The sequence below is a fragment of the Acinetobacter boissieri genome (genome assembly GCF_900096955.1).
Lineage (GTDB): Bacteria > Pseudomonadota > Gammaproteobacteria > Pseudomonadales > Moraxellaceae > Acinetobacter > Acinetobacter boissieri.
The window spans coordinates 1-57,671 of sequence record NZ_FMYL01000003.1 but is presented as its reverse complement, the minus strand read 5'-3'; the positions used below and the strand labels follow the sequence as shown (position 1 = coordinate 57,671).

Annotated in this window: 54 protein-coding genes (1 of these 54 running past the window's edge); 9 read left to right on the top strand and 45 right to left on the bottom strand. The window is 37.5% G+C overall.

Going from position 1 to position 57,671, the window contains the following annotated elements; all coding sequences use genetic code 11:
* A protein-coding gene (gene cysD / locus BLS38_RS03850) for a sulfate adenylyltransferase subunit CysD (RefSeq protein ID WP_092747025.1) crosses the window boundary here: on the bottom strand, positions 1–674 show its 5' portion. It extends 235 nt beyond the left edge of the window; only the first 674 of its 909 coding nucleotides appear in the window; its start codon is at positions 672–674; the stop codon falls past the left edge of the window.
* Between the two features lie 215 nt (positions 675–889).
* Between cysD and nfsB the strand changes: the two genes are divergently transcribed.
* The gene (gene nfsB / locus BLS38_RS03845) at positions 890–1,543 is read left to right on the top strand and encodes an oxygen-insensitive NAD(P)H nitroreductase (protein WP_092747024.1); all 654 of its coding nucleotides are present in this window, start codon (positions 890–892) and stop codon (positions 1,541–1,543) included.
* A 4-nt stretch (positions 1,544–1,547) separates the two neighbouring features.
* Here the strand turns inward: nfsB and BLS38_RS03840 are convergent, their stop codons facing one another.
* The 3 genes from BLS38_RS03840 to BLS38_RS03830 all read right to left on the bottom strand — a co-directional run bounded on the left by BLS38_RS03840 (position 1,548) and on the right by BLS38_RS03830 (position 3,940).
* Positions 1,548–2,414 (bottom strand): DMT family transporter, encoded by an 867-nt coding sequence (locus BLS38_RS03840; RefSeq protein ID WP_092747023.1) that lies wholly within the window; start codon positions 2,412–2,414, stop codon positions 1,548–1,550.
* 103 nt (positions 2,415–2,517) lie between these two features.
* Positions 2,518–2,739, bottom strand: a complete 222-nt coding sequence (locus BLS38_RS03835; RefSeq protein WP_092747022.1) for a hypothetical protein — start codon at positions 2,737–2,739, stop codon at positions 2,518–2,520.
* A 16-nt stretch (positions 2,740–2,755) separates the two neighbouring features.
* Positions 2,756–3,940, bottom strand: a complete 1,185-nt coding sequence (locus tag BLS38_RS03830; protein ID WP_092747021.1) for a phosphoglycerate kinase — start codon at positions 3,938–3,940, stop codon at positions 2,756–2,758.
* Between the two features lie 143 nt (positions 3,941–4,083).
* Here BLS38_RS03830 and BLS38_RS03825 point away from each other — a divergent pair, with 143 nt between their 5' ends.
* The gene (locus BLS38_RS03825; RefSeq protein WP_092747020.1) at positions 4,084–4,467 is read left to right on the top strand and encodes a DUF2237 family protein; all 384 of its coding nucleotides are present in this window, start codon (positions 4,084–4,086) and stop codon (positions 4,465–4,467) included.
* Between the two features lie 81 nt (positions 4,468–4,548).
* Complete coding sequence (locus tag BLS38_RS03820) at positions 4,549–5,727, top strand: cupin domain-containing protein (RefSeq protein ID WP_092747019.1); 1,179 nt, start codon at positions 4,549–4,551, stop codon at positions 5,725–5,727.
* Here BLS38_RS03820 and BLS38_RS03815 read toward each other — a convergent pair.
* The 7 genes from BLS38_RS03815 to dusB all read right to left on the bottom strand — a co-directional run bounded on the left by BLS38_RS03815 (position 5,724) and on the right by dusB (position 13,654).
* On the bottom strand, positions 5,724–6,752 hold the full coding sequence (locus tag BLS38_RS03815; protein WP_092747018.1) for an alpha/beta hydrolase: 1,029 nt from the start codon (positions 6,750–6,752) through the stop codon (positions 5,724–5,726). The genes BLS38_RS03820 and BLS38_RS03815 overlap by 4 nt on opposite strands.
* The gene (locus tag BLS38_RS03810; protein ID WP_092747230.1) at positions 6,753–7,898 is read right to left on the bottom strand and encodes a YdcF family protein; all 1,146 of its coding nucleotides are present in this window, start codon (positions 7,896–7,898) and stop codon (positions 6,753–6,755) included.
* A 16-nt stretch (positions 7,899–7,914) separates the two neighbouring features.
* Positions 7,915–8,943 carry a UDP-N-acetylmuramate dehydrogenase gene (gene murB, locus BLS38_RS03805; protein WP_092747017.1) on the bottom strand — a complete coding sequence of 343 codons (1,029 nt, stop codon included), beginning with the start codon at positions 8,941–8,943 and terminating at the stop codon, positions 7,915–7,917.
* An 8-nt stretch (positions 8,944–8,951) separates the two neighbouring features.
* Positions 8,952–9,452, bottom strand: coding sequence for a low molecular weight protein-tyrosine-phosphatase (locus tag BLS38_RS03800; protein WP_092747016.1), 501 nt, complete (start codon positions 9,450–9,452; stop codon positions 8,952–8,954).
* 17 nt (positions 9,453–9,469) lie between these two features.
* The gene (gene dnaX / locus BLS38_RS03795) at positions 9,470–11,374 is read right to left on the bottom strand and encodes a DNA polymerase III subunit gamma/tau (RefSeq protein ID WP_092747015.1); all 1,905 of its coding nucleotides are present in this window, start codon (positions 11,372–11,374) and stop codon (positions 9,470–9,472) included.
* Positions 11,375–11,766: 392 nt separating this feature from the next.
* On the bottom strand, positions 11,767–12,594 hold the full coding sequence (locus BLS38_RS03790) for a MaoC family dehydratase (protein ID WP_092747014.1): 828 nt from the start codon (positions 12,592–12,594) through the stop codon (positions 11,767–11,769).
* Between the two features lie 16 nt (positions 12,595–12,610).
* Complete coding sequence (gene dusB, locus BLS38_RS03785; RefSeq protein WP_425283459.1) at positions 12,611–13,654, bottom strand: tRNA dihydrouridine synthase DusB; 1,044 nt, start codon at positions 13,652–13,654, stop codon at positions 12,611–12,613.
* A gap of 120 nt (positions 13,655–13,774) precedes the next feature.
* Here dusB and BLS38_RS03780 point away from each other — a divergent pair, with 120 nt between their 5' ends.
* From BLS38_RS03780 to BLS38_RS03770, 3 genes are all read left to right on the top strand, one after another.
* Entirely contained in the window at positions 13,775–15,376 is a 1,602-nt protein-coding gene (locus BLS38_RS03780) for a tyrosine-type recombinase/integrase (protein ID WP_092747012.1), read from the top strand.
* Positions 15,377–15,399: 23 nt separating this feature from the next.
* The gene (locus tag BLS38_RS03775; protein ID WP_092747011.1) at positions 15,400–16,242 is read left to right on the top strand and encodes a hypothetical protein; all 843 of its coding nucleotides are present in this window, start codon (positions 15,400–15,402) and stop codon (positions 16,240–16,242) included.
* 63 nt (positions 16,243–16,305) lie between these two features.
* A complete protein-coding gene (locus tag BLS38_RS03770) occupies positions 16,306–16,770 on the top strand; it encodes a hypothetical protein (protein WP_092747010.1) in 465 nt (154 codons plus the stop codon).
* Here BLS38_RS03770 and BLS38_RS03765 read toward each other — a convergent pair whose 3' ends face one another.
* The 29 genes from BLS38_RS03765 to BLS38_RS03620 form a co-directional block, all read right to left on the bottom strand.
* On the bottom strand, positions 16,771–17,256 hold the full coding sequence (locus BLS38_RS03765) for a hypothetical protein (RefSeq protein WP_092747009.1): 486 nt from the start codon (positions 17,254–17,256) through the stop codon (positions 16,771–16,773).
* Positions 17,253–17,765 (bottom strand): glycoside hydrolase family protein, encoded by a 513-nt coding sequence (locus BLS38_RS03760; RefSeq protein WP_092747008.1) that lies wholly within the window; start codon positions 17,763–17,765, stop codon positions 17,253–17,255. The genes BLS38_RS03765 and BLS38_RS03760 overlap by 4 nt, the downstream gene beginning before the upstream one ends.
* On the bottom strand, positions 17,749–18,036 hold the full coding sequence (locus BLS38_RS03755; RefSeq protein ID WP_092747007.1) for a phage holin family protein: 288 nt from the start codon (positions 18,034–18,036) through the stop codon (positions 17,749–17,751). The genes BLS38_RS03760 and BLS38_RS03755 overlap by 17 nt, the downstream gene beginning before the upstream one ends.
* Before the next feature lie 203 nt (positions 18,037–18,239).
* Complete coding sequence (locus tag BLS38_RS03745; RefSeq protein WP_092747005.1) at positions 18,240–18,929, bottom strand: hypothetical protein; 690 nt, start codon at positions 18,927–18,929, stop codon at positions 18,240–18,242.
* The gene (locus BLS38_RS03740; RefSeq protein WP_092747004.1) at positions 18,926–19,744 is read right to left on the bottom strand and encodes a hypothetical protein; all 819 of its coding nucleotides are present in this window, start codon (positions 19,742–19,744) and stop codon (positions 18,926–18,928) included. Before BLS38_RS03740 ends, BLS38_RS03745 begins: the two co-directional genes overlap by 4 nt.
* Before the next feature lie 131 nt (positions 19,745–19,875).
* Positions 19,876–20,328, bottom strand: a complete 453-nt coding sequence (locus tag BLS38_RS03735; protein ID WP_092747003.1) for a hypothetical protein — start codon at positions 20,326–20,328, stop codon at positions 19,876–19,878.
* Positions 20,325–26,660: an Eco57I restriction-modification methylase domain-containing protein gene (locus BLS38_RS03730; RefSeq protein WP_092747002.1), complete on the bottom strand. Its 6,336-nt coding sequence runs from the start codon at positions 26,658–26,660 to the stop codon at positions 20,325–20,327. Before BLS38_RS03730 ends, BLS38_RS03735 begins: the two co-directional genes overlap by 4 nt.
* Before the next feature lie 72 nt (positions 26,661–26,732).
* The gene (locus BLS38_RS03725) at positions 26,733–28,052 is read right to left on the bottom strand and encodes a hypothetical protein (RefSeq protein ID WP_092747001.1); all 1,320 of its coding nucleotides are present in this window, start codon (positions 28,050–28,052) and stop codon (positions 26,733–26,735) included.
* 59 nt (positions 28,053–28,111) lie between these two features.
* The gene (locus BLS38_RS03720; protein ID WP_092747000.1) at positions 28,112–28,462 is read right to left on the bottom strand and encodes a hypothetical protein; all 351 of its coding nucleotides are present in this window, start codon (positions 28,460–28,462) and stop codon (positions 28,112–28,114) included.
* Positions 28,455–31,367: a defense against restriction DarA-related protein gene (locus BLS38_RS03715; RefSeq protein ID WP_092746999.1), complete on the bottom strand. Its 2,913-nt coding sequence runs from the start codon at positions 31,365–31,367 to the stop codon at positions 28,455–28,457. The genes BLS38_RS03720 and BLS38_RS03715 overlap by 8 nt, the downstream gene beginning before the upstream one ends.
* A 69-nt stretch (positions 31,368–31,436) precedes the next feature.
* Entirely contained in the window at positions 31,437–32,150 is a 714-nt protein-coding gene (locus BLS38_RS03710; RefSeq protein WP_244518162.1) for a hypothetical protein, read from the bottom strand.
* Between the two features lie 2 nt (positions 32,151–32,152).
* On the bottom strand, positions 32,153–33,745 hold the full coding sequence (locus BLS38_RS03705) for a hypothetical protein (protein ID WP_244518160.1): 1,593 nt from the start codon (positions 33,743–33,745) through the stop codon (positions 32,153–32,155).
* Between the two features lie 82 nt (positions 33,746–33,827).
* The gene (locus BLS38_RS03700; protein WP_092746998.1) at positions 33,828–34,316 is read right to left on the bottom strand and encodes a hypothetical protein; all 489 of its coding nucleotides are present in this window, start codon (positions 34,314–34,316) and stop codon (positions 33,828–33,830) included.
* Between the two features lie 18 nt (positions 34,317–34,334).
* Positions 34,335–34,922 (bottom strand): hypothetical protein, encoded by a 588-nt coding sequence (locus BLS38_RS13120; protein WP_244518159.1) that lies wholly within the window; start codon positions 34,920–34,922, stop codon positions 34,335–34,337.
* Between the two features lie 95 nt (positions 34,923–35,017).
* Positions 35,018–35,698 carry a glycosyltransferase family 2 protein gene (locus BLS38_RS03690; protein WP_092746997.1) on the bottom strand — a complete coding sequence of 227 codons (681 nt, stop codon included), beginning with the start codon at positions 35,696–35,698 and terminating at the stop codon, positions 35,018–35,020.
* Positions 35,695–36,306, bottom strand: coding sequence for a hypothetical protein (locus BLS38_RS13115; protein WP_244518157.1), 612 nt, complete (start codon positions 36,304–36,306; stop codon positions 35,695–35,697). The genes BLS38_RS03690 and BLS38_RS13115 overlap by 4 nt, the downstream gene beginning before the upstream one ends.
* Positions 36,307–36,377: 71 nt before the next feature.
* Positions 36,378–37,481, bottom strand: coding sequence for a hypothetical protein (locus tag BLS38_RS13110; RefSeq protein WP_244518155.1), 1,104 nt, complete (start codon positions 37,479–37,481; stop codon positions 36,378–36,380).
* A gap of 144 nt (positions 37,482–37,625) precedes the next feature.
* A complete protein-coding gene (locus BLS38_RS03675) occupies positions 37,626–39,437 on the bottom strand; it encodes a zinc ribbon domain-containing protein (RefSeq protein WP_092746996.1) in 1,812 nt (603 codons plus the stop codon).
* 118 nt (positions 39,438–39,555) lie between these two features.
* The gene (locus tag BLS38_RS03670; protein WP_092746995.1) at positions 39,556–40,449 is read right to left on the bottom strand and encodes a hypothetical protein; all 894 of its coding nucleotides are present in this window, start codon (positions 40,447–40,449) and stop codon (positions 39,556–39,558) included.
* Positions 40,446–40,865, bottom strand: a complete 420-nt coding sequence (locus tag BLS38_RS03665) for a thioredoxin domain-containing protein (RefSeq protein WP_092746994.1) — start codon at positions 40,863–40,865, stop codon at positions 40,446–40,448. Before BLS38_RS03665 ends, BLS38_RS03670 begins: the two co-directional genes overlap by 4 nt.
* Before the next feature lie 5 nt (positions 40,866–40,870).
* Positions 40,871–41,518, bottom strand: coding sequence for a hypothetical protein (locus BLS38_RS03660; protein ID WP_092746993.1), 648 nt, complete (start codon positions 41,516–41,518; stop codon positions 40,871–40,873).
* 72 nt (positions 41,519–41,590) lie between these two features.
* A complete protein-coding gene (locus tag BLS38_RS03655; RefSeq protein ID WP_092746992.1) occupies positions 41,591–42,211 on the bottom strand; it encodes a hypothetical protein in 621 nt (206 codons plus the stop codon).
* On the bottom strand, positions 42,199–43,650 hold the full coding sequence (locus tag BLS38_RS03650; RefSeq protein WP_092746991.1) for a hypothetical protein: 1,452 nt from the start codon (positions 43,648–43,650) through the stop codon (positions 42,199–42,201). Before BLS38_RS03650 ends, BLS38_RS03655 begins: the two co-directional genes overlap by 13 nt.
* Positions 43,647–43,946, bottom strand: a complete 300-nt coding sequence (locus BLS38_RS03645; RefSeq protein ID WP_092746990.1) for a hypothetical protein — start codon at positions 43,944–43,946, stop codon at positions 43,647–43,649. The genes BLS38_RS03650 and BLS38_RS03645 overlap by 4 nt, the downstream gene beginning before the upstream one ends.
* On the bottom strand, positions 43,943–44,296 hold the full coding sequence (locus tag BLS38_RS03640; protein WP_092746989.1) for a hypothetical protein: 354 nt from the start codon (positions 44,294–44,296) through the stop codon (positions 43,943–43,945). The genes BLS38_RS03645 and BLS38_RS03640 overlap by 4 nt, the downstream gene beginning before the upstream one ends.
* Before the next feature lie 16 nt (positions 44,297–44,312).
* Positions 44,313–44,843, bottom strand: a complete 531-nt coding sequence (locus BLS38_RS03635; protein WP_092746988.1) for a hypothetical protein — start codon at positions 44,841–44,843, stop codon at positions 44,313–44,315.
* 154 nt (positions 44,844–44,997) lie between these two features.
* Positions 44,998–45,765, bottom strand: coding sequence for a hypothetical protein (locus BLS38_RS03630; RefSeq protein WP_092746987.1), 768 nt, complete (start codon positions 45,763–45,765; stop codon positions 44,998–45,000).
* A gap of 12 nt (positions 45,766–45,777) precedes the next feature.
* Positions 45,778–47,076, bottom strand: a complete 1,299-nt coding sequence (locus BLS38_RS03625; protein WP_092746986.1) for a hypothetical protein — start codon at positions 47,074–47,076, stop codon at positions 45,778–45,780.
* Between the two features lie 138 nt (positions 47,077–47,214).
* On the bottom strand, positions 47,215–48,612 hold the full coding sequence (locus BLS38_RS03620; protein ID WP_092746985.1) for a hypothetical protein: 1,398 nt from the start codon (positions 48,610–48,612) through the stop codon (positions 47,215–47,217).
* Positions 48,613–48,696: 84 nt separating this feature from the next.
* Between BLS38_RS03620 and BLS38_RS03615 the strand changes: the two genes are divergently transcribed.
* Genes BLS38_RS03615 through BLS38_RS03605 form a run of 3 tightly spaced genes read left to right on the top strand, consistent with a single transcriptional unit; the run spans position 48,697 to position 51,047 of the window.
* The gene (locus BLS38_RS03615) at positions 48,697–49,722 is read left to right on the top strand and encodes a DNA adenine methylase (protein WP_092746984.1); all 1,026 of its coding nucleotides are present in this window, start codon (positions 48,697–48,699) and stop codon (positions 49,720–49,722) included.
* Positions 49,715–50,590: a Dam family site-specific DNA-(adenine-N6)-methyltransferase gene (locus BLS38_RS03610; RefSeq protein ID WP_092746983.1), complete on the top strand. Its 876-nt coding sequence runs from the start codon at positions 49,715–49,717 to the stop codon at positions 50,588–50,590. Before BLS38_RS03615 ends, BLS38_RS03610 begins: the two co-directional genes overlap by 8 nt.
* A 55-nt stretch (positions 50,591–50,645) precedes the next feature.
* Entirely contained in the window at positions 50,646–51,047 is a 402-nt protein-coding gene (locus BLS38_RS03605) for a helix-turn-helix domain-containing protein (RefSeq protein ID WP_092746982.1), read from the top strand.
* A gap of 49 nt (positions 51,048–51,096) precedes the next feature.
* Here the strand turns inward: BLS38_RS03605 and BLS38_RS03600 are convergent, their stop codons facing one another.
* The 5 genes from BLS38_RS03600 to BLS38_RS03580 all read right to left on the bottom strand — a co-directional run.
* Entirely contained in the window at positions 51,097–51,477 is a 381-nt protein-coding gene (locus BLS38_RS03600; protein ID WP_092746981.1) for a hypothetical protein, read from the bottom strand.
* Between the two features lie 63 nt (positions 51,478–51,540).
* Positions 51,541–53,298 (bottom strand): hypothetical protein, encoded by a 1,758-nt coding sequence (locus BLS38_RS03595; RefSeq protein WP_092746980.1) that lies wholly within the window; start codon positions 53,296–53,298, stop codon positions 51,541–51,543.
* Positions 53,299–53,405: 107 nt separating this feature from the next.
* Positions 53,406–54,551, bottom strand: coding sequence for a hypothetical protein (locus tag BLS38_RS03590; RefSeq protein ID WP_092746979.1), 1,146 nt, complete (start codon positions 54,549–54,551; stop codon positions 53,406–53,408).
* Position 54,552: 1 nt separating this feature from the next.
* Entirely contained in the window at positions 54,553–56,064 is a 1,512-nt protein-coding gene (locus tag BLS38_RS03585) for a hypothetical protein (RefSeq protein WP_092746978.1), read from the bottom strand.
* Between the two features lie 38 nt (positions 56,065–56,102).
* Positions 56,103–57,671, bottom strand: a 1,569-nt coding sequence (locus BLS38_RS03580) for a DUF2345 domain-containing protein (RefSeq protein WP_143230102.1), incomplete at its 5' end; no start/stop codon positions are given.

The following is a 57,671-nucleotide window of genomic DNA, read 5'->3' as shown; positions in this document are numbered from 1 at the left end:
ATAATGAGTGTACCATCACGCTCAACCACTGGACGTTTTGCTGAATAGTATAGCGGTACAATTGGAATTTGCTCTAGGTAGATATATTGCCAAATATCAAGCTCTGTCCAATTCGACAGTGGAAAAACTCGAATACTTTCATCCTTATTGACTTTACCATTGTAGATATTCCACAGCTCTGGACGCTGATTTTTAGGGTCCCAACGGTGTTTGCTGTCACGAAAAGAATATACACGCTCTTTGGCACGAGATTTTTCTTCATCACGGCGTGCGCCACCAAAGGCTGCATCAAATTTATACTTATCGAGTGCTTGCTTTAAGGCTTGCGTTTTCATGATGTCAGTATATTTTGAGCTACCATGATCAAACGGGTTAATGTTGGCAGCCATTCCCTCTAGATTTTTATGTTCAATCAGTTCCAAGCCGTGTTTTTTGACCATATCATCACGAAAAGTGATCATGTCTTTAAACTTCCAGCCTGTATTGACATGCATTAGGGGAAAAGGCAATTTTGCTGGATAAAAGGCTTTCATCGCCAAATGCAACATCACAGCCGAATCTTTACCAATCGAATATAACATCACAGGGTTTTCAAACTCTGCAGCCACTTCACGAATGATATGAATACTTTCAGCTTCAAGCTGTTTCAGGTGAGTTAATCTTTCCTCAGTCATCAATATTACTCAGCTTAATGCAAAATGTTAATAAACTATGTTATCACGCTTCTAAGGCCTGCGTACCTAAGCGAGTTATAACGATTTTCACATAACTAAATCAATTTTTATGCTTTAGTCTGTTGCAAAAATTAACGCTTTTTTCTAAAGCATTTAAAGGCAATGGCTTCCTTTTTTTGTTATAACAGAACATTCGTTTTATTGGAAAATAACACATGGATATTTTAGAAGTTGCTCAAACACGCTATACCACCAAAGCTTATGATTCAGACAAAGTGATTGCCGAAGCAGATTTTTTAAAATTACTTGAAGTGTTACGCCTAACGCCATCTTCTGTCAACATTCAACCATGGCATGTTTATATTGCACAAACGCCTGTAGCAAAGCATCGTGTCGCACTGTCTATGGGTGGCATGTACGAAAGCAATGCAGCCAAAGTTCTAAATGCATCTCACACACTCATTCTATGCACTCGCACAGATGTGACAGAAGATCATTTAGCACAATTATTAGAGCAAGAAGACAGATCTGGGCGCTTTAAAAGCACCGAAGCCAAACAAGCTCAGGCCAAAGGCCGTTCAGGTTATGTTAATTTATACCGTAATGAACTACAAAACTTAGATCAATGGTTAGAGAATCAAACTTTTATTGCATTAGGTCAACTACTTTTAGCAGCAGGTGCTGAAGGGATTGATGCCACACCAATTGGTGGTTTTGATGAAAAAATAATATCTGATGAATTTGAACTAGAACAACAAGGCCTCAGACCCTCTGTTGTGGTGACTTTAGGCTATCGTAGCGAGGCAGATAGCAATGCCACTTTACCTAAAGCACGTTTTCAAGATAAATATATTTTTACCACACTATAATTATTCAACTTGGTTTCATCGCCAACATTAAACAAAGCACCGCCACAATAGCCATTGTTACACTTAAGCTTAAACGTGGCGTGAGCTTTTCTTTAAATAAAACAACACCACTCATGACACCGAATACGACAACCAGTATATTCATAGATGCAAAAACAATCGCTGGGCTGTCGTGCAATGCTCGGTGTGCATTGACATACAATGCAATATTTGCAAAGTTCAGCATGCCAACAATGAGCCCTGCGCAAATATTTTGCCACTTTAAAAGCTGTTTTTTGGCTTTAATAAAGGTTGCTAACAACGAAAGCATACCAGCGAAAACAAATATTAAATTTAAACTGATCGCAAAACCTAAGCCTAAACGGCTATTATACTTCAGCAAAATATCGACCAATGCATAGCCTACCCATACTGCGACCAACGCCCAAATACCTTTACTAGACAGATTGGGTTGTGACATGGATGTCTTTTGTAAGACCATCAACACGACTGCAACTACTCCAATCGTAAAACCACAGAATTTAAGTGCTGACATACTTTCATTAAATACGATGTACGCTGCTAAAATGGACAGTACCACTGATAAACGCTGTACAATTTCAGTTTTAATCATGCCTGCGTGTTGTAGTGACTTAGACAATGCAAAAAAGATACTTGGCAGTAACGCGCCCAATAATACAATAAGCCACCATGGTACATTTTGCGGTATTAAATGTGCCATGTCTGGTTTAAACCACAAAAAACATAAAAGTGATGCAACTGCATAATTCCATGTAATGATTGCTAAAATATTTAATCCTTGGCTGAGATATTTTTTAACAATAAGGGATACTCCAACACTGCATAGTGCAGCTAGAAAAATAAGTAACATGTTTTTCCTTAAATTATGATTATATTTTCTTAGGCTATTTTATAGGTATCATAAAAAAACCTGCAACTTAAAAGTTACAGGTTTTTTTAAGGCAAAAGTACGCTTAATGGCTTGGTGTCACCGTAGATGCTGTACCTGTATATTTTTCATCAAGTACAGGCTTATCTAATGCATCAATTTTTGCTTGTTGATCTGCACTTGTTGTAGCGGACGGCGTTGCTGCTGAAGCTGTTGCTTCTGTATGCGCTTTTTCATCCACTTTTTTTGCACAACCAAACATGAGTGGTGTAACCATTGCAATCATTACGAGTACTTTACTGTTCATTACTTATCCTTTTACATTAACTGCGATCTAACAAAGCTGCAACGGCTGGCAAGGTCTTGCCTTCTACAAACTCTAAGAATGCACCACCGCCAGTTGAAATATAGCTAATATTTGCTGCAACGTTGTATTGATCAATGGCGGCCAATGTATCACCTCCGCCTGCAATTGAAAATGCTTCACTGTTTGCAATCGCTAAAGATAACGCTTTTGTTCCTTCACCGAATTGCTCTACTTCAAACACACCCACTGGCCCATTCCATAAAATGGTTTTAGCTGTTTGCAGTAAATGTGCAAATGTAGCTGCTGTTTCTGGGCCTACATCTAAGATCATATCATTTTCAGTCACATCAGCGACTTTTTTCACAATCGCTTTACTATTTGACACAAAACCCATGAAGTCACTACCAATATCTGATGCATCTGCAACCACAACATCTACAGGTAAAGGAACACTAACCTTTGCTGCAATTTCTTTTGCAGTATCAATCAGGCTTGGCTCATACAGTGATTTACCCACATTATAGCCTGCTGCTGCAAGGAAGGTATTGGCAATACCACCACCAACAATCAATTGATCGCATACAGTAGATAAAGAGTTTAAAACATCTAGTTTAGTCGATACTTTTGAACCTGCAACAATCGCAACCATCGGCTTTGCTGGTGTTTTTAAAGCACGGCCAAGTGCATCAAGCTCAGTGGCCAATAATGGCCCTGCTACAGCGCTTGGTGCTAAACGTGCAACACCTTCTGTCGATGCTTCAGCACGATGTGCTGTACCAAATGCATCCATGACAAATACGTCACACAGATTGGCATATTTTTGCGCAAGCTCTGCACTGTTTTTCTTTTCACCGTGGTTAAAACGAACATTTTCAAGTAATACGACTTGCCCTGCTTCCACTTCAACGCCGTCTAAGTAGTCTGTTTCTAAACGAACGGTCTGCCCTAATGCTTCAGACAAATAAGCAGCAACTGGTGCTAAAGACTGCTCGGCTTTTGGCTCACCTTCTACAGGACGGCCTAAATGCGAACACACCATGACAGCAGCACCTTTTTGTAGTGCTGTTTTAATTGTTGGAAGCGCAGCACGCAAACGCGCGTCACTGGTAATTTGTCCTTGTTTAACCGGTACATTTAAGTCTTCACGAATAAGAACACGCTTTCCTTGTAAATCAAGATCTGTCATGCGTTGAAATGTCATTGTATTACTCCCTAGTATTATTTGATCTTCAATGTAATATATCTTAGACCAAGATATGTAAAAACGTTAGTATCTTTAGTATAAGAGATGGGTAAAAAATATTATCATCTTCATTTTAACTCAAACGTGTAATTCGAGCCTTTATGTCTATTCATCCTGATCCAAAAATAAATAAATCTAACGTCTTTCACGAGCCTTTAGCCAGTTGTTGTTTTGACCCAATTACGGGCTACTTCCGTAACGGCTTTTGCCATACTACACCAAGTGATCTTGGACAGCATACTGCGTGTGCATTAATGAGTGCTGAGTTTTTAAATTTTTCTCAAAAAATTGGTAATGATTTAATTACACCTGTACCTGAAATTGGCTTTAATGGCTTACAACCGGGCGATTACTGGTGTATTTGTGTCACACGTTGGGTGGAAGCATACGAAGCAGGCGTTGCTCCTCAACTTAAACTCAGTGCATGCCATTATTCTATGCTGAGCTATGTACCAATGGATATTTTGCTTGATTATGCAGTGTAAAACCAAACACATGCTATATCTGTGTAGACTTATGCTTTAAGATAAGCGAGATCTTCTCCTTGTATACTATATGGAATTATTATGTCGCAGGCACTTAAGGTTCTTGGCGGGTTATCTGCTGAAACTTTCCTTCGTGAATATTGGCAAAAAAAACCGTTATTGGTTCGTAATGCACTGCCTGAGCTTGTCACATTACTTGAACCTAGCGATATTCAAGAACTTGCGCTCGAAGATCATGTCACTGCACGACTTATTTTACAACAAGGCAAAGCACACGATCAGTGGCAAACGAAAAGCTCCCCCCTCAAAGCCAAAGATTTCAAAAAGTTACCACAATATTGGACTTTATTGGTTCAAGCCGTTGATCAGCACAGTTTAGAACTTGCAGAGATGTGGAAGAAATTTTCTTTTATTCCACAGTGGCGTAGAGATGACATTATGGTCTCATATGCCCCCCAAGGTGGCTCGGTTGGGCAACACTTCGACTTTTATGATGTTTTTTTAGTACAAGGGCACGGAGAACGCCGTTGGCAACTGGGGCAAATGTGTGATGCCAACACTCCCTTAGTCCCGAATCAACCGCTTAAAATTTTACCAGACATGCAAGTTCATTTTGATGAAGTTCTACAACCGGGCGATTTACTCTATGTACCGCCAGGACTATCTCACTATGGCGTGGCAGAAAATGAGTGTTTAACTTATTCTTTTGGTTTTCGTATGCCTAACGTTGCCAGTATGCTTGACCGAGTGAGTGATCAGTTTGCAGATAACAATGCGTTTAAAAATCCTGTCGTTGACGTTATCCGCCAAAATAGTACTGCAATCGGTGAAGTGTCTACCCTTGAATTTGAACACTTAAAAGCGCAGTTGATTGATGCTCTCAAAAACAGTACATGTTTTGATGCAGGCATTATGCAACTGATGTCTGAACCAAAATATCCAGACAATATTCCTGAAGCAGATGAACTAGAGCTCAGTGATTTATTAGAAGTTGCTGAAGAGAGTTATCAATTACAAGTCGACCCTGCTTCACGCCTCTTATATCAAACAAAAGCAGATCAAGTAACTTTTTGGGGTAACGGTGAAAAGACCACTGTGTTACTGTCTGAATCTGACGTATTAAAAGCCTTGGCAGATGGTGAAACATTGGCTCTAAACAGCGAAATTTTAGCACATGACAGCATCTCATCAGTGCTTCAGTTCATTAATGATGCTGTACTTATGCTTATTCCACCACAAGATGAAGAAGATATTGTTTAGTGGTAAATACGACCATTAGATTTGGCATGTAAAAAAGCAGGAATTAATCCTGTTAACGCTGAGCGAATATCTTCTCGTTCATTAATTAATTGATGCGACCCTTCTTCTAAAATAAGAAGGGTTTGTAATCTAAATTTTTTTCTGACAAATTCAATATTATAACGCCAATCTACCGTTTGATCTAAAGCGCCTTGTGCCAACCAAACAGGAATACGACATGCAGGTCTTTGTTCCATTTCAAGCATCCACTTAGACATTGCTAGAATCCAAGCCATACCCATCATGCGTGGTTGTAAAGGGTCTTTTAAACGCACAAAGCGTAAAAAAGCAGGGTTATGATTATTACGCCTAAAATGTCTCGGTACTTGTTTTTTTATACGTCGAATGATGCCTAAACCTACAGGATTATGCCACCATGCAGATTTTGCAGGTCTTAATAATGGCGAAAGTAACAATACACGCTCAACATAAGGATTCTTTCGTTGTTGTGCATACTCTAAAATGTGATGCATGAGAATTGCACCGCCAGTACTTTGCCCGATACCAAACCACGGCTGTGGCAACTGAGGTGCATGATTCACATATTGGTAGACCTTATCTAATACTTCTTGGTAATGGTCAAAATGGTCGATATTAGCAGCCGACCCCGTACTTAACCCGTGGCCAGGTAAATCGAAGGTAACAATACTAAAACCTTGAGCTAAAATTTCTTTCAGTAATGGCTGGTATAATGCGCTGTGCTCTAAATAACCATGTAATAAAAATACAGTACCTTTGGGTGCCTGTTTAGGTGCAAATACTTGAGTATGTAATTTAAACCGTGCCAGTTCAATCATTCCCTGCCAATACTCACATACCAATTGATCTAAGCCATATAATTTTTGATAAGCAAGCAACTCACCTTTTGGCTTATATGGACGATATAAATTGAGTGCTGGTAGCTTTTTTGGTGTACCTTCTCTGCTTGGAATAGGTAGCTTTAACTGCTGCAATATATCCGGTGTTAGAAATGGAATATCGGTCATTTATGGAACCTCACGGCAGTCGCTTGTGCCAAATAACATATCTCTAATTGTTGCCAAAAGCTCATAGTTTGCACGGCGACTATGGTCGTAATTTTGCAAAGCAGGTCTCCACTGTGTTAACGGTTCTGGCATTGGTGCACTCACAGGTACTGTTGCAATACCATTTAAAGCAAAAAGGCGCCGTGTTCTTGGCATATGGTAAGCATCTGTAATTAAGATTACATTAGGCGCACCACCTTTTTTCTGCAATAACAATGAACTAAACCGTGAGTTTTCACAGGTATTCATACTTCTATTTTCAAGTAATTTAGCATCGACCCCACGGGCTTGTAACCATGTTTGCATATAGGGAGCCTCTACACCACTTAAGAGGATGGGTAGAGGGTTTTGTTGCTCTATCTGTAACGTGGTTTCCAGTCTTAAGCGTGTATAATTATTCACCATTATTTTTTTTGTCGCTTTATCTAAAGTTAAACCACCACCAAGCACAACAATTGCAGAAGGTTTAGCCGGGTCAGCTCTGACTTCAGTGGTTGTTGTAGATAATTTTTTTAAATCTTGCGTCATCTGATCTGTTACAGGTGATATTGGCTTATCAATTGGATAATGCTTTAAAAAGTAGTCATATTTATCAAGCATGGCTTGGGTGTTTTCATCACTATGTGTTGCGCTCAGCGCAAGAACTTCTTGTTGCATCTTTTGTTTAAGATGCACATGTTGACCATGTTCAGTATGGCTGAGTGGCTCTGAGGCATTCTTAGTTTGTACGACTTCCGATGCACTTTCTTCTTCATCTAAGGTTGTTTTTTGTATTTGCTTTTCCAAGACTTGATAGCGCTGTGCAATGACATTCAAGCTGTTGATATCTTCTTTTTGTGCAGTGTCTTGGAGTACTTTCAAATAGGCTTGGCGCGCAATCCATAAGGCAGAACCTGGCTCTAAATCGTTATGCTCGCTCAGTGCTGCAATTTGCTGACTTTTAGCAGCAACAACATTTACTTCAACAGAAACAATATGGTTAAGTATAAATAGAACTGACTTTGAGTAAAATGGCGTAAACACAAATACAGCAATACAAACACATAATATGGCCAGCCATACAGTCCATTTTATGAGTTTAAGTAATTGCTGAATGGTTTTTGACATCATGAGTTAAATCTATCTACGAGGCAATTGTGCCATTGGGTAAAAATCTGACAGGCTCTGGTTCAAGCCAAATCGAAAATTGCTGTTGCACAGCGTGCTGTACCAAAGCATACGTGTGTTGAACTTCTTGTAAGCCAGCTTGGTCATAATTTACTAAAACCAAGGCTTGGCGTTCAAACATACCTACAGCACCATGTTTACGCCCTTTCCAGCCGACTTGTTCAATAAGCCAACCTGCTGCGACCTTAACATATCCATCTGGCTGCAGATAGTTTGGCATGTTCGGAAATTGAACACTCAATTGTTGATATTGTGTGTGTGTAATGATTGGATTCTTAAAAAAACTCCCTGCATTTGGATATTGTTCGGGGTCTGGCAACTTACTTTGTCTAATTTTAATCACTTGTGACTGCAAGTTTTCTGCTGTTTTTTCATCGCCAACTGCTGCTTTTAAGTCGCCATATGCCAAATTTAAATATGGTGTTCTAGATAACTTAAAACGAACAGAGAGAATAATATAACGTGTAAGGTCTTGTTTAAAAATACTTTGCCTATATGCAAATTGACACTCATGTGCAGCTAAACAAACGTACTGTTTTGTTATGCGGTCATAGACTTGTACGGATTCAATAAACTCCCCAACTTCTACTCCATATGCACCAATATTTTGTACAGGTGATGCACCAACTAATCCAGGGATTAAAGCTAGATTTTGTAATCCATACCATTTTTGCGCTGTGCTATATAACACAAATGTATGCCAATTTTCACCTGCTGCAACATCAACTGTAATATCTGCTGATGTTTCTGTTACTACAGAAATACCTTGTATATGCATATGCAGTATTAATGCATTTAAATGCTCAGGTAGTAACATATTACTGCCACCAGACAAAATCACACAGTTTAGTTGTGCTTCATCTGCAAAATTTAAAGCATCTTCTACATCGATATGACTATAAATTTTACAATAGTGACTGACTGTTGCAGGCAGCTTTAAAGTATTAAAGGCTTGCAACTGAACTTGGGTTTGAATTTCTAGCACGTTTTTCTCTAGCCAATATGTTGTTTTTTAAAGTACGTAGCCCATGCCTGACTGGCAGACTCACATTGATCTAACACCTGATCAAAGCCAAGCTCACCCCCATAATAAGGGTCTTCAATCGGTTGATTAGTTTGGTGAGCATCAGACTCCGTCATGAGTGCCAATGTTGCAATTTTTGATGAATCTTTGACCTGTAAAACTGCCTGCTGCCGTAACTTTTTGAGCTCTTTTAAATTCTCTAAATCCATAGCTAAAATAAGATCGAAATCATACCAATCTTTAAGCTGTATTTGTCTTGCTTTAAGTGTAGACAAATCATAGCCTCTACGTTTTGCATGGGCTTGACTACGTGGGTCAGGTGCAGCATTTGGATGATAGTTACTTGTCCCGGCTGAATCGACCAATACATTTAAATGGTGCTGTTTTAAAATGCAACGTAATACTTCTTCAGCAGTCGGTGATCTACAAATATTTCCTAAACATACACACAGGACACGATACGGTTTCATACTCAACCTCATAAGCTTTATTTGAGTTGGATATCTTCAATCTGTGCATCAAAGGCGTGTAATAAGTTTTTAATCACAGGTTCATTTTCCAACATAGTTTTTGCTCGTGTATAAGCTTGCTTTTTTCTATGCTCTTGTAACATTGATGCAGTCGTCCCATGAACATCACCATATAAGATGGTGAATTGTGTGCTAGGTAGTGTCTTGAGTAGCATCTGTTCAAAATCATTTTGGTGTTCTTGCAAAATTTTGGCATACTCATTTGGAATATGAAAAGTAGACACGCCATTTACTTCACCACTCATGGTGCCATAACTGGCAATATTTTGTATAGCAGGTGAAAGTTCACTTGATCTAAACCAATATTCCCACTTCTCAACGTTCCACTCACCCGACATGGTTTGCTGTGGTATTTGTAAAATTTGCTGTGGTGTTAAGTCAACTTCGGGTTGCTGTACTCGTATTGGAGTATTTTCTTCTAGTGCTATATGTGATTCAAACCCATCGCTGAATGGTTCAGAAATAACTTCCTGTTCAACATCAAGACTGCCCATTTCATCTAAAGAAAAAGGGAAAATCTCTTTTTGTGGCGCGACATATGGTAAATTTACAGCTGTATGTTGTGAAGGTACATCTACTGAGACCAATGTTTCAGCATTAATCTCAAAATTAATTTTTTCAGTCGTATCAGTCGTATCAGTCGTATCAGTCGTATCAGTCGTATCAGTCGTATCAGTCGTATCAGTCGTATCAGTCGTATCAGTCGTATCAGTCGTGAGTATGTCTGATGTGCTTACTGTTGCGTGATTTATTTTTGGTGGAATATATTCATTAATTGCCAAAGGTTTGAATGCTAACAACCTCAATACACACATTTCAAAGCCTTGCTCTTGCGTGACCGCCCACGACAACTCTGCGCGTGCTTTACTTGAAATTTGATAATAAAGTTGTAAATCTTGCGCCGATATACACTGTGCAAGATGCTTAATTTTTTGATTAATATCTTGGCTATACTGCAATGATAAATCAGGTAAGTATTGTATGAGTGCCAATTCATGTAACGTCGATATTAACTGATCAAGTACCAAGGCTACGTCTAAAGCTTGTTGTCTAAACTGTAAAAGTAATTGAGCGACTTTTTGTTGTTGGTTCTCATGAATCGCTAAAATTAAATCGTAAATAATAGACCGATCGATTAAGCCCAACATGTCTTTGACATCTTGGTGATTTATCTGACCTTGCCCATATGCAATCGCTTGGTCTGTTAATGACAATGAATCACGTACAGAACCTTGTGCTGCCTCAGCAAGCTGCCACAACGCATCTGACTCATAACCAATTTGCTCTTTGTCTAAAATTGTGACCAGATGTTGACTAATTTCAGTCATATCTAGTGGACGCAAAGTAAACTGTAAGCAACGAGAAATTATCGTTACAGGTAGTTTTTGTGGATCTGTCGTTGCAAATAAAAATTTAACGTGTGCAGGCGGTTCTTCTAATGTTTTAAGAAGTGCATTAAATGAATGTGTTGAGAGCATGTGTACTTCATCAATCAAGTACACTTTGAAACGGCCTTGCGTTGGTGCATAAGGAACGTTATCTAATAGTTCTCGGGTATCTTCTACTCTGGTACGAGATGCGGCATCTATTTCAATTAAGTCAATAAAACGCCCTTCATTAACAGCTTTACAGGTATTGCACTGCTCACATGGTGTTGAAGTAACGCCTGTTTCGCAGTTCAAACATTTAGCTAAAATTCGAGCAATGGTTGTTTTACCCACACCACGTGTGCCAGTAAATAAGTAAGCATGATGCAAACGTCCTCGCTCTAAAGCACTGGTAAGCGCTCTAGACACATGGTTTTGTCCAACCAACTCGTTGAAGTTACGTGGACGATATTTTCTTGCTAGAACCTGATACATGAATGCTCCCTGACTACAGCTATAAGCATACTGTTTTTCTACCGAATAGTGAACTCACTAACGTTCTGATTCACTTAATTTTAAGCAGTCTATTTAAATTTTCGCTTTACTTGATTGGTAGAAAAGCTCGGCATCGGGGTTTAAATTAAATTTAGTTTTTATATAGTAAGTACAATACAAATCATTGATAAGTGATCTGACTATCTTTATTAATGTATTTAACCTAGGTTATAAATAAATATTGATATTAAAATCCAATCATTGTTGTTCAATTTGAAATAGATTTAGCACTTTTTCTCAATCTGAAATGGCATTTTTTTCTAATTATGAATTTAAATTAAAACAGTATAATTAAATTTTAAAAAATAGCTTAGGCTATTTAAAAAACCGAGTCATGTCTTGAGGTGACCAGATACATAAATTTGGTGCGTTTGCCGATCAAATAAATAGTTATCTGAATTGCTTAATGAAAGTACAACATCTTGCCCTATATATAAAGGACTATTAAAAGACACCGTAAAATCATAGTACGCTGGTAAATTTAGTCTCGCCATCATACTTGCTTGGCTCCACATACCATGTGCAATAGCTTGATCTAATCCAAAAGCTTTGGCACCGAGATCATGTAAATGTACTACATTAAAGTCACCTGAAATAAACGCATAACGGCGAATTAAAGATTGTGTGACTCTCCATTGTGCAATAGTTTGTGTCTTAATGTTTAAGTATTTGAATCTATCTTTGTGCTTTGGTTTCAAATAAGTACTTTTTGATTCTGCAACTATACGATCTTGCTCATAAATAAAGCTCACAAATTCAATTAAAATACCATTTTCTGTCTGAACAGCATTTCCAAACTGACACGTTATTTTGTAAGCCACATTTGCATTAAGTCGTTGATACTGTATGACTTGATTTTTATCATGAATTAACTCCATGACTGCAATTGGGAAATTTTCTTTTGTCATCATATACATATGTAAAATTTGTGCGCGCATTGCAAAGTATATAGCAGGAATATAGCCATCATTTTTAAAACCACAGATTTCATTATATGTAACTAAATGCTTTGGTTGTACTAAACACGGTGCAACCTCATAAGATACGTCAGGTAATACAATTTGCTCAGCGGAAACTTTCTTATTTTTAAATATACCCTTAATTATAGCCGGATAGGTTAAATACGCTTTAGGCAGTCGATTAAAGCAACGAACTTTCACTTTATTTCCTTTAAAATTAGGCTATCTCAGTTTGTATATCATCAATTCTTAAACCAAAATCAAGTAGTTGCGTAAAATACTGCTCCACGACTTGGGCTTGATCTGCAGTATTTTCAACTTGATACATATCTTGTCTAAATTGATTACTACCACGTAATCCTTTGGTATACCAAGAAATATGTTTTCTTGCGATACGGCACCCTGAATACTCGCCGTAAAAATCATACAACTCAGACAAATGGCCTAGTAGAACATCTCGTACTTCAATTATTTCAGGCGCAGCAATATGCTTACCTGTTTTAAGATAATGTGAAATCTCTCGAAAAATCCATGGTCGACCTTGTGCAGCACGACCAATCATTAATGCATCGGCACCCGTTTCATGAAGCACTTGCTTAGCTTTTTCAGGTGAGTCAATATCACCATTTGCAATAATAGGTATACTCACAGTCTGTTTTACTACTTTTATTAAATCATAGCGGGCATTGTTTAAATACATATCCTCACGAGTGCGACCGTGTAATGCTAAGGCAGAAATACCTGCTTGCTCGGCTCGTAAAGCTATACGTAAAATATTTTCCTGACCATTTGAGAAACCAAGTCGTGTTTTTAATGTCACAGGAACATCTACAGCAGCTACAACCGTATCTAAAATACGTGCGACAAGATTTTCATCTTGTAGTAATGCAGAACCTGCAAGCTTATTACATACTTTTTTAGCGGGGCACCCCATATTAATGTCTACAATTTGAGCACCATTTGCCACTTGGTAGCGTGCAGCCTCAGCCAGTTCAATAGGATCTGATCCTGCAATTTGTGCAGAAATAGGTGCGATTTCACCATCAAAATTTGCGCGATACAAACTCTTTTTACTCATGCGTAATGTTTTATCTGATGTCATCATTTCACTTACCGCATGGCCAGCCCCGAAGTACTTACAAAGCGTTCTAAATGGACGATCTGTAACACCTGCCATCGGTGCAACCCAAATCTTCTTATCTATTGATTTATCAAACAATTCTGTAACTACTTTGTTTTTACTCAATTTATAGTTTCCTATATTCTCAATGATTCTTAAACATTTTCAATGATTCTATACTATCCATTGCTAAAATAATGCTACAATTTTTTCATTTGTAGCAATGCATAATTTTTAGCACCAAATTTAGGTATAAATAGCATGGGAACCATTACAAAGCGTCAAAAAGTAGATGGCAAATTTACATATACAGCACAAATACGAATTAAAAGACCAGATAAAACCACATTCAATAAGACCAGGACTTTCAACAAAGAAAATGATGCCAAAGATTGGATAAAAAGAATTGAAGCAGAGATACTGGTTAATCCCGAGTTATTGAATCCTGAATCGGCAGCTAAATACAAAACATTAAAAGATCTGATCAAAAAATATTTAGATGAAGCAGACGGCTTTGCTAGAACAAAAACTTGGACGCTTAACTACCTAGCTAGTTTAAGCATTTCCGAGAAAAATATCTATTCATTAACCAGACAAGATTTTTCAGATCATGCACTCTATCGTAGAAAAGGCGATCCATCTATCGGACTTGAAGGTGTTGCTCCCTCAACTGTTCTTAAAGAGCTAAGTCACGTTAAAGCGGTCTTGGTCCATGCTGAATATGTGTGGGGTGAAGATGTTGAAGGTGTCATCAATGAATATGAAAAGGCTTTAGTAGGCTTACGTAAATCTAGAATTGTGACCAAAAGTAAAACTAGAGATAGATTACCAACAAGCCAAGAACTTCAGGCACTCACAACTCACTTTTATAAAAGTTGGAAAAGAGAAAAACGATCTGTACCGATGCATCTTATTATTTGGTTCGCAATTTACTCTGGACGTAGAGAAAATGAAATATGTTCACTACGGCTGAATGACTACGATCAATATAACTCTCAGTGGCTTGTTAGAGATGCTAAACACCCTGATGGCTCTGAGGGAAATCATAAATATGCCCACCTAGAGCCTAAAGCTATTCACTTGGTTAATTTATTCATGGAGGGTGATACGAGATCTAGAATGCTTGAATTGGGATATGATGCAAATTTACTAATTCCTGTCAGCTCTCGTACTGTTTCATCATTTTTTACTCGTGCATGTAAAGCATGCGGCATAGAGGATCTACGTTTCCATGATCTGAGACATGAAGCGGCAACACGCTATGCCGAAGATGGCTTTTCTATTCCAAAACTACAAACAATCACCCTGCACGAGTCTTGGAATACACTTAAACGCTATGTAAACCTAAAAAAACGTGGTCACAGATTAGAATTTGAAGAAGCACTACATAATGCTGAAGAGGGATTTAATACCCATTATAAAGAATGGAACAAGACACAACGTAGTTATTCCAATATGGACCAATTTGAAGCATTTGGCCTAAACCGTAGTGATGAAATCATCACACCCTACTCCTTTATTAAAGCTCAACTAAATGAGTTTATCGAGCAGCATAAACAAGATAAGTTTTTTATTCGTAAGCATGTTAAAAAGTTAGATACCAAACAGCCTTTTGCTTGGAATAAGGATAAGCAAGAGTTTTATATTGCTGAGATCCAAATTGCTTGGCTAGATTGGTTTACTGAAAATGGTATAGTCGATTGGTCTGAACTTCCAAAAGAAGCGTCCCACTTTTCATTTAAAAATAATCGTGTCATTCGATTATTTAAAAACAGAGTGCTTGAGTTTGATCAAGAGCTAGAGGCTTGGATTGATATATCAGATAACTACTATCTTGATGAAAGACTACATCTCATAAAATAATCTAGTAATATTATAGGCACCTAATGCTCCAATTTATATCTTACATTTTTGAATTTCCAGTAAACTCTCCATCATCAAATATACCATGGGTAGCGGTAGGGGCAATAGTTGCTGCAATCATTGCAGCAACTATTGCATTTATTACTATGGTCGTTACTAAAGAAAATAGTGTTTCACAGTTTCGCCAAAATTGGATTAATGAACTACGAGAAGATATAGCTATTTTTATTAGTAGCATTAATTTATTAGATGATCTCAAAGAAGAAGAACAACAACAACAACAACAAAGATATTCGGATTTCAAATCAGCTGATTTAAAATCTGAGGAGAAAAAACATAAAAATGACTTAAAATATAATATTCATGAGAAATACATGAATATTGATATGAAGTTAAGTGGAAAAGATATATATGATCGAATCTTAAAAGAGTTAATAAAAATTATTTATGAAGATTTTTTAAATAAAAATAGTAACCCTAGTAAAGAATATATGAATTTATTAAATGCAAACTTATTAATCCTCCTAAAAAATGAATGGATAAGAGTTAAGAATGGAGAAAAATGGTTTTCTAGATCAAAAACTATAGTTCCTAGTGCTCTAATAGCACTAGGCCTAATAAATATTGTATTGTTAAACCCATTCGACCATAGCCCATTAATAATATTTTCAGGCATATTCCTGATAATATTTCTCTTTGGTATGGTCTGTCATAAAATTATAATATATACCAGAGAAGAAAATCATACTTATACCAAGGATTATATAGAAAATATTATCAAAAAACTTAAAGATCTTAACCATAATGAAATAATTTCTAAACTAAGTGATAAAAAAACCTTAGAGAAATATTCAAATAAAATATAATCAATTTAACCACATACAGATAATAATTACTTTACTAGTAATATTTATCAGATTGGAAAATATATGACATTTTCGTTACCTACTGATCGTTTCGATAAGTTTCTAACCATAGGGGGTATGTTTCTATTATTTTGGGCGGTAAATATATCCGTTACAAATTATGAGAAAGCCGAACATGCAAGAATTAAAGCGATGGTTATTGCTCAAGATGTTCAATATAAGTATAAAGACTATTCTAATGCAGTAAACAGAGGAGCTGAAATTTATAATAATGCAATTAAAAATAAGGAAGACCCAAAAAAATATAAAACTGAGATTAACAAAAGTCTAAAAGATGTTGAGAAATATGATCCAATTATCAGACAAGCCACTCTTGACATGCTAGAAGCATCTAACAACTTGGTTTTATTTGAAAGAATAAGGAATTTTTGGCTTTTCATAACAATAATTGTTTTTGCTGTAGGTATAATTTCAACTATTATAGGATTAATAAGTTGGTATAAGTCCCATACAGCAGAGCTCAAATAGTCATTTAGTCCAATTCTCGCTTATTCGCTCTGCATCAGCTTCGTGTCCATCAGCTCTTTCCGCCATCTTTCTATATTCTGTGACGCACTGATCGAATACGTTTGAGAGTGTTTTTGTGTACTCGTCACTGGCTTCTCTAGTAGCTGTGGACAGACGTTTGTGTGCAATGGCAAGTTGCTTTGACAAGCTGTTAGCATGAGACTCAGCAATACGAGCATCATGTGAGATTTGTTTAATTTTTTCACTGTAGTTTCTCTCCGCTTCGAGTGCTTTTTTTGCATAATCTTGTTCAATCTTTCGAGCATTGGCTTGGGCTTGAACCAGTGCTTCAGTCTGTTTCTGCACATAACTCGCATGATCAAGTTTCTGCTGTTGTATCTCAATGTCTTTATGATTGAGATACAACAGACAGACAGTGAATAAAAAAGCGAGTAATGCAATGATGCACTCTCGCCAGAACTTCAAAACAACTGCTAAATAGATCATTGATTCTCACCTATACATTTGTCATAGCGTTTGAGCTGACGTGTATATACGCCATAACAATTATTGGATCTGATTGAACAATCACGCCCTGCAGTAAACCGATACTTCAAAAGCGATTTACATGCTTGTACGTAATTACCCTTAATTAAGCTTGAACGAATAGATGACTTGTTGAATGTGCCTATGCCAAACTGATAAACAAAGTCGATATACACGTCATATTCAGCTTGAGACAGCTCGACATTCGGTATCGATTGTTTAAACTGTTTTTCAATTTTAGATACGTGATGACGTAAGTAATAATCTGCTTTTTCACGTGTGATGGGTTTATCTGTCATTTTTACAGGCATACCATTTGGATATATTGTCGTGCCATGGCCAAGTGTCGGAACATCACCCTTTGTTGGAATGGTAGGAATAGATGTATAACCCTCATCTATCTTTATGCCCGCAATCATTAAACTAGAAACCCCTAAAAGTGTAGCGATTACTCTATCTCTTGTATTCATTTAGCTCCGCCTTCTTTTTTTCTATTTCTAGACGGTGTAACTCATCTGCACGTTGATCTTGTTTATGCTTGTAACGCCAATTCATAAAAAAGCTAAATGCTGTAAATGCAAGACTAACCAGGGCAATAGAAATACCTATTTTTGCAACAACATCAAGTTGTGAAATTGCAGATACAATCCCCGCACCAGTCGTTGTATATGCTGCAGTTATTGTTGTTTTACTTGTAAATGCTGTACTTGCTGTATCTAGCAGTTGTTGCCGATCTGTCATTGTTCTACCTTTTGACATTATTAGATTTGATTACTTCATTGAGAGCTTTGAATAAAGCCAATTTTTCATCTGATTTTTGTTTAACGATCTTTTTCGCCGTGGTCCATGCTTCTGACTTATAAAAGCTGTAATCAAAGCTGAGAGGCATATCCATGACATGATTCATCGCAATACCGCTGTCAAAGCCCAGCACATAGCACTTTTCAATGAGAATATTGGTCCAAGTCTTTGAACAATCCGAAAAAGCAACTAGAGGTACAAAATCGCATAGGAGCATCATCTGTACCTCTTACAGTAAATCCATCACTATCTAAGCCAATATCGATCATTAGCCCTGTATCTTCAGATAACATCTTGAAATCATCGAAATAAGCCTCAAACTCACTTAACGGCAAATCTTTTAAATAATTCAAACGTTTCATGAAGCCTTCTTCAAAACTTGAGGCCACTGGATCTAAAAAACCTTTCAACACATCATGCTCTACGTAAGAAAGCTGTATAGCCATACAACATGCGATCCACTCAGCAACACTTTTACACTTAGCCTCTAAATACTCCGCCTCTAATCCTGTGATTAGACGTAAAGAGACGTCCTCATGTTTGAAACACGTTTTAAAGTTTGCGCTATCACCTAAAAATTTAGAAAAATCCACATCAACACCAAGCAAGGTATCGGACTGTGTTTCCAAATACTTCAGCAATAAAAAATACCGCTCTTGTACTGTCATTTTTAATGGATCTACAGTGCCTTTCAAAGTGGCTCGTAAAAACTCACTCAAACGGCGCTCATTCTGTATCTGAGGAATAACTGACACTTTTAGTGCATCATTAAAGCTAATCTCATGCATTTGATAATGCTGATCATGTATAGTGATTGGGTTGAAAGTAATCATTTTGATCCACCATATAACTTAGAAATATCTTTAGCATCCCAAGCGGTTTTACTTACAAGGTTGAGGCTTAATGTCGCATTTAACCTATTCCCATTTTTATCAATTGCACCACCAAGTGGCGTTGATACACTCTCTAAAATAAACGGCGTATAGGTTTTGCCATGTAACGTTAATGAGATAAAAGGCGGTATAGAACTTGGAAATAGTTTGTTATCTAGCTTAGAATCACTCATGCCTTGCACAAGAGTTCCAGCGTATAACTCTTGCGGTAAGCACCACGCTTGCAATGTTTGAATAATCTCTTCAACTTCAGAAACTGCATCTTCAATGGCAATCAAAAAGACAGTCATTGTTAAACGTACCGACTGGGTACTTAGAAAGATTTGCTCTGTATTTACTTTGGTGAGATTAGTTCGCCCTTTTGCACTATCTGCCAACTTTTGTAATGTCCCTAAAATAGGATCGGTCACCGCCGATACCGCACTACCAGCGGCATTTCCTAACACACCACCGGCAACACTACCCAATGTTTCCATAAGTTGCCCAGACTGTAACCCGGCCATAAGGGTCGGTAACTTATGTTCAGGGTTCGAGTTTTCAAATGGAGTCTGCCATTGGCTTTCTAATGCCATTTCGCCTTCAACAAACAACGCACTCACTGCCGTGCTCGTGGTTTTTTCTTTGTCATCAAGCAAAGTGAATGTCACTAATTTATGTGGTGAAATTGATGTGTAAACCACACTCGTATTATTTTTTTGTTGTTGATGACTTTGCTGATTGTCAGCAGCAGCTGTTGCTAAAAGTTGATCAGACATAATGGAAGTTTAATTAATTTCTTAACTGCCATTTTAAAGTGATTATTTTATGGGTTTTTGGGTGTTCCAATATGCAAAAAGCGGCGTAAGAAAATCTTACACCGCCATTTACTCAGAAGAGTCTAATTATTTCAACTATGAAAGCCTTTCAACCTGTTCTCAAACTGAGACAGATCAATAAATAACTCTTCATCTTCATTAAGTGACCATCGTGATGTATTTGCCACAATTTGACCAAGATGATAGTTTTTAAAAGCATCGGCAGCGACTAAAGTTGCTAAATCATCAGCTTCTACAGAATACGCTTCAATCACACTTTTAGGATACTGAGTACGCTCATAAAACGCATCTTCGGATTCATTATTTTGTTTCGCAATAACCCATTCAACTGCAGGTAAATATCCACCTAAATATAACCAGAAATCTACACCACGATCCGCCATCAGTTTTGCATTATTAAAAAATGCGTGTTTAATCACATGATCAACTAAATCATTATCCAACACACCTTGCTGTTTAAGTGTCTGGCGAACATCTTCTGTTACTTCATGAATATCATTGCTTGGAGTTAAGTAATTAATCATTTGTATTTCGCCTCAACAATTTCAATCTCTTGATCATCATACCATTGTAGACCAATTAGGTTTTCAAAAGATGCCAGGTCAATAATCCACATACCACCAGCTCTAGACCAATAAGCATACTTTACTGTTTTCTTGAGCGCATTTTTATTTTGGTAGAGAATATTATCTTTATTATCACCTGCTTTTAGACCGATAACTTTTACATTACGAGTATTTGTAATTGCAATACGATTAGCCAATTCAATTTGATTTACCTCAAGTGCTTGGCCATTACTATCCAATAGCACCATGTCTGCAATCCAACGTTTTACAACTGCAATTGTTTTAAACGTATCAATAAGATCATTAGTGTTTGATACCACATTACTGAACAAAGATCGCATTACTGCATTTAACAGCCTATTCAGCTCATCGTTATCAATCCCCTCCTTAAATGCTTTAACCGCTAATCCCTGTTCTGAACTTGTTAAAGCCTCGCTCTGTAAAGAACGAACGGTCAAATCAGACGAAAGAAAAGAAAAAGCCCATTCTTCAGGTACCGAGATGGTTTGATTGATCGAATCAAGATAAGGAACAAAACTTTCATTAAAAAAATAAACATCACTTGTTTTAGCGAAGCCTTGAATATCTAAATCTTTGAGATAAATATTTTGGACTGATACCTTACCCAAAAACTCACTATTTGCATCAAAAGGGAATATACTGTTGTACCCATCGACAACATCAGAAATCGTATCTTTAAGCTCATGTAAACAGCCTTTAGACAGATAAATACGACCTGTTACTTTATGAACTATTCTCCCAGTCCTCACTGAGGTATATTCTTTTTCCCACGCTTGCTGATTTTCAATCACTCGTTGATTTACGAGATTTTCAACTTCAACAATATCTTTTGAAAAAACCAAAGCCCAACGTGGCAGTTTGTTCACATCAAAAACTTTATGCTCTTTACATAAGGCCAAATCATGATGAGCCATAAAATCTAAAGCTATCTGGCGTTTTTTAGGCTCAATCGCTTTATACTCATCACGTTTATCCCACTTTTTAGGGATAGCAATATTTTCATTATTATCTATTGAAGTAATTTTGATATAACTAAACTGACTTCCATCAAGTGATTGAATGAGATCAAGATCACGCCAAAACACCCCATTTTCATCAAGTGCTGCCACGCCATCAACCAACTGTTGTCGCTCAGAAAGACTCCAAGGACCATCTGCATAATCTAAAAATGCCTGTGCTGTTGCCATCTTCATATTATTGGCATTAGATTGAATATTTCTCACCTGATTAAACACGGCGTTATCTAAAGATTCATTTTGATCAACCCACTCGATTGAATCAGAATAGCCAATCTCAGGATTGATAGATCCAATGATACTTTTTGCACTGATACTATATCGGGTACTGATATCAACTTTAGAAGCAAGAGCATTCAATATTTTAGAAGATGCATCATCATCACCCAATAACCCATCATACTGCTGAGTAATCGTAGCAATCTTGGCTTTATATTCCTGAATTACACTGTCTTTTTGAGCTTTTTGTTGTTTTTTAAGCAACTGTATAATACGTTCAAAATCATGCTGTGCTCTGGTGAAAAATAGTGCACTGAAACCAACCGCTTCCTGGTATTTACTTTTCATCATGTTGCGATATAACAACTTCGATTGGGCCTGTGTTTTTGCCAAAAATTCCGATTTTTCTCGATTCTCTTTTGCCTTCATTAAAGAGGCAATCTCATCTGGGTTATTCGCCTTAATCAACTCCTCGTAATCCCTTTTTGTCAATTCACGAGAAACGGTAAGTGTGCCATCAACATTGGTGCCTTGTTGCATAAGTTGGTCGATCCAATCCGACTTACCAGAAATCAAACGTTGCTTATACTCATCAAAGGTCCCATTGGCATTATAATAATACACAGATACCCGATCTTGATTATTACCTTGACGTACACCACGGCCATTACGTTGTTGTATAGAATCTGGGGTCCAGCCTGTCGTTAGATGGTGAATAGCTTGCGTACCAATCTGTAGATCAATGCCTGTTTCTGCTTTTTTGTTCGCAATGACTACAAGATAATGATTGGATGCAAACATATCCTGAACCGCTTGCATTTGCTCAGTATCAGGCGTGCCTTTTTCACCATTAGGTAACGTTTGTGCATTAATAATCGCAATTTGACTCGACCTTACACCACAAAAAGCCATCAAACCGCGCTTAATAATCTGCTGCATTGCCAAGGCATCGCAAAAAATCAATTGTTTTGTAATTCCTTGATACTTTGGACTAGATTGCTCTAGTTTGAAATTTTCAATCATCGTTTGGACTTTAGCAGACAACTTAGGCTTGACCTGCAGCTGCTCTTGATCGACAAGCGACAATAACTGAGCCACAGCACCAGCATGATCAACATTCAATATCAAACGTGAGTTCTGATCATCAAGTGAAACTTGACACTGTACAGTGAATATCTCTGATACACTTCCGTCACTTGCTTCAACAAACTTTGATGTAACTAACTCATCATCAACACTTGGGAAACGGCGTTCCGATTTGATTTTAACCTGCTTAGCATTAAACTTTTGCATGACTTTGTTTGCTACTTCAATGTCACTGGGGTCAAAATCAAATGGTGTAATCCGCATTAACCCCATTTCTTTACCCGTTAAAATCACATCTGACATACGCCCAATCAAATTAAATGGGTGGGCAATCGTTTCATCTATATCACCTGTCATTGCTTTATATTGCTCATATTTCAATAAATCGCTTTCACTGGCATTGATCGCACCACCTTTCACCAAATCTTTCGCGATATCATAAAATCTTTTCATGTCATTAATAGATGCTTGATCGACGTCAGGTAAATCTACAGAAATTTGTACTTCATGCTCATCAGGAATCTTTAAACCCCGTTCCCGGGCAGTTTGAATATTTGCAATACCGTGAATCGCCGACTTTAACAAGTTGACATTTTTAAAGCCGATAAAGGTATCTGGTGCATGTAATTGCCCGGTGATATTTTCTTGTGGGATTGCTTGAACACTTGCAAATGTACTTAAAAAGTCATCTGTTGTGTGAATAGTTTCTCCACCCATCAATCGCATTGCTTCCTTATCACCAATCGCTAATGAAAGCATAGTTAATATTTCAACCGGTGAGTTGGTAAAAGGCGTGGCTGTCAATAGGACCACACCATCATTGAGTGAACCACTCATACCTCTGACATACCATGACTTAATCGCTGCACTGAGTGCCCGTGTAGACAAGGTATTCTCACTAAGCAATGAAAGCCCTTTCACACGAGAAAATGAATCACCACCACTCTTACCATTTTTAAACATTTGAGCTTCATCAAAAACCAAAGAATCGACACCCAAATCCTCGAAATATGCCAACTTCGATTCATAACGATTGAGTTTTTTGATTTTTGTGGCTAAATGAGCATCTTGACGCTCATGATCTTGATTTCGTTCAATCGCTTTTGCATTATTTTCTCGATCATGCTGTTCAATCGTGAGTTCACGCAGTGGAATCATATTAAATGCATCCACTGTGATTAAAATTTTCCGATACTTTTTACCCTGAGCACGCACTAGCAAGGACAAATCAGTTGCATTAAATTTAGAATTTACAGACTCATTAGCCATTTCATTCGTACCAATCACTAGCACATCATCGGTATTGTCATAGGCCATTTTTACATCAGTTTGCCATTTACTAATGGTATGACTTGGCACAACAAACATCGTTCTTTTCTTAACACCAATATTATGCATATTCTGAACCGATGCCAATGCAGTCAATGTTTTACCTAAGCCCACATCAAAGCCACATATCCCACTAAATTTACGAGATAAACGGCGTATTTCTTCATTTTGATAATTATTTAAGGCTATAAACCCAGTTTTCTTCGGATTAAAACCATTGATCGTTAAAGGAGCATCATCTAATTCAACGGCAAACGTTTTATTTGAAGGCGCATTCATGGCTTGATCAAGTTGAGCCATAAACTGATCATTCGACTTTAACCAGACATTAAAACTCACATTGAGCGAGTTGTAATACTCTAAAAGCATATTCTGTAAATGAACATGATCAACTTTGCTCAAGCTGTCGTGATCTGGTACTGAAAGGCGTTGATTATTATTAATAGAGTTAAAAACTCGATTTAATATAAAACGGCGTAATCTGGTATTTGAATCATTCATCAAACCTCGTTCAATATCCGCTTTTTCATATTTAATTAATTCAGCCAAAGTGACCTTACTTTCAACCAACAAACGATCTTCAGCATCTAAAATGGCCAAGCCATCAACAAACTCATTAAAAAATTGTGCTTTTACTTGTATAGAGACCGTTGTACCAATCAAGTCATACTGCAGTTTTTTTACATCAATGACGGAAACTCTGTTTTTGGCTTCATTTTTTTGGTGGATTAGTTTTTCTTTAATCAACGGATCATGTGCCTGGCTTATTTCATACTCAATGTTTGTTAAAAACTCTTGATAATTCCCCACATAATAATCACGAGCAAGCGTCACCTTCGTACCATCTGCATTAATACAAAAGTGATGATCTTCCATCGGATCAAAATCAGGATTACTTAACTTCAATTGCTGAATATCAACTTGCCAATGGTCGGCATTACCTGTGTAAATCGCTTTTTCATAACTTTGTTGAGCACTTAATTCTTGCTCAAAAACCTGAGCCTCACTTTCGCCATGCCAGTAGCGTGACAAACCATCAGGTTGCGATCCATCAAAAACAACAGAGACTGTTTTCAAATACCGCTTAAAATCGCTTGATTTAGGTGTATAGGCACCATTTAAATACGCTTGAGCATATCCGGTCATATATTTAGTCAGCGTTGGATAACGCTCACTATAGGCCATATTATTTTGCGGTTGCTTTAATGCATCGATAATTGACAATATGCATAGCCAAAAATCAAATTGGTGCTTATTTGCACCAGCTATTGCATCTTGCAGAAATACTAGCCAATTAGGTTGCTTTAATTGCTGAGCTAACATTTGCGATTGGTACAATGCTAGCGTATCTAGATCAATATTAGCTTCAAGTAATGCATACGGCGTTTGTAGTACATTACTGTTAAAATTAAATACCGTGTCTACTTGCGTCCATGCACCATTCTCTAAAGTAAATGTCGCCCCATCAACACATCGAGTATCACCCTCTTGCACATCTAATGGCTCAACTTCAGCTGTGGCATCTAACAAAGCATAATCGATACGACTGCTCGGAAACTTTTTAACCAATGCTAGAATATTACTTAATGAGTCATCATTAACAACACGTTCAACCTCACCAAAACGTCCACTGGCAGTGACTGTATCCCCCAATATAAAATGCCGACCATAGGTTTTAAAATATCGACCAGAAATAATATCACTATCTAATACCTGTGCATCAACCAGTGTAGATAGCTCACCATGTTCAAACAAATTATTAATTTTTTCCCCAACATCTCGACCAAACTTTTTCAGCACAATAATATCAGTGGTCACATCAGCACCCGTGGCATCAAATACCTTGTTCGGTAGCCGATATGCACCGAGCAAATCTGCACGGATTAGAATCTGCTGTCTAAACTTTCTAAACTTCACCCCATCTAGCACTTTTGTCGGTACAACAAACATTGCCAAGCCATTAGGGCGTAATTTGTCTAAAGACCGTTTAATGAAGTACTCTTCCAACGTATCACGCTGATATTTTTTATCTAAAATTTTGTTTTTACCGCGATCTGAGTTACTTCCAAATGGTACATTGGTCATCACAGCATCGAACATTTCATCTTCTGTCGCAAATGCTACCTGTTCAAATGGCGATACAGTCACTTTATGCGTATCACTACCATTAACTAACTGATTAATCCCACCTGAGATGTCCGACAACTCCACACTGTGCATCAAAATATCTTTAGGCGCTGTTGCTGAAAATATACCTGTTCCGGCACTTGGATCTAATACACTCCCACCGCTAAAGCCTTGCGCTTTTAGAAGGTCCCACATTGAGGAAGCAACTTCAGTCGGCGTATAGTATTCATAGGCACTTCCCTTGAGCCCATCTTCACCAACTAAGTTACCGCCTGTGCCAGTATATTTTGCTAAAATTTCCTTTTGCTCAATCGTTGCATTTTCACCACTATTTTGAAGCTGTCTGAGCAACTGTACTGCTTGGTTATTATCTTTTTGACGCACCGATGCACTTTTAACACGATCTGAAAATAGTAACGTTTGTTTTTTCGTCATCGCATTTAAAATGAATGACAAAATATCCAAAGCATTGCTAGAGTTAACATGACACATAAGAAACCATAATCACTATATTGTTATAGCCATTATGGTCACTACAAAAGAATGCTTTTTAGCTTGTTCCAATCAAACCAATCGCTCCACCTCAGACAATGCAAAGCCAACTGCATCAGCTACAGATACGGGTTGAGGCTCACCAAATAACCCCAAAGATTGTCCTTCAATTTCATTTTTTTCAATATACTTCGCCAGTGCAGCAAAAAACTTGGCCATTTTTTTTACAGAGCGACTATTTTGACTGACGAATAAGGCAATTTCGGCAACGCCATCAGATAAGTCACCAAATAATCCTTGTTGCTTTAAAAACTCACCGACATCTTGACCTTGCCTTTGTGCCGATACAATCGCATCAGATGCTTCATTAATGGCCGCCATAAGCTCATCATTCATTGATGCATGCATACCATCAACAATATTTGCACTCACATCCTCAACCTGTGCTTGACTGACTACACTCAATGACTTGGCTTCCATGAATTTAACTGCCGATACTGCCAATGCATTAATCATATTTTGTAAATCGGGCTTCGTTTGATCGGCCATCATCTCTAATAATCTTTCATCATCATAGGCTTTTGCAAATAGAGCCTGTCGTACACGAACCACAAATGCTTGTGTAAAGTACCCATTTTTATCTAAGTATTGAGCAGCTTCGGTATCGCCTAGTTTGGCTAAGAATGCTGCTAAAAATTTATGATTGCTTGCTGCCATAAAATCACCATTCTCACTCGGAGAAAACAGTGAAACCACATGATCATCCAGCCATTTTGCATCACTTAATGCTCGTTCAGTCGCTGTTTGACTGAGCTTGTCATCTTGATTGGCTGCAATCGCAAACTCAATACGCTCACGCATATTTGATGATGTTCTGATTCTTACTAATATAGGCTTTTGTATTGCCAATACTTCTGAACGACTAAAGCCTAAATACTCTGCATCTTCTAAAAGATCATGCTTATATTGCTCGGCTTTTCCCTGTGCATAAGCCAACTTAAGGGCCATCGTTCGACCATTACCCGACTCAACCGCCATATCCTCACCGACAATTGGAGCACCTGTATCAGCTCTACGACTACGCCCCAAGCTATCATAATCAATATTTTGTGCCGTTTTTTGTACCCAAGCAATTGATGAATGACGAGAACGATCACGAGGCTGTAACTCTTGTGGATATAACTTATTTTCTGCACCCGTTTCACTATGTGATGCTTGAATTGAATCAATATCAACCAATGCAAGGGCTGTTAAATAACTTTTTCCATTCGCCGTTTTCACCTCAACATGACGGCCCCTAAATCCTGTAGATTGGGCTGTTTTTTGCAACTTTTCTGATAGACGGCTATCGAGGTAATGCAATACAAGATTATTAGATTTAATGTTTTTCATAAAAAAATAGCCAGATAATGTATCTCGCTATTTTTACAAAAACCTCATACCTAATATGGCTATGTTCCACTGACCAATGCATCGTACTCTGATGATGTAATCACATCTTTCTCTATCGCTTCACGTGCTAAGGCTTCAACGGCGTTAGATAACTGCCAGTGCTTTTGATCTTTTTGTGCTTCGGCAAATACATCTCTGACTGTTTGGATAGAAAGTGTTTTTTTACCATCAATCACAGCTTGGTAAAGCGTATTGATTATTTGTTGGGATTGCCCTCCCAATAACATAACAATTTCAATCACTCGCTTGGTCGCTTTAATTACATCAAAACCCTTAATCTGACCAGATTTTAGCTGTGCAATTAAGTGAATACGTTCTTTTGAAAGTTTAATCTGTTCTAGTTTAATCATGACCTGGCACCTCCAGAGAAATCGCATACGTCGCAAAGGCATCGGCAACTTTTTCAAACAAGGTCTGGCTTTCTGGCGTTAAACGCCCATGTATTTCTTCAAGCTTTGCGACCATATCATCAGTTTGTTGATGATCTGAGAAATCAATTTTACCATCAAGGATATCCTGTAAATACTCAACATCATCATCGTTTGACTTATCTGTTACAGTTGGAATCGTTGAGCGATCCGTATTTACAACATAATCTTCTCCTTCAATAAATAAATTCAGTACATATTCATCGTTATTCGACGCATCTGAATCTACAGAATCAAACTCATTGACATTGTTTTGTTTATTTTCTAAACTAATCTCTAAGTTGGCAACACACGAAACAGGTAGGTCAGGTGAAGTATTCACTACACCCCTGTCGCATGTAGCTGTTGCAGATAGAATCCCGTCGAAAGATGGGATTTTTTTTACTTCATCAATACACCCAAATTCATTATCTTTTACCATCTTGACGACATTATCATTTATTTGTATATTATGTGTGTGAGTTGGCACACTAGGTTGGCTACTAGCCAGCAGATGAGATCCCAACTGGTCTCCTGATTTGTAATTAGTAGCACTAAATGCCTCTTTTATTGAGGCATTTTCTTTGCCTAAAATATTATCAAAATGACTAATTTCATCTTCAATAGTGTAATCATATTGAAAATGACCACCTATTTTTTCTTTGATCACAAATTTTACATTTAAAAACTTATTGTCTAATTCAATTTTACTTTGCATGTAATGATAAGCAATTAATCCTTTTAATTTTTCAGATTCTAAATAACTTTCCTTTGTAACTAAATTACTTGCAGTAGCAATCAAATTAGGAATAACTGGAATAATTTTTAGCTTTCTAGTATCCGCACTAAAAGAGGTTATTTTACTGACTCCCTCCCTGCTTATATCCACCATGCTTTGCAAAGCTGGACAATAAACAGGATGACCTCGCATGTCCATTAGTTTTTGTTTTGCAACTTTTAATAATGCTTTTTTCCCTTCAGGCGTATCTGGAAACTCACCAAATTCATCACCTTGAATCACGATAGGCGTATCATCGACTGGTTTAGATCGAGCCAACAATAACTGCTCCGCCTCAGATTCAGTTAATTTTTTCCCTGTTGTCTTGTCTATAATCTGAGTAATTTCAATGTTCACGCCATCATCACTAGATGCAGAATCAAAGCCATTGACTTCATCAACATAATTTGCTTGAATGGAATCAAGGTGAGTAACCTCTCTTTGAGGAAGCCCTTCGGTGATGCTCAGAGCATCCGAACCCACGCTTTGTCGTGGGTTTGTTATTTTTGAAGTCCCCATATAATACAATAACTGCCCCTGCTGACCTGCACCCACCTTTAATGTAATATGAATCTTAAACTGTGCTGTATCTACCACTTTATCAAACTGGTAAAAACCCGTAATGCCATCTTTACGTACTTTACTCAACGGCTCTAACTGCCCCACTACACCTCTTAGCAAGACTTCTGGAATATACGGTATTGCCAATAATTTCATCGGACGAATACGATCAAATATTTTTCCTCTTGACTTACTGCTAATACGAACATCACCCACTTTAGTTTGAACAATCAAGTCTTGTAATTTTGCACTAAAATAACGCTTTGCCCCAGCAGATGGGCGCTCATCTTCTGCTAGATCACCAATATAACCTTGAAAATCCTGTTCAGCCTGTTGGCTATTCCATGCCGTCAATACCTTGCTAGATTCACGATCTTTTGCCTTTTTTTCTTCCAACACCTGATTAGTATTGGCTTGCACTTCATCTAATTGCTTTTTCACAGATTCAATATCAGCATTGAGTTGATCTAATTTAAGTTTTTTATCTTGCAATCTTGCTTGGGTTTCGTTCAACTCTTTTTCAACTTGCTGTTTTTTAGCTTGCGTACGCACAAAACGAGCCGAGTTTTTATTGACTAACTGCATGATACGACCTGCCAGTACGGGCATCGATAAACCTTCGCCCTGGTTAGGTTGGACCACGCCCGTCACATCACGGCGATTAAGTAAAGTTTTCCAAGAAATCAATGTATCGGATTGTGCCAGCTTAGATGGTGTACTGTCTGGGTTATGAAATAATATGGTGATAGTTTGCCCATCTTTCATCAAATACGATACAGCCACTTGTGCAACGCCCTTACGTTTAAACGGCTTGCTTATTTCAATATTCTCAACGTGTACACCACCCTTTGATGCATTATTCATCGCTTTATGCAAAAGGCCCATAAAGTATTCTAAATGCTGATAGTCAACAATGATTGAATCAAATGCTTGCTCAATTGAACCAATTTGCTCTAAATATGATGCCAAACCGTCAAATGAATTTAACAACCCATTATGGTCATCGTGGGATTGCATATCAAATAACAACGTAGATAACTGTCCGCTATGTGACTTTAAGCTCATGTTATCCCACATCGGCTTTTCAGCAGTGGCCACATCTTGCAATTCATTTAATTGCCATGGCTGAATAAGGCGTGGTTTATCATGATAATAAGCACAATCAAGATGACGCTTTAGGCCATATACAGACGTTTCCATCGTATCTACATGTACATTCGCTGAATCAAATAAATGCCCATAATGCATGAGTGCGAGACTTGATGCTTCAACATCATCAACTGCACCCAATACAGCGACAGAATCAAAGTGATCTTCAGACTGAAGGTTCACAACACGCCACTGATCATGTGCTGTGACTGATTCAGTAACAACTGCTTTCAACACACCATATTCACCGTGTACACATCCAAGAAAACATGCTCCTGTGTTCATTATCGAGTCAAACCCTGCAACACAGTAGCTTTGGTATGGTGCATATTGCTGTTTAAATATCGCTGTATTTTTCACACAAAGGCCTAATTATCAAATAATAGCCATTATGTCGGGTTTGAAAACTCATTTTTTTTCATGTTCCAACTATGCCAACATCGGAAACATTTTAGTGAAATTCAACGTCACCATACCCACACCGTTTGCCATACTGGTTTCAAGTGGTAAGTTTGCTGCTTGTAATGCCACAATATGCTCCACCTCAAACGGCCTTGTACTGTTACTATGTTTGTCAAAAATATATATTTTTAATCGCATCAAATAATCTTTCGGTAAAGCCTGTGTACCATCTTCTCTAAACATAACTGACTTAATTGCTTTAGCACTGTTGATAATTGAAGCATTACGAGTTTCAATAAAAGTGATGCTTATATCGCCAGTACCATTTGTAGTGAAGTAATTCAATTGATAATGGCCCACATGAACACTGTCACTTTGAGCATCCATAGTAGACAGATCAATATTAGTGGCGAGCCACATCAGCTTAAAATCAGGATCAATCAGTGGAATGTTCTGTGGTGATTTCGCTGGTGCATAACCACGAGAAAGCATCGTCTTTAAATCAAAAGATGAATATAAATCCACCTGTTTACTCACAATTTCAGCATCATCGTAAAATGCCTCAAGTGTGACACCAAAATGAGCCATAGATAACACATCAAGCCCATATAACTCAGAAAAAACACCTTGTGCTTGATCTCCTGCCATCCCAGCCCAAGGTCCAATATTGCTTATTTTTGGAGTATCGGGATTGGCTTTGACGTGAATAGTATCCATATTGGCAACAACGGCATCAGCCATGATTAAATCTCCTCAGCATCAATATTGTCTAATGTTTGACTTTCCTCACCATCTCCCATTAATGGCGTTTCAACACTTTGAGATAAATCTTTCGCCATGGCGACAGCTTCGTCATAATCAATACCAGCATCCCGCTCTAGCATTTGTACTAAAACTGCTTCACTCAGTTGCAACTCTTTTAGAGCGGCAATCGCTTGTGCTTTAATTGCAACTGCATTCATACGTGTTTGCTGATTACTGATTGCTTCCGTCATTGCAGCAGATTGATCACTGTAAAAATCGATCTGCCATGGATAATCATTATGTGTAAACTCCTCACCAAAAGCATAGCCCCAATCTAAAGCAAGAATCTTGTTAATAAACTCTGAAGTTGCTTGACGAATCATTAAAGAACGGCGCATGATTTGACTTGATGTATGAAAAGCTGCACCGTCGCCTAAACCTCCAGACATCATATCCGCCCAACCAACCATACTTGGGTCTAAGCCTAATCCCCCCATCAATAGCCGTACATTAATCATAAATGTTTCAGTATTAATCGTTTGCTGACGTTGCCCTTTAATATCTCCAATAGGATTTAAAATTTGTTTCTCATTGGTTGTTGGTAGTAGATGGTATTTTGTATTCCATAATGCCTCACCACCCTCTAAAGCAGATCTCACATACTTTTCATGGTCTTGAATGATCCCCTGTAAGCCATCAACATATGCCTTACGTTGAGCCGGTGGCATAGCCGTCATATTAACGGATAGAAACATCTGGTTGACTGCATCAGCAATCTGCTGACTATTCATACTCGATAATGCCAACACGATATTGTCGTAAAATTCTTCAACCTCTGCACAAAATGAACCGCCAACAGGTGCCTGGATAATCGGTAATTCTTCTAATGTATCTGCTTGTAATGTTTTGCTGATATAGAGCGTGTCTGTCAGATCATATTGTGGTACATGGGTAATACGTGGCATCTTCAAACGTAACATTTGAATCATATTTAATTTAGATACCACTTTTTGCCATGTTTTTGCATCTAGAGCCTGATATACAACCGTTTTGTTACCTTGTTCATAGGCTTGTATCAGCGGTGGATAGGTATATTCATTGGCAAGGAAATCAACAACACCGATTCCTTTCTTACCATATACTCGGATATAACCATCACCAAAACCAATCGCATCACGACAAACCTTCACAATATACTTATTAATTAAGCGTTCCATTGGCTTAATACGTTTTTCTAAACGTTGTAACTGTTCCTTACTACCACCTTTTTCAATAGCTTGACGTAAACTTTCCGATGGTGTGATAAATACTTGTTGGCTAGTATTCACATCACCACCGAGAGCAGCTGTAATATGAATACCCATTGCTTCTGATATTGGGGCAAAACGTAACATTTGTTCCCATTTAGTATAAATTTCTTTTCTGGTACGCCGTTTGTTCTTTTTTCCCTCAAACGTACCTAATGAGAATGGATTCATTGCATCTTGAGCATGAGCCATACTTTCTTGGCTTGCTGTTACAATGGCATTTGAACTTACATCACCACTAGATGTTGTATTGAGTAGTATTGCTAAAATATCTGATACAGCCATAAGAAATGCCAAAAACAATTATTCAATTATTTTGGCTGATATTTTTGAGCTTAATCGAGGTTGTTCCAAGCACGAGTTTAGGTTACTCCATGACTGATGTTTTACTTCCTCTTGAATCTATATGAACATGTTTTTTAGTACTTTTACCATCAATTACAATATCAGGAGTAATGATTTTTCCTTTTGTCTGCTCAATATCACCATTAAATGTAGTCTTTCCAGTAAAATTTACATTCGCTTCTATATTTATAATTTGTGCATTAATATTAATATTTCGATCTGCCAATAGCTCAATATTTTTTTGTCTAATACGGCGTACATCCTGAACATTACCCTGACCATGGCTCGAGTAAAAAGCAATTACAGGACGGGCTTGGTCTCCACCATCAAAAAAAATGTATACATCATTACCTTCGATGATCTGACGTTCTGTATCTCGATCATCATCACCCACAGGATAAGCAAAAGTAGCTGTTAAGCCACTCTCTACGCCGTCAGTTAAACCAAAGATATGAACTTGGGCTGTTCGATCGATTGGATTATAACTTAGTATTTTTGCTCTTTGGAACATTAGCCTTACCTTAGTATCTTATTGGACTCTTGAATCATTCGGTGATGGCAACAAACAAAATTCCGCAGATAAATCCCCACTGATATACAGCTTCACTTTCATATTTTTAGAAGTTAAATTATAAATCTGAATAACATATTTCCAATCCCAGCCACCATCAGGATAGTCCACTCTTTTTTTAATCTGTTCAAAAGAAATTAGCTGGTCGATAGATCCTAGCTGACTAGGCACGTTGTAAAGCGTACCCTTTATTTCAAAAGCAGAAATAGCAGACAAAAACATACCATCAGAATCGCCTGGTATTTCAAATACGGAGATAGGATTAATACAATCCATATCTTGTACATTTGACAGCCTCAGCACACTAACGCTTGGCACGCCCAGATCAAGCATAGACTGTACAGCGATATAATCAGGATTATGCGGCTCATAACCTAATTCAGACTGAATATTCCCATTATGAATAATCATCGGCCTATCAAGACGACCTCGTTTGAACGAACCAATCAGCAACGGCATACCATTACTCGTTGGCTGTCCCTGTGTACGATCTTGCACACCCTGCCACTGAATCCCTACCGTTTCACCGAGTACTTTTGTTGTCATCTATTCATACCTATTTTTCAATAGACATAGGTTAATACCTTTACACAAAACTATTTGGTAATGTTCCGAAGTTATAAAGATCATCTATATTCAATTTATATAGTAAGAAATGTACGTCCCTGCCAATCCAAAACGAGTGCATACCCCCATTCATCTACCATTTTCAACGGTGGGTTTGTTAATGTATTGTTTGGGTTGTCTGTAGTATAAATATCCTTTTGTTGACGTGTATTTTGAATCGCCGTTGTTGACTGCTGTGCATGGATCGGAATAAGTCTTAAAGGAATGGCTCGTTTTCTCAAATCACCATCATCTGCTTTCATACCTATAATATTTTCATTATAGCCATTCAATCGATAAAAGGCTTTTCTAGAGTAACCAATGCGGCCATAGCATCCCTCATCATAATGGCCGGTGAGTTTTGGCAAAAATAATTGATTTTCTGTTAGAGTCTTCAGCTCATCAATTAAACCATCATAGATAAAGTTATCTGCATCAAGATTGAATAAAACTTTACCACGAGCAAGACGATGGGCCACATTTTTGGCATAACTTGATGTATATGCATACTCATGAACCATTTCAAAGTATTTAAGCTTTCCCATTTTGAGTTCGTTTAAATACTCACTAAAAATATAATTTTTTAGCCCATCATTCGATTTGTAATCCAATAAAACAATCTCACACTCATCATCAAGTTGCTTGATATTATGGGCAATTGTTTTTTTTAGTTGCCAAAGACGACCTTTACACGTGGTACAAAAAGAAATTTTCATAAACTAGAATTAACTGCAGCAAAAAATACCACTGTAGGCAATATCACTTTATCACCAACTTTTATCATCATTTTTGCATCTTGAGATGTTACATTTTGAAAAACCAAATGTTCTTTCCCTTCGCCATTACCACTGTCGTCATAACAAGAAATTGTATTCGTTAAGTTAAAATAGTTAAAAATATTAGAAATAAAGTTATTCAAACTATTGCCATATTGAATCACATCTTGTGATGTAATTAATTTAGAGAAGTCAGTTCCATTGAGATTAATGACAACAATACGTCCAATATCTGCATCAGCAATAGTACCAAAACTCATCTCAAGATATGTAACGGCATTTACACCATTTGCAACTCGTAATACATTCACATTTGGCACACCCATATCAAGCATAGATTGCACTGCAAGATAGTCTGAGCGATCAGGTTCATATCCTAGCTCAGACCGAATATTCCCATTATGAATAATCATTGGCTTATCAATTCGCCCACGTTTAAATGAACCAATCAGCAAGGGCACACCATTAGAAGATGGTTGCCCCTGTGTATGATCTTGTACACCCTGCCACTGGATCCCTACCGCTTCACCGAGTACTTTTGTAGTCATCTATTCATACCTGTTTTTCAATAGGTATAGATTAATATGCTACTAATTAATTATTTTTAGATGTTCCAATACTAAATTGGAAGTAAAGTAAAATTAAACCCGGTATCTGTTAATGTGAGCGTTTTGTTGGTGTTGAGTGGTGATATCTCAGGTGGCTTCTGCCAATAAGTCTCATACTGGGGATACTTGGATTTAATATCAAAAAACATATTTTTGATGTCTAAATCCATTTTATCGGTATTTGTAATAACCAAATCGTAAATATATACACCATCAGTAGATTCAATTAAATTTACTTTGTAGCCTAAATAGATCAAATCGTAATATATTGCGATTTCAGACGTTGGTAAAAACTCCATAAACCTATCAAAATTTATACCATTTACTGAATAGGATCTGTTTAACCCAATGTTGTCAGCATAATCATTATTATTTTTAACAAATAAGCGAATGATGGCACTATTTGAAGCTAGATATGTACTTTCTAAAACTTCTTGTTTTAAACAAATATCATAAATTTTCTTACCGCTTCCATCACTTTTTGTATAAATACATGGGTTTGTATTTTTATCACTCACTTGCCAATTTTCGATAAAAGATAAATCTGTAATTCGGCACGTATCATCATTTACGAAAAAGTATAAGGTAGAGATAAAACCATCACCATCAGTTAGATTATCCACAAATACCCTGAATGGGTATTTGTCCTTGTTGGCTGGTTGTGTTAATGAGTATACATCTGGTGCTAAATCAATCCTGTTGTTGTCTTTATCCGTCACGGATAAAAACATTCCACCAAACCCGTAAGTAGTTTTAGATTTTAGAGAAAAAACTGCTATAGGCATTGCCCCATCACAGCTAATATTTGTACTTGGTGGTACAGCAGGTATAGGTAATTCACTTTCTTGTTTTTGACTATTCACTTTTAATACATTGATGTTGGATACCCCCATATCAAGCATAGACTGTACAGCAATATAATCAGGATTATGTGGCTCATATCCTAATTCAGATTTAATATTGCCATTGTGAATAAGCATTGGTTTATCAGTACGACCTCGCTTAAAAGAACCAACCAACAACGGTACACCATTAGAAGATGGTTGCCCTTGTGTGCGGTCTTGCACCCCTTGCCACTGAACTCCAACTGCCTCGCCTAATATCTTTGTAGTCATACATCTATACCGATTATTTAGATAGATATAGCGTAAGACCTTTTTTATCGGTGATTTTTAAGTATTCCAATGGAGAAAAGTTATTCATATTCCAAAAAAACACCTCCTAAGATAAGAGGTGTTTTCAATACAACATGAATATGACTATTTTTTTGTACCACATTGCGGACAAAATGCCATGTTAGTTTCTAACTTGAAGCCACATGATGTACAAAAGCTACTCTTTATCGGCATTTCATGAGGCTCACTTTCATCTTGTTTGGCTTGATGCCCCCCTAACACGCTATCATGAGACTTATTAGAAGATAATCCAGATATTTTAGAATGATCAACTGATTTATGTACTGAAGCATTGATTTGATTTAATGTTGATAATTTATCTAAATCACTATTAGCTGTTGGAGCAATAATTAAACTTTGTTCCTGTGCAAAATATACCAAGTGATCTTTCAACTGAACGGCATCATCTTTACATGCAACCATACTTAGAATACTTCGATCTTTGAACTTACCAAAAGCTGTTGTTGCAATTTCAGCAACCCATACTCGAATCGTCATTGTTTCCACATTGATTACTTCTTTTTGAGTCTTAACAGTATCTTCCAAATAACGACCAAAATTCATTTGTGATGCTTGATAATTTCCTTTGACCTCTACCCAAATCAGCTTGGATACAAAATCAAACCGGCTCCATAAATAGCTACCATGAGTAAAACAAAATCTTCCTAATATCCATAGTGATATACCCAAAAAGCCAAGACTAAAATAAGACATATCTAGATAGTGACCATTATAGATGCCTTTTGTAAACATACTCAATAAAATCACTGATGCAAAAAAACATAGAAGTCCAAAACTGTTCAAAACACCTAACCAACGATAGTATTTTTCTTTAAAACATGATGCAAATGTCATATCCTTTAAAGTATTGGCTGGTACAGGTTGTGTTTCTTCTAATATTTCACCCTCAAATGTTCCACGATCTTTATTATTTTCTAAGATTGGCAATATTCTAGAATAGATACGATTTGGTATCGAGCTCACCCATTGGTCTTGAAGGTTTCTCTCCAATTCATCAAATATTTGCATAGGTTGACAATTCATACTCATGCTATCTTGTACCATACCTGCATTTGCTGGAGGTGGACTCTTCACCATTTGAGAAATGACTGCTAGGAAAAATATTCCGATCGCAACGAGTGCCATAACAAGTATAAAAATAGCTTTACCCATGCTTGGTAACCACGCTGGAGCAATTGCATTATGTGTTAGCATTGGAATCACAACAGGCCCAATAATCGCAAGCACAATTAATGCAACAACTTTGAATATTTCAATATTATATGAGCTTGACCCCGTATGCCCCATTGGTTTGACTAAAACAAATAATGTCAAAATATTATAAAATATACCCAACCAATCTAATGCATTTCCAGATGCTCCCATTTTGGTCACCAATGCACTAATCAGCGTAATTATAAAAACAATTGCACTTTGAAATTGAACTTCTGCTGCATTTCGAATAAATAAAGGTGAAAAAATAAGGTTAGGGAAAAGACTATATAAAATACCGTTAATTGGACCTCTTGGCTCATGATAACTCAGTGCACTTTGTCGAAGAAGATCTTTAATACGCTGCGCATTTTGGCTAATACCTATCTCTTGATCAGAATACTCAGGAGCTAAACTGGCAGGCTGATCACGACCAAAATAAAACTTTAAATTAGATAGCCCTTTAGTTAGTAACAAACCACCATAAATCAACATCATAATACCCATGACCAAAGGTATCGCTGCAATGATTGGTCCACCACTCAATGCATTTTTTGCATTAAGCAACAATAAAACACCCGATAAAATAAAAAGAGTTGCCCCTAAAAATTTAAATATATTTTCTATTTTATAAGGATTAGGAAATTCAAAACGTTGATCTTTAGAGTTATATTCGTAAGCCATATTTAATTTATTACCCCTAATAATATTTATTCATAAAATGTTGGTGATTTTACAATAAAACAAATTAAATACAAATATATGAATAATTGGCAACATATGCTAAAAAACTGATTCACCTCTATGACAATGACGCTAACCAAAACTTACTTGCCATCACCGAAGGTCCACCCAATGCACCTGTGTCAAAAACATGTGCTGCCGTTAAAACAACATACTTTTTATGATCTATCTCAACCAAATCGCCTGCATAAATCTGGTCATTGAGTGGCCTGATAATCGTTCCTTTGGTAAGTAAAACCTTATTCATATTGTTAAGCTGTCTTTGGCTCATACCACCTTGTTGTATGACAGCTTGGTCTTGTTTGGTGTCTTCATGCCCAAGCACTGTACTACCATCGGGATCCGTAGACACGTACGATGATTTACCCATATTACGTAAATGCTCGCTATTGACCCAAACCACTGCACTCGCATCAAAGTATGCTACGACTTCTTTTTTGAAGAGTTGATCGATTTTCAATACGCTAAGCTGATGATTGCTATAAGCAAATACAACAGCCTCTTGTTGTGCATACCATGCAAATCGAGTGGTTGAAATCGTGCCTTTTAAGCAAACAAAAGAAAGTAAGGGCAAGTCACTCCCCATAGCCATTTTTACCCCACATGATCTCATCGCATCATTAAATGACGTATCATTTAATACCACTGCATGATTTCGTGCTGAAATCAGTGCATCACAGCCTTGAGGAATGGCGACACAAGCAATCCCTCCTATGGGCTTACCCTCTTTAAGTGTTTGTGTTTCAAGTGGAATCACTTTAATGATAACGAGTTTAACTTTGATTGAACCCACCTGAATGATTGAACCAAGTTTTAATTTATTTTCTAATTGTTCTGTCTTTTGCGTACTAAACTCTAAACTTATGGGTACAGGAATAAGATCAGTACGTAATGTCGCCTTGAGCAAATCAGATGCTGAAATTAAACTACCATCATCAAAGTAAATTTTCATAGGCCCTCAAATGTTTTGAAGCTGATTGGAGGTTCAATAAAAGCTTCATTTTGCATAATTTTTTTAGATTCAGTATATAACTGATTGGCCTCTGCAACACTTAATCCAAACCCGTCTCCCCCCAAGCTACGACTACCTTCGACTAAACGTGCTTGTAATAAATCACAATGACTTCTAAACACAGGCTCAATGATCGCCCATTCATACAACTGTAACGGCGTATTTTCATTAATTAATATCGGAACTGTACTATTGTTTTGTACTTCAAGTACCGCCCAAGATGCATAATACTGTGCGTCAAGTTGTAATGCATGTAACATATCTTCAAGCAATAATGAGTAGCCAGTCAGCGATAACTCTTGATGAAGTTGCTGTGCAAACGCCGTGAGCGTTCCATTACCTGCATACGATTGCATAGCTGTTATCCAAACAATGAGCCAAGAGATCGAGCAACGCCATTGATGGAGTTTGCAACGCCCACTGCCGCATTCGCTGTATTAATGACACTTTGCACACGATTGGTTAAGCTTTGTGCGCCATCTACATTTAACGCCCCTGGTTGGACTGTGCCATTTGTTCCTACACTCGCAAAATTACCGAAATAGTTATAATCACACGGGCATGAGATATGCATGACTTGGGATTTACTTTCTGAATCAAATTCAGCTTGTTCAAAACGAATAGCGCAGTTTAATAACTCATAAACTGCTGTAAATCGATCAATACGGCCATCATAGTAATCACAGTCAATCATGCCACCGCTGGCAACAATATATTCTGCAAATTTTTGATCATGGCCTGCTTCTGTCACAATCATTTGTAAGTTACCGCTATATTTTGTATGTGGCACACCTGCAACAATGCCCATAAATCCACCAGCATAAGCTACTTCAGCCGGATCACCATTCGAGACAATTGGACGCATCGAACCTTTAATCAAAAGTCGCATATCTTCCATGCCACGAGGTACAAGCATGCCTTGGCATGCAAGTAGTGGTGATCCTTGTTGTTGAATGGCTAAATAGTCATTTTTCAGCTGATTAAGTAAGATTGGATTACTTTGAATCATGTTGAGCTCTCAATATTGGCTTATGGATTTATTATCTATTTTTTACCCATCACCATTTAGCGATGTTCCAATTTAGCTCAAATCAAAAAAATGATAGCCTCGCCCTGCAACGGTGATGCCAAATACACTATCGCCTATATCAGTATTGAGTTCATCAGCGATAACTTTTAAAACAATATGTGCAGGCACTAAACGGCGTACAATCGGTGACAGCTCAATAATTTCCTTGAGTGCGACATCACGACTCAAATATAAGTTCACTCGGCTGGTCAAAAAAGTATTTTCAGAAGGTATATCTGTCAAAAAACGTGGATATTGTTTTACCTTTTCTAGGTCATGCCATAAACGTGTTAGCGTCCAATGGTTTTGCCACAAGCAAGTTAAAACAAACTCAACAAAAGTAAGCCCTCTTGCACTCGCCATACTTGACCAATTTGAAAAAATAATTTGCATTAGACGATCTGTTGCATCATCACGGCGTAAAACAACTAAACCATCTTTTTTTGCAAATCTCTCCACCACATCACGGCTACCAATATGAGGACAACCGTAATCTATAAGGTCTTGAAGCTGTGCTTGTAGCATACTTTCAAATACATACTGAAAAGCTGATACAAGGGATGTTTCTAGCCCATCTTGTTTAAATGATGCATCTATGGGCTGAGTAAATGAGTTAATCGCTAAAGTATCCATGCTGTACCTACTGAATCTGCTGTGCGATCAAGCTGGACTGAAATACTTCCTTCACTCAAGTACACCCACTCATGAGGCAAATTGAGCTGTGATGGGATATTAATCACAAAATCACTGACACGATCTTGGAAAGCAGCAATATTATTTCTCAATAAATTTGCGACTTCTTGTGAGTTGAATCCATTGAGTAACCAACGACTAGCAGATAAACTAGAACGGCCATAGCGGTCTACTAAAAGCCCTTTAATTTGACTGACGACACTATCAATATCATGAACTGATGCTAAGCGACCCGTAATTGTCAGGTAAAGCGGCTTTTCAACAACATCGTGTACAATTACTCGCTCTTTAAACAAAGTATCTGCTCGGCCAATAATCGTTTTAATTTCGTTTTCAATCATGGTTTGCTCTGCAGCCACCTTTGCTTTAAATGCAACATGCAGATGGTTTATATCTTTATATGTGACACCGTAGTATGTGTCTTGTACATTCTCATTCCAGACGCTCACAAAGTCTGTGCGACTCATGACTTTTTTACGCACTAAATAATCAAAATTCCCTAAAAATACGGCGTTCTCTCCATACATCGACGGATAACTTGCCAATACGCGTAACTGATCAATACTTAATGCTGTTGTACCTGAGCGAACTAGTCCACCACTTTGAAATACAACACTAATACGCTGTTCATCTGTACTATTCACCTCGGTTAAAGAGGCATCTTTAAGTTTAGAGACATCGATATCACCATACGTTTCTGTAATACCAAAGGTAAATGTATCTCCTGCATGAACAGTCACCCCTGCACGCTCACTGTCTCCAAACTCAACAAATATACGACGTAAACTATCAGTGGTCACATTAATCGCATATACCCCTTTTTCAACATTTAACCACTGTGGCTGAATAAGGTACGTGTTACGTAATGGAATACTGTGATCAACCACAGTTAAGCTGGCAAGATATAAGTCATCGAGTAAATCAATACTTTTTTTGTGGAATGGCTCGGTAATATCTGCAACATACTCTACTTCACGATATTCACTTTGTTCCGCCGTGACCGTCACTGTTTGCTGTGGTCCAACCGTCACCGATTGAAGCAATCGCCATACTCGCCCACCATTGTCTTCAATATGTCGACCTTGACTCAATGTAACAGCATTTGATGCTTTATTTTTTACATCAATTTTAAACTGGCATGCGACTGCAGTTGGCAAGATGCCCTTATTACTCGCATCAGCCAAGATCGATCTATCACGTGTACGAATAAACGGCTCAAGCGATGCAACTTCAATATCTTGGGAAATTGCCTCTAAATAAGATGCTATTGCTCGTACTTGCTGAAGCACTAGAGGATCTTTCACCCAATATCGTTCAAGAATGGCACTATCGGTAATTTGTGCAACCAATCGTTTCTCAAAATCTACTTTTATCGTCATGACTGCATCTGCTGTATGTCAGTTAAATTAATATTGATATTGCCCACACCTAAATAAATTTTCTTTTGCTCAAAGCTGATGTTTTCTGTATAAAGGCTCAATTGATCACTATGAAGTTGTGCCAAAATAGGTAAATCTTCTTTCATTTTGGCAATAAATGTATTTGCAACATCTGATGTCATCGGACGCAAAAGTAACCCATTCAAATCTGCACCGTAACTTGAGCCAAAATATCCATTGGGTGGCGTACTTAACCAATGATTAATCATTGAAATTACATCTGCACTGACAATCATACTGCCCCCTTTGGCCTGATCGTATTCAATAGAGAAAATGCGATATAAACACCACTAAACCACATTGAAATCACGCCAAGTACTACAGCAACAAACCAGACAGAAACGCCTTCACACCCCAATGTATTAAGTACTGTAATTAGTCGCCAATCTAAAAATAAACAAATGATCGACTGTATGCTAATCGCTATCATCAAGAACCATTTCAAACGGTGTATCATAAATTTGAGCATTGGACTAAACAGGGTCAATTCAATACTTTTTTGATGCTGTTTTTTCCAATACATGCAGTACAAGGTCATACATAAAAATGCAAAAACTAAAACCATATCAAGCACAAGATTACTCACGATTTGTCACTCCAAACTATGAGATTACAATGTTTTGTGCTGTCGCTAATTGCTCTTTGAGCTGGATTAACAATACATTTTTTTGCTCAATATTTTGATCAAGTACAAGTTCATCTTCTTTAAGTTGCTTGATCTGAGCCGATGAGCTTTTACTTGAAGAATTCATAATTTTAGGGATAATTACTTTTTCTTTATTACGTGATGCCTCAAACTTCTTTTGACTATTACGAACCAGGTTTGAAACTGATTTTACGCCGTTATCAAATGTCATTTTTACGTCATTAGAAAAATCACCAGCCAGGACAATTTCTTTACCATTCAGATTAGCTTTAAAAGCATCGGCACCTGCACGAATATAAAGTTTAAGTGTTTGACCGCCTTCAAATATAAAAGATACCGGGCAAGCACTGACACCACCGACTCGTTTTAACTTATCTACATTTACAATAGGTATAGTTTGTCCAACTGCTTTTTCTAAAGCATCTTTAATTTTTTGAAGGTATGCATCGGTGGCTTTTAGATCCGATAATTGTAGTGTTGTTGCCATAATATCTCCTCAATTCAGATATGTTCTGATTATGGCACCGTATATTTGAACAAGTTTTATATGTTCCTAAAGATAGTGAAATGCTTAAAACATCATTGGACTAAACTAAAAAAGACCTAGTGAATAGGTCTTTTAGGATTATGAAATGTATAAATTAATAGTAACCAAGTTTACGGCCTTTTTTAAATGACTTAACACGCATTTTAATGGCATTGGCAGTATGTGCTTTCATTCGAGCCTTAGTTAATGCACCTTTTTGCTTCGCTGTTAAGCGTACTTTTTGATTTGGTAACCGCTTATGAACAATTGTTTTTTTACCACGGCGTATGACTGCTTTCGCCTTATACTGAATATTCTTACCAGCGACTTTACGCACCATAGTATGACCAACTGCAAGCGAATCAAACGAGGCTTCGTCATCTTCATGACCGTACACGAAATCGCGAATAAAGATATCTAAAGGCTCACCATCATCAGGCATATTGCCCAAAACGGTATCGCACACGGATTCAATCGCTGCATCAGCAATTTCAAGATCATCGTTAAACATTTCAGCCAATGCACTATCATCAACACCAAAAGCATTTAGTGCATCTTGTAAGCTACCCAATAATAACTCCCAAGCAGTATCATCAGTCTCTTGGTCATCTAAACCATCTGTGGCACTGAGCATGAGTGCATCAAGTACATCTGTTGGTAGAGTGTCTTCATCAAGTCCTTCACCCACTTGCTCAACCAGTGATGCAACTATACCTACTGCTAACTCACGAAAATGCTCTTGCATTGACTGCTGTTCACGAACTTCAGTGCTAGACAATGCTTGCACGCTATCTTGCAAGTCACTCGCTTTCGCACTATCAAAACCAAAGTGAATATGATCCTGCTCTGGTTTACTTTGATTCGCTCGTTTAAATCCAAACATAATTTTCTCGCTTTATTTTACAATGACATCATCAAATACAACTGAACGAACAGCACCAACAACACGGCGTGCTAGATATAATCGAACTCTCTCAAAAGGGTACTGCTCATCTTCTTCTAATTTAAATGCATACGGCTTACCGCCAAGATCAGATGCATTTTTGAGTAAGTCTGCTGACACACAGTTGTTAAGGAATGTCGTGATATCTCGCCCGGCTTCTGTTAAAAAACGGTCAGTTTTTTTAAGCATGTGACGTTTCAGAATATCGATGACTTTATTTTCGGTATAACAGGTAATTTCTGCAGCATTCACGATACGCAATGCACTGTCTTTACTTTGATATTGTGTGAGTACATCACTAAGTACAAAGCGCTCGCCAATATCATAATTTTCTAGGCGTACTACATTGATTTTAGCCACTGCCAATTGCTCTAACTCTTGTGGGCCAAAAACAATATCAGCACGCTGTTCAATCGATTTGAGTGAGAATGGATAATCTGCACCTGCTATGGGTGTACCAATCGGAGGGATACCTTTTGCCGTGACGTTGGCATTTCGCAGAGCCTTATACCCAAGGTACATACCCATAGCATAAGCAGGCTTTTTACGACCACGTAAAGATATTGCATCACGTGGGCGACAAAGATTCGGCGACCAAATTAACTGTACTCGATGATCATTCGCATCAAGGGAATTTGCGATAGCCACTGCTTGGTCTATGGTTAATGTGGGATCTAACTCAATGGTAAAAGGAATATTAAGTTGATCTAAAGCTCTAAGAATAGTGTTATATACACTCAAGTTTTGAAGACCAATGATTGCAATATCTGATGGTCGATTACGTAAAGTAGTGAGTAAATTGAAGGCTTGGTCTGCATCAAATGCACTTGGTTGATCATCTGCTAATGCAAAGGTTGTAACATTCTTACTTAAACTATTTAAGCTATTATAAGCACTACTTGACGTGATCGCCGTGATAAGCGTGGCATTATTGTATGTAATTTCAAAAGATTTAAAATACTCAGTTGCACCTGCAATACTCCATAATGACGCATAATCATCTTCATCATCATTAAGTGTACCTTGCACCTGGTAAATCAAAGTATCTGTCGCTGTATCAACCCAACGTAACTGACAAACAATCTGGCTACCTGTAGTCGGTGTCATCACTTTTGATGAAAACTTGACTTGTAGCTCAACATCACTACCTAAGTAACTATGTAAATCATAGTCAATCTGCAATGTTGCGGTACTGTCCTTTACTGTAACGAGTTGACCACTGGTTAAAACCCCGACGGCTAATGCTGTCATCTTTTACCCCTATTTTCTTTATTGTTGTATTTTGACAAATTGAAAATGGGGCGTTTTACTGTGTTCCAAGAATAGTCCACAGTAAAAATAAAACTTTCTAAAAAGCCTAAAAAACTAGTTTGTAGGAATTAATGTGACTCAGTGCCAATAAGAGTACAAGTTTTGTAATGCTCTTTTAAATAAATCAGGCGCTTGTATTCCTAAAATTAAATTTCCATCTTTATTTAGCAAGAAGCTTACCTCAGCTCTAGTGATTTGATTTTCGAAACTTCCATATAAAACAACTGTTCTTAGAACTTTGAAATCTGGATAGTACCTATTAATATAAAGCCTTTCAACTGGATCATAATTATTTAACTCACTAATTCCTTTAAGCATATTTGAATATACTTTACCCTCAACATTGATCACCTCCATCTGTTTAGGATCCAAAAGAATTAAGTCAGGAATATATACTATTTTAGTCTTATCGCCTGCTTTATAGGCTTCTCTATTTTCGGCTTCATACTTTATTAAAGACAAGTACTGCCCATCAGGTGTAAAAAAATAACCTTTTTCAGAACCGGCATGGTTATCAAATATCGAAAATCCTTCAGAAAAATTTTCTACCAACAAGTGAATAAATATTGTACCTAACTTTTCACCTTTCGTATCATATCGCCAATAATCAACCTGAGCTATTTGAGATGGAAGCTGTAAACCTTCCAAGGTTATACCCAATATTTGAGCAATTCTAATAAATTTATTTTTGCCATTTTGGACGTGTTTCTGAAATAACCCATGATGTGTAATCTCTATTTGTCCTTGATACCCGAGTACCCGTAATGTATAAGCAATAGAACTTAGAGTACCTATATTGGGATCATGAGATAAACTATCACTCTTGAAAAGCCTGCCTGATATTTGTATTTTATTTTCATACTGAGTGATTTTTATAGGAACATTACCTGCGGGTGGATTCCTCATACTATTTTTAGCCGAAATTAGCTCATCAATACTCGTAAAAGGTAAAAAGTCAGTACGATTTTTCCCTAAAATACGAACTCCTTGTGTAGTAAGTAAACGACTACCAAAAATATTGGTATCACTCAACGTTTGATTTTCTTCATTCCGTAAAGAATAAAGCATTATTTTTTGTGCATTTGGATAAAATGAGTGAACATAGCTAAATTTAGATGATCTTTGAGATACTCCTGTATTACGACTTTCTTTATCAGTTGTCTTCGTCTCCTCTATAACATAAACAGGAATGTCTAATTGGGTGGGTTCATAATCTTGATAAAAGACTAAAAAATCCACAAAACTTGAATACCCTGTAGCTATTTTAATAAATATTTTGTTTATTAAAGGTGTATTTATACCCAGAATCTCATAGGTAAATAAAAAATTATTTTTATCCAAAATCGGAATAATTCTAATATTATCAAAAAAGACACCATTACCTCTATCTTGGCAAAACGTACCTACAATCATTTGAATAACAGTTGGTTTAGGATACTCTTCCGTTAGTATCCATAAGTTTTGGTTTTTGAACATTTTATTCCCATGTACTACAATTTAGAAATTGACTATATCAAATTCATAGAATATGATATAAGTAGGATGTAATTGGATGTTTTTATGCGGTATATTGGTGGCAAAACAAAATTGCTCAGTGAAATTGAAAACATGATATTGAAAAAAGTTAATAACCATGGCAATAAAATTTTTTTAGATTTATTTTCAGGAACAGGAGTTGTAGCCTATCATTTCAAGAAATACTTCAAGGTTATAACGAATGATTCACTTTATTTTTCATACATTCTAGCTAAAGGATATGTCACACCCAATAATGTACCAAAATTTACAGGCCTAATTAAACTAGGAATACATGATCCTCTTGATTATTTAAATAATTTATCTGGTCAAATGGGTTTTATTGAATCTAATTATGCGAGTGATAGCAATGGGCGTATGTATTTGACTCCTAAAAATGCTCGAAAAATTGATGATATTCGACTTACTTTAGATCTATGGTTAAATAAAAAACATATCAATCACGAAGAATTTGAATACTTATTAGCAACACTAATAGAAGCGGTTCCTTTTGTGTCTAATATTACAGGAACTTACGGCGCTTATCTAAAACATTGGGATAAACGAGCATTTAAAGATTTGGTCCTTAAACATCCCATTTTGTACAATAATAATAAAATCAACGAATCCTTTAACAGTAAAGCTGAAAATATCACTCACAGTATAAGAGCTGATATTTGTTATATAGACCCACCTTATAACGGCAGACAGTACACCTCAAACTACCATTTATTAGAAACAATTGCTAAATATGATAACCCTGTTATAAAAGGTGTTACAGGTATTAGACGATTTGACGATAATGAAACTTCTGATTTTTGTAAAAAGTCAAAAGTTTATAATGCTTTTAAAAAAGTTCTGGTGCAAGTTAATTGTAAACACTTGTTTTTAAGCTATAATTCTGATGGACTTTTAAATAAAGAACAGATTCAAGAAATTTTACTATCTGTAGGTATTCCCGAAACTTATGATTTCATGGAAATTGAATATCGTCGTTATAAGTCAAAAATTGTTTTGAAGCCTAAAGTAAACGAATATTTATTTTATATTGAGAAACAAAACCATGAATAAACTAACAGTAAAAAACAACCAGCAGATTGTTGCAAGTCCAATGAATTATATTGGTGGCAAAGCTAAATTGCTCACGCAGATGATGCCATATTTTCCAGCTAAAATAGATAATTTTTATGATATTTTTGCTGGTGGAGCAAATGTTGCTGTAAATATAAATGCTCAAAAAGTTTTCATAAATGACATAAATAAATATGTAATAGATATTATTTCTTTTTTTAAAGAAAATGAAATTGATAACATTCTAAACACTATCTATTTTTATATCGAAAAATATAGTCTTAGCAAAACAAATAAAGAGGGGTTTTTGAGACTTCGTACGGACTACAACAAAGATAAAAATCCAATTAAATTATATACGTTAATCTGCTATTCATTTAACTATCAATTTCGCTTTAATAATAATCATGATTACAACAATCCATTTGGATTAGAACGCAGTCATTTTTCTAAAGTTTTAGAAGATAAGTTAATACGTTTTGTGAGCAAACTCAAAGAAAAGGACGTTACTATATCTTGCCAGTCTTTTGATACCTTTTTAAAGGAACAAAAATTTACTCAAGATAGCTTTTTATATTTCGATCCCCCTTATTTAATAACAACAGGTAGTTATAATGATGGAAATCGTGGTTTTAAAAATTGGACAGTTTCCCAAGAAAGACTTTTATTAAATACATTAGACGATTTAAATCAAAATAAAGTGAAATTTGCTCTTTCAAATGTTTTGACTCATAAAGGTAAAACAAATGAGATCCTACTTGAGTTTTCAAAGAAATATCGAGTTATAGAACTAAATAAACATTATAACAACAGTTCTTATAATACAAGTACTGGAGAATCAAAAGAAATCCTATTGCTTAATTATTGACATATTCTGACACACAAAGAATATGATAAAAGCCATTGGAAACAGGACTAAGACCATGAATGCAATGATTAAACAAGCTGTAGATCACTGGCGTTATGTTGCTCCTCTTTTAAGCAGACCTGAAACGGCCGAGGACTATGATACGCTTGTTGAATCGCTCGATGAATTACTTGATATCGTTGGAGATGACGAAGGACATCCCCTTTCAAGTCTTATGCATCAGCTCGGTACATTGGTTTTTGAATATGAAAATGAACATACGCCAATGCCAGACAGTCATGGTATATCTGCAATGGTTTTTTTGATGCAACAACAAGGATTAACTCAGGCTGATCTATCTGATATTGCACCACAGTCAGTTATTTCTGAGATTATAAGTGGTAAACGTCATCTTAATATTCGTCATATAAAACTCTTGTGTAAAAGCTTTAACGTCAGTTCTGATACTTTCTTTTAATAATTTAAAAAAGCCACTATATGAAGTGGCTTTTTTCTTTAGCTTGAAACTAACTGTAAACAATACGACGGCCCAATGTATTTAATTGGGCCAAATTATTTTTAACCTGAGCAACTGCATCAACAGAAGTGCAATGTATTTCAACCTGCTCACCTGTACCAATTAACGTACGTGAATATGGTTCAAACACACGGCGTACACCATTGTTTTTTGCCGTAATCAATAAAATATCTTTCTGCGCCGTAGTTGCTGTACTTTTAGAGCTATTTTCCACTTTCGTATCTGTTGTTGAATCTGTAATTGCTGTTGTATCTTTAGTGGTGTTAGTCACATCAGTTGCAGCTGCTGTATCATTGGTACTGGTAGTATCCGCTTGATCCGTTGTCGTTGCTGTATCATCAGTTGTATTGGTGGTTTTCTTAGTCGCCATATCTCAATGTCCTAAAAAATAATGAATTAAAAATGAGGACACCTCTGCCCTCATTTCCCTACATTAGTTACCCAAAGTTGGTAAGTTAATCAAACTAATCACCGCCACTTGATCGGCATAACGTGATAATGGATTAAGCTCAGCTGCCATTTGTGCTCGTGATCCAAACTCTACATCACGAGAATCAGGCTTGGCTTCACGGAAAGTTGGTGCCTCAGTAATTGTGCCCACAAAAGGATTACGTGTCGGCTCACTACCACGACCGACCAATAGTGCTTCAACTGCATTGCCTTCTTCGGCCAAAAGCCCATATTCAGTCGGTGCGTGGTACACATCTGTACCATCTGACAATGTACCAATACGAACAATCTCACCAAAAGCAGCTGTTGCACCTGTTTTTTTGAAAATAGATGCATCTAATTGATTAAAGTACACGGTGCCTTTATTTCCGACATACAGTGTAAAACCAGCATTAGAACCTGTTGCCTGGCGAATTGACAATTTAGCAAGATCCAATGTTGCCGTTACACGGCCAATCAAGTCACTAAACGTAGTAACTGCGGCAGTCAAGTTACCAGCAACTGAACGAGAAGCATCAAAAGTATATTCTCGGCCATTATATTGTGCTCGTTCCTTACCTTCACCAAGTAAGCGTAGATTCTGTTCTAAGAAAACCTTACCTTGAATTGCAACAAGTGCCGCACCCACAAACCCTAAACCTAACTCTGATGCCAGCTGATTTTGGGTGGTATATGACAATGTAATACGGTTTTGAATAGGCACGGATTGAATGCTGTCATATTCTGGTTTAAGCGATAGGCCAACTGGATTTATTTTGTGTTTTTTCTGTGCGTCTTTTGCATCAAAATCAACGACCAATGCAACTTCAATTATTGCTTCTTCAGGTAAATCAATATTCAACGTGACGCTAATTTCGCTCGTATCTACATTAATTTCACTTGAAATGACTTTGTATTCAATGCCGTTAATCAGCACACCACGCTTTGGCATTGCAGTAACAATACCACTTGCCACAGATGATGATTGATCCGCACGAGTATGAGCAACTTCAATTCCATTAATACGAATGGATACGTTACCTGACAAGAATGGTAATAATACAGCCGTATTATCAGGTGTTTTTCCTTTAAAATCTGCATATGCTGAATGTGCTGTCACGGCGTAAGCAGCATTTCCTTTAGCTGTGAGCTTGAATCGAAAGCGACCTTCTGCATAAGGTAAACCTGCATTTGCACCATCTAAATAATCACCAGCTTGCATCGCACCAAATTTAGAATCCGTGATATAGCGTACAGCGACAACCGGTACACGCACTGAATTACTTGGATTAGGCAACATTGTCACAATAGGTAAACTATTTGCAATCACTGAAGCAATCGTCACAATTGCCATTGCTGGAACGATGGCAGCTTGTTCATAGTTTTGATTACTAATGCTGTCAAAACCTGCAATTTGAGCAATACTGTCAAACATAGGTTTAGCCTGATCACCTTTAAGTGATTGGCTCAGTTGAGATGCTGAACATAATGCGGTCGCAATCACACTGGCATCAGGTAAATCACCACCATTTCGAGCTTGATATTCTGCAACACCTAAACGGACTGCATTATCAATGTCACTGTGATGTTCTACACCAATGCTGTCAAAAATAGCTTGTAAAGCGGTAGGACGGCGTTCTGGTTGCATTGCAACACTGTCAAATGATGCGAGTGTACCATTTTTATAAAAGTACCGCTCACAATCAGCAATACTTTTATTCTGCGCATCGAAAATTTTCTGTACTTCTTTTGCTAAAGTCATTGGATATCCATTCATCAATCAACATATGATGATGGTATGTTTACATAGTTGAAAAACGCCGTTTTTCAGTGTTCCAATTTTCATAGATTTTTCTAACGATAATATTTTTAACAATCCATATACCAAATGGTTTCACCCCAGTCATTATCTGGCACCTCTGGCATCACTTCACCTTGCTTAAAATGACGTTTTTGCATCTTATTTGCGGTGCTATACCAATCCCCTGTTTTTGGGCACACTTTGCCGGCATAACATTTTAAGCGTTGGCCTGTTTCTTCTTCATTGCCAGGGTAGCAAATAATTTGCCAATGTTGCCCATCAAAGCGAATCAGCTCTTTGTTTGCAACCACCCACAACACGCCGTCTTTGGCCTCTACATCGGAAGTGCCACGTATATGTTCAACTTCTTTGACTTTGCTATAACTATTATTTTCATAGCGGTATAATCCATCTTCGGAGGTAATATAAAGTACATGGTTATAATAAGCTGCGCTATAAAATGGAGTACTAATCCCCATGTCTTTTAAATTTTTAAAGCCAGTATTGACATTGCCTTGCAGTAAGGTGCCATATTCACCAGTGACGATGATATCTGTTTGGTTCTCACACACGATGATATTGTTTAAGGTAGACGGGGTTTTGGCATCAATATCAACCCAGTACTCGCCATTAAAGTAGGCAATAAAACCTCGATCACCGTTGCGACCACAAACATATAATTGGTCTGTGGCAAAGCCAGCAATGCCATATAAATATATCTCATAGCCTGACCTTTTATTTAGATCAAGCAAATCTTCTTTTTTAGTTTTTCTTGTATCGATAATTGGTTCTTCTAAGTTAAAACTAACATTACCCCAACCTTCCGAAGTTCGTTGATATACCTTTCCACCACTTCCACAGACATATACCCCAAAACCTAAATCTTTGAGACAAGTAAATGAACCATAAACTAAATGTTCATCTTTGTTTGGAATGACTTTTTCATTGTATTCATCGCCTGGTACTAAAACTTCAAGATCACCTTCAGAGTTCATGGTAATCAACTCTTTAGTACTATCTACAAATTCTGTCGAAACTAGCCCCCAACCATCTAAATCATGATAGCACCAGGCATCTTCACCACTTTCTGTATGTTTATATATAAACATACGTGCATAATAATCCCAATGATCCAATTCGTCTAAAACACAAGCTAAATAAAAATTATCTTCGCTGATCGCTACACCTGTTGTAAATGAAATTGCATTTGCCATTTTAATACCCACTCCCACGTTTCTTGTGACCAAACTCTTTCACATCTATCTTTCGAGCATCATAGCCTTTATTGTCTACCCTCACTATAAAGTCAGGCCCCATACCCTTACTTTGATGATAACTTCTTAGCTGTGTAGCAAGACTAGCTGCGCTGCATTTTTTTAAAACCAACGCTACGGATTTCGCACAAGCAACTTCCACTTCAATCAGTGCTGCAGTGCCCATAGGTTTAAATAAACCCTTTAGTTCCCTCTCAAAAACGTCATGTTGTTCATGAATTTGCCCATGTTGATTTGATGGTTTTGGAGTTGCGCCCTCCACACAAATCACCAAGCCTTCCGCTTCAGTCAAACCACCGTCAATCCCTCCACGCTCAGCCCCTTTTCTTGCACCCAGTCTAAAACATCGATCTGGCACCACATGATGGCCGGTTTTCCCTAACGGTTTACAGGTATCTGGCTTGTACGGCCTGAGTATACAACTTGGTTCTTTGTCATTTTTATTCTTTTTATCTTTATCTGGTGGTTTGGTTTCTTTTTGTTGATGCTGTGCATGTGTCGGCTGACTTCCTGCAGTATTGGTTTCGTAACGATTGGTCGGCTTAGGCCCTGAATGTGAATGCCCCGCCATTGCAAGCGGTTGATGGGGAACTTGTAAAAGTTCTTTGACTTTTCTACTTATCTCTTCACAAAGTTCTTTAATATATTTCTCAGTCGCACTCACAATCTTACTGATTTCAATATAAAAAGATTGTATCTTCGCTCGAAGTGGCCCAATGGTCTTTGATATCAGTGTGTTTAACACGTGACTCAGTCGATCTATATTTTTACGCAACACCATCTGTGCATTGGTTGCCAATTGCTTCCAAGGGTCATTTTGAAGCCACCGTTGAGGTGCTCGTCCCCAAGGGCAATGAATACCCACTTTGGCAGTGATTGTTTCTAAAGACTCCATGGTTTTAATCAAGGAAATCTTGGTTGCACCTTTGACTTGAGTGGATTTAATCACCGTTTTGAATAATGAACCCACTTCGGGTATTAAACCGATACTGGTCAGTGCAAGTGCCATGAAGTTTTCAGTATTTCTTTGCCCTTCATCTGACAGTGTGATGAGGTTTGATATTAAATCTCGAATATCACATACCTGATCTACCACAGGAATTAAGCTAATGATGCCCCCTACAACAACCTGTGATAGGGTAGGATCTTTATTAAAGTCGCCTTGTAGCATGCCATAAATCCAACTGGATTTTTCTGACAAGGACACAACCATATTGTGCTGGGTCACGCTTTTATTATATTCACCTTGCCCATAGTAAAAAAATAGCTTTGTCCACCATGACCAACTCGGGTCAGGTTGCTTCACATCGTATTGTATGTAACTTGAATATAGCTTGGGCTGATCATCTAAGTGTTTTGCTAAATCTTGAGCAGCATACCAAAAAGATTTTTGCACGGCTTCAGTATGTTTTGCAATTTCTTGCCAAAATTGATTATTCTGTGGTTTTTCCACGTTCCACTCCTCGGGTATTTATTCTTTAGCGCACACTTTTATTCGAGTGCTTTAAACCAATCGTCATTGGGACTCGGTTTAAATGTTTGATCATTTTGATCTTCGCCATATTGAATAACTACTTTGCCTTGGGGGACATTTTTTAAAACAGCTTTGCCATGTTCATCAAGTTTGCCTTTTTGACGTGTACCATCCATAAATAAAACTTCGAAAGGTGCACCCTGTACGGGTTGTCCATCACTGTGTAAATACTCAACAACAAGATCATTGGGCTTTAAATCAGTTATGGGTAGGGCAGATAACACAAACTGTGCCTTTTCACCTTTCAAAAAGGCATGCTGTGCGGCTTTAAGTTCAATCTGTGCCGGGGTTTTTAGCTCAATCTTTTCATCTACTTTCAGTGATGATGTACCACCATAAAGCTCTATCCCTTTCTTACTGCGTAAAATGATCTTATCTTCAGTCGATTGAATATCTATGCCTAACCTTGCCAATACCGAAATAGCGTTGTTATGGGCTGCAATCTCAATCTTCTCTTTTGCCGACACCGCTTTAATTCCACCTTGTATCGCAAGCGCACTGATTTTGCCGTGTGCATGGGCAATGAAATCACTTTGTGTACTCACATTAATACTTGACCCTGCAGTTTGATTAATCTGACCATTAGCACACAGATGAATGTCTTGGGCCGTACTCAAACCAATGCCATCTGGTGAGCTGAGCAATAACAGGGCTTGATTGAATTTGGCTATGTCTTGTTCCAGATGAGCAGCAAAAGCTTTGAGTTGTTCAACACTTTGAATGGGATCGGTCTGTTGGTTTTTAGCCACTTCACTCAGTACTTGGCTATTGTCACAGCTATTGTTGAGTTGTTGTTTGGCAGCGCTACTCTCTAAGTGTTGGCCTGTGGCTTGGGATTGGGCATACGTAGAGATGAGCAAGCCTTGCCCTGCACGTAGCGCACCCCATTGGTCTGTTCGAAGTTCAAAGCCTTCACCTCGCTCAGCACTGTCTGCCGATTTTTTGGGGTGGCTGAGCTTACCTAAATTGAGTTGACTGGCACCATGACTGCTGTGGAGTTGGCTACTGATTTGGCCAGTCGTGTCATTAAAACGCAGTTGGTTGTAGCCTGTGCCTTTGTATTCTTTGGTTTTAATGCCACTCAAGACTTTGGTCTCTGGCAACTGCCCGACCTGATCAAATTGTGCAGGGTGACGTTGGCCTTCATGAATACGACCCAATACAAATGGGCGATCTATATCACCATCAAAAAAGTCAATGACCACCATTTCATCAATGCGCGGGTGAAGGCGCATACCATAGCCTTCGCCTGCCCATGGCGTCAGCACATCCACCCAAGCGGAGTCGGTGTCATTGTCATTGCTTCCTGCACCGCTGTCATGGCTGTGATCTTCTGCACGGGTAAATAAAAAACGAACTTTAATGCGACCCCATGCATCAACATGAATTTCCTCACCACTTGGGCCAACCACTTTGGCACGTTGCGGGTGCACAACAGGTTTGTGCTGTTTCGGGTGGTACTCTGGAATAATGGCCACATGGCGACGCTGTAGAATCAGATGATTGGCTTGACGTTCATCCTGCTT

Excerpts from the sequence above, each read along its gene's own strand:
- nfsB (WP_092747024.1), top strand. The coding sequence starts at position 890 with ATGGATATTTTAGAAGTTGCTCAAACACGCTATACCACCAAAGCTTAT.
- BLS38_RS03840 (WP_092747023.1), bottom strand. The coding sequence starts at position 2,414 with ATGTTACTTATTTTTCTAGCTGCACTATGCAGTGTTGGAGTATCCCTT.
- BLS38_RS03835 (WP_092747022.1), bottom strand. The coding sequence starts at position 2,739 with ATGAACAGTAAAGTACTCGTAATGATTGCAATGGTTACACCACTCATG.
- BLS38_RS03830 (WP_092747021.1), bottom strand. The coding sequence starts at position 3,940 with ATGACATTTCAACGCATGACAGATCTTGATTTACAAGGAAAGCGTGTT.
- BLS38_RS03825 (WP_092747020.1), top strand. The coding sequence starts at position 4,084 with ATGTCTATTCATCCTGATCCAAAAATAAATAAATCTAACGTCTTTCAC.
- BLS38_RS03820 (WP_092747019.1), top strand. The coding sequence starts at position 4,549 with ATGTCGCAGGCACTTAAGGTTCTTGGCGGGTTATCTGCTGAAACTTTC.
- BLS38_RS03815 (WP_092747018.1), bottom strand. The coding sequence starts at position 6,752 with ATGACCGATATTCCATTTCTAACACCGGATATATTGCAGCAGTTAAAG.
- BLS38_RS03810 (WP_092747230.1), bottom strand. The coding sequence starts at position 7,898 with ATGTCAAAAACCATTCAGCAATTACTTAAACTCATAAAATGGACTGTA.
- BLS38_RS03800 (WP_092747016.1), bottom strand. The coding sequence starts at position 9,452 with ATGAAACCGTATCGTGTCCTGTGTGTATGTTTAGGAAATATTTGTAGA.
- dnaX (WP_092747015.1), bottom strand. The coding sequence starts at position 11,374 with ATGTATCAGGTTCTAGCAAGAAAATATCGTCCACGTAACTTCAACGAG.
- BLS38_RS03780 (WP_092747012.1), top strand. The coding sequence starts at position 13,775 with ATGGGAACCATTACAAAGCGTCAAAAAGTAGATGGCAAATTTACATAT.
- BLS38_RS03775 (WP_092747011.1), top strand. The coding sequence starts at position 15,400 with ATGCTCCAATTTATATCTTACATTTTTGAATTTCCAGTAAACTCTCCA.
- BLS38_RS03770 (WP_092747010.1), top strand. The coding sequence starts at position 16,306 with ATGACATTTTCGTTACCTACTGATCGTTTCGATAAGTTTCTAACCATA.
- BLS38_RS03765 (WP_092747009.1), bottom strand. The coding sequence starts at position 17,256 with ATGATCTATTTAGCAGTTGTTTTGAAGTTCTGGCGAGAGTGCATCATT.
- BLS38_RS03760 (WP_092747008.1), bottom strand. The coding sequence starts at position 17,765 with ATGAATACAAGAGATAGAGTAATCGCTACACTTTTAGGGGTTTCTAGT.
- BLS38_RS03755 (WP_092747007.1), bottom strand. The coding sequence starts at position 18,036 with ATGACAGATCGGCAACAACTGCTAGATACAGCAAGTACAGCATTTACA.
- BLS38_RS03745 (WP_092747005.1), bottom strand. The coding sequence starts at position 18,929 with ATGATTACTTTCAACCCAATCACTATACATGATCAGCATTATCAAATG.
- BLS38_RS03740 (WP_092747004.1), bottom strand. The coding sequence starts at position 19,744 with ATGTCTGATCAACTTTTAGCAACAGCTGCTGCTGACAATCAGCAAAGT.
- BLS38_RS03735 (WP_092747003.1), bottom strand. The coding sequence starts at position 20,328 with ATGATTAATTACTTAACTCCAAGCAATGATATTCATGAAGTAACAGAA.
- BLS38_RS03730 (WP_092747002.1), bottom strand. The coding sequence starts at position 26,660 with ATGTGTCATGTTAACTCTAGCAATGCTTTGGATATTTTGTCATTCATT.
- BLS38_RS03725 (WP_092747001.1), bottom strand. The coding sequence starts at position 28,052 with ATGAAAAACATTAAATCTAATAATCTTGTATTGCATTACCTCGATAGC.
- BLS38_RS03720 (WP_092747000.1), bottom strand. The coding sequence starts at position 28,462 with ATGATTAAACTAGAACAGATTAAACTTTCAAAAGAACGTATTCACTTA.
- BLS38_RS03710 (WP_244518162.1), bottom strand. The coding sequence starts at position 32,150 with ATGGCTGATGCCGTTGTTGCCAATATGGATACTATTCACGTCAAAGCC.
- BLS38_RS03705 (WP_244518160.1), bottom strand. The coding sequence starts at position 33,745 with ATGGCTGTATCAGATATTTTAGCAATACTACTCAATACAACATCTAGT.
- BLS38_RS03700 (WP_092746998.1), bottom strand. The coding sequence starts at position 34,316 with ATGTTCCAAAGAGCAAAAATACTAAGTTATAATCCAATCGATCGAACA.
- BLS38_RS13120 (WP_244518159.1), bottom strand. The coding sequence starts at position 34,922 with ATGACAACAAAAGTACTCGGTGAAACGGTAGGGATTCAGTGGCAGGGT.
- BLS38_RS03690 (WP_092746997.1), bottom strand. The coding sequence starts at position 35,698 with ATGAAAATTTCTTTTTGTACCACGTGTAAAGGTCGTCTTTGGCAACTA.
- BLS38_RS13115 (WP_244518157.1), bottom strand. The coding sequence starts at position 36,306 with ATGACTACAAAAGTACTCGGTGAAGCGGTAGGGATCCAGTGGCAGGGT.
- BLS38_RS13110 (WP_244518155.1), bottom strand. The coding sequence starts at position 37,481 with ATGACTACAAAGATATTAGGCGAGGCAGTTGGAGTTCAGTGGCAAGGG.
- BLS38_RS03675 (WP_092746996.1), bottom strand. The coding sequence starts at position 39,437 with ATGGCTTACGAATATAACTCTAAAGATCAACGTTTTGAATTTCCTAAT.
- BLS38_RS03670 (WP_092746995.1), bottom strand. The coding sequence starts at position 40,449 with ATGAAAATTTACTTTGATGATGGTAGTTTAATTTCAGCATCTGATTTG.
- BLS38_RS03665 (WP_092746994.1), bottom strand. The coding sequence starts at position 40,865 with ATGCAATCGTATGCAGGTAATGGAACGCTCACGGCGTTTGCACAGCAA.
- BLS38_RS03660 (WP_092746993.1), bottom strand. The coding sequence starts at position 41,518 with ATGATTCAAAGTAATCCAATCTTACTTAATCAGCTGAAAAATGACTAT.
- BLS38_RS03655 (WP_092746992.1), bottom strand. The coding sequence starts at position 42,211 with ATGGATACTTTAGCGATTAACTCATTTACTCAGCCCATAGATGCATCA.
- BLS38_RS03650 (WP_092746991.1), bottom strand. The coding sequence starts at position 43,650 with ATGACGATAAAAGTAGATTTTGAGAAACGATTGGTTGCACAAATTACC.
- BLS38_RS03645 (WP_092746990.1), bottom strand. The coding sequence starts at position 43,946 with ATGATTGTCAGTGCAGATGTAATTTCAATGATTAATCATTGGTTAAGT.
- BLS38_RS03635 (WP_092746988.1), bottom strand. The coding sequence starts at position 44,843 with ATGGCAACAACACTACAATTATCGGATCTAAAAGCCACCGATGCATAC.
- BLS38_RS03630 (WP_092746987.1), bottom strand. The coding sequence starts at position 45,765 with ATGTTTGGATTTAAACGAGCGAATCAAAGTAAACCAGAGCAGGATCAT.
- BLS38_RS03625 (WP_092746986.1), bottom strand. The coding sequence starts at position 47,076 with ATGACAGCATTAGCCGTCGGGGTTTTAACCAGTGGTCAACTCGTTACA.
- BLS38_RS03620 (WP_092746985.1), bottom strand. The coding sequence starts at position 48,612 with ATGTTCAAAAACCAAAACTTATGGATACTAACGGAAGAGTATCCTAAA.
- BLS38_RS03615 (WP_092746984.1), top strand. The coding sequence starts at position 48,697 with ATGCGGTATATTGGTGGCAAAACAAAATTGCTCAGTGAAATTGAAAAC.
- BLS38_RS03610 (WP_092746983.1), top strand. The coding sequence starts at position 49,715 with ATGAATAAACTAACAGTAAAAAACAACCAGCAGATTGTTGCAAGTCCA.
- BLS38_RS03605 (WP_092746982.1), top strand. The coding sequence starts at position 50,646 with ATGAATGCAATGATTAAACAAGCTGTAGATCACTGGCGTTATGTTGCT.
- BLS38_RS03600 (WP_092746981.1), bottom strand. The coding sequence starts at position 51,477 with ATGGCGACTAAGAAAACCACCAATACAACTGATGATACAGCAACGACA.
- BLS38_RS03595 (WP_092746980.1), bottom strand. The coding sequence starts at position 53,298 with ATGACTTTAGCAAAAGAAGTACAGAAAATTTTCGATGCGCAGAATAAA.
- BLS38_RS03590 (WP_092746979.1), bottom strand. The coding sequence starts at position 54,551 with ATGGCAAATGCAATTTCATTTACAACAGGTGTAGCGATCAGCGAAGAT.